This window comes from Microcoleus sp. Pol8_D6 (assembly GCF_036700965.1).
Lineage (GTDB): Bacteria > Cyanobacteriota > Cyanobacteriia > Cyanobacteriales > Microcoleaceae > Microcoleus.
This window is the reverse complement of sequence record NZ_JAUBPW010000030.1, coordinates 1-57,671: the sequence shown is the minus strand read 5'-3', so window position 1 is coordinate 57,671 and position 57,671 is coordinate 1. Positions and strand designations below refer to the sequence as shown.

Annotated in this window: 40 protein-coding genes and 1 pseudogene (1 of these 41 running past the window's edge); 12 read left to right on the top strand and 29 right to left on the bottom strand. The window is 46.2% G+C overall.

Annotated features, from left to right (window positions below):
* Window positions 1–2,570, bottom strand: partial view of an amino acid adenylation domain-containing protein gene (locus QUA10_RS14290; protein WP_333080358.1) — the 5' portion only. The gene continues 766 nt to the left of window position 1, outside the view; only the first 2,570 of its 3,336 coding nucleotides appear in the window; it begins with the start codon at window positions 2,568–2,570; its stop codon lies beyond the left edge, outside the window.
* A gap of 537 nt (window positions 2,571–3,107) precedes the next feature.
* Between QUA10_RS14290 and QUA10_RS14285 the strand changes: the two genes are divergently transcribed.
* Window positions 3,108–4,883, top strand: coding sequence for an EamA family transporter (locus QUA10_RS14285; RefSeq protein WP_333080360.1), 1,776 nt, complete (start codon window positions 3,108–3,110; stop codon window positions 4,881–4,883).
* A 386-nt stretch (window positions 4,884–5,269) separates the two neighbouring features.
* Here the strand turns inward: QUA10_RS14285 and QUA10_RS14280 are convergent, their stop codons facing one another.
* The 4 genes from QUA10_RS14280 to QUA10_RS14265 all read right to left on the bottom strand — a co-directional run bounded on the left by QUA10_RS14280 (window position 5,270) and on the right by QUA10_RS14265 (window position 8,793).
* Entirely contained in the window at window positions 5,270–7,264 is a 1,995-nt protein-coding gene (locus QUA10_RS14280; RefSeq protein ID WP_333080361.1) for a bifunctional serine/threonine-protein kinase/formylglycine-generating enzyme family protein, read from the bottom strand.
* Between the two features lie 668 nt (window positions 7,265–7,932).
* Complete coding sequence (locus QUA10_RS14275) at window positions 7,933–8,361, bottom strand: MAPEG family protein (protein WP_333080362.1); 429 nt, start codon at window positions 8,359–8,361, stop codon at window positions 7,933–7,935.
* A 9-nt stretch (window positions 8,362–8,370) separates the two neighbouring features.
* Window positions 8,371–8,646 (bottom strand): DUF6220 domain-containing protein, encoded by a 276-nt coding sequence (locus tag QUA10_RS14270; protein ID WP_333080520.1) that lies wholly within the window; start codon window positions 8,644–8,646, stop codon window positions 8,371–8,373.
* Window positions 8,647–8,649: 3 nt separating this feature from the next.
* Window positions 8,650–8,793, bottom strand: a complete 144-nt coding sequence (locus QUA10_RS14265; RefSeq protein ID WP_333080363.1) for a hypothetical protein — start codon at window positions 8,791–8,793, stop codon at window positions 8,650–8,652.
* Window positions 8,794–8,957: 164 nt separating this feature from the next.
* On the opposite strand from QUA10_RS14265, the gene QUA10_RS14260 reads away from it, so the two are divergent.
* A complete protein-coding gene (locus tag QUA10_RS14260; protein WP_333086285.1) occupies window positions 8,958–9,710 on the top strand; it encodes a LuxR C-terminal-related transcriptional regulator in 753 nt (250 codons plus the stop codon).
* Between the two features lie 148 nt (window positions 9,711–9,858).
* Here the strand turns inward: QUA10_RS14260 and QUA10_RS14255 are convergent, their stop codons facing one another.
* The 3 genes from QUA10_RS14255 to QUA10_RS14245 all read right to left on the bottom strand — a co-directional run bounded on the left by QUA10_RS14255 (window position 9,859) and on the right by QUA10_RS14245 (window position 11,008).
* A complete protein-coding gene (locus QUA10_RS14255) occupies window positions 9,859–10,278 on the bottom strand; it encodes a hypothetical protein (RefSeq protein WP_333086284.1) in 420 nt (139 codons plus the stop codon).
* A 157-nt stretch (window positions 10,279–10,435) separates the two neighbouring features.
* The gene (locus QUA10_RS14250) at window positions 10,436–10,594 is read right to left on the bottom strand and encodes a hypothetical protein (RefSeq protein WP_333080370.1); all 159 of its coding nucleotides are present in this window, start codon (window positions 10,592–10,594) and stop codon (window positions 10,436–10,438) included.
* A 141-nt stretch (window positions 10,595–10,735) separates the two neighbouring features.
* Complete coding sequence (locus QUA10_RS14245) at window positions 10,736–11,008, bottom strand: hypothetical protein (protein ID WP_333080372.1); 273 nt, start codon at window positions 11,006–11,008, stop codon at window positions 10,736–10,738.
* Window positions 11,009–11,791: 783 nt separating this feature from the next.
* Here QUA10_RS14245 and QUA10_RS14240 point away from each other — a divergent pair.
* Complete coding sequence (locus tag QUA10_RS14240; protein WP_333080373.1) at window positions 11,792–17,482, top strand: AAA family ATPase; 5,691 nt, start codon at window positions 11,792–11,794, stop codon at window positions 17,480–17,482.
* 404 nt (window positions 17,483–17,886) lie between these two features.
* Here QUA10_RS14240 and QUA10_RS14235 read toward each other — a convergent pair whose 3' ends face one another.
* The 6 genes from QUA10_RS14235 to QUA10_RS14210 all read right to left on the bottom strand — a co-directional run bounded on the left by QUA10_RS14235 (window position 17,887) and on the right by QUA10_RS14210 (window position 25,788).
* Window positions 17,887–18,642, bottom strand: a complete 756-nt coding sequence (locus tag QUA10_RS14235) for a class I SAM-dependent methyltransferase (RefSeq protein ID WP_333080375.1) — start codon at window positions 18,640–18,642, stop codon at window positions 17,887–17,889.
* A gap of 449 nt (window positions 18,643–19,091) precedes the next feature.
* Window positions 19,092–20,054, bottom strand: coding sequence for a restriction endonuclease (locus QUA10_RS14230; RefSeq protein ID WP_333080377.1), 963 nt, complete (start codon window positions 20,052–20,054; stop codon window positions 19,092–19,094).
* Window positions 20,055–20,208: 154 nt separating this feature from the next.
* On the bottom strand, window positions 20,209–21,795 hold the full coding sequence (gene ndhD1 / locus QUA10_RS14225) for a photosynthetic/respiratory NAD(P)H-quinone oxidoreductase subunit D1 (protein WP_445243551.1): 1,587 nt from the start codon (window positions 21,793–21,795) through the stop codon (window positions 20,209–20,211).
* A 447-nt stretch (window positions 21,796–22,242) separates the two neighbouring features.
* Window positions 22,243–24,288, bottom strand: a complete 2,046-nt coding sequence (locus QUA10_RS14220; RefSeq protein ID WP_333080521.1) for an NAD(P)H-quinone oxidoreductase subunit 5 — start codon at window positions 24,286–24,288, stop codon at window positions 22,243–22,245.
* A 363-nt stretch (window positions 24,289–24,651) separates the two neighbouring features.
* Complete coding sequence (locus QUA10_RS14215) at window positions 24,652–25,029, bottom strand: thioredoxin family protein (RefSeq protein WP_333080378.1); 378 nt, start codon at window positions 25,027–25,029, stop codon at window positions 24,652–24,654.
* Window positions 25,030–25,074: 45 nt separating this feature from the next.
* Window positions 25,075–25,788: an NnrU family protein gene (locus tag QUA10_RS14210; RefSeq protein WP_333080379.1), complete on the bottom strand. Its 714-nt coding sequence runs from the start codon at window positions 25,786–25,788 to the stop codon at window positions 25,075–25,077.
* A 236-nt stretch (window positions 25,789–26,024) separates the two neighbouring features.
* Between QUA10_RS14210 and QUA10_RS14205 the strand changes: the two genes are divergently transcribed.
* From QUA10_RS14205 to QUA10_RS14195, 3 genes are all read left to right on the top strand, one after another.
* On the top strand, window positions 26,025–27,029 hold the full coding sequence (locus QUA10_RS14205; RefSeq protein ID WP_015174889.1) for a LysR family transcriptional regulator: 1,005 nt from the start codon (window positions 26,025–26,027) through the stop codon (window positions 27,027–27,029).
* 139 nt (window positions 27,030–27,168) lie between these two features.
* Window positions 27,169–28,614 carry a serine/threonine-protein kinase gene (locus QUA10_RS14200; protein WP_333080381.1) on the top strand — a complete coding sequence of 482 codons (1,446 nt, stop codon included), beginning with the start codon at window positions 27,169–27,171 and terminating at the stop codon, window positions 28,612–28,614.
* 87 nt (window positions 28,615–28,701) lie between these two features.
* On the top strand, window positions 28,702–30,375 hold the full coding sequence (locus QUA10_RS14195; RefSeq protein ID WP_333080383.1) for an asparagine synthase-related protein: 1,674 nt from the start codon (window positions 28,702–28,704) through the stop codon (window positions 30,373–30,375).
* 346 nt (window positions 30,376–30,721) lie between these two features.
* Here QUA10_RS14195 and QUA10_RS14190 read toward each other — a convergent pair whose 3' ends face one another.
* Window positions 30,722–31,726: a zinc-dependent alcohol dehydrogenase family protein gene (locus QUA10_RS14190; protein WP_333080522.1), complete on the bottom strand. Its 1,005-nt coding sequence runs from the start codon at window positions 31,724–31,726 to the stop codon at window positions 30,722–30,724.
* A gap of 199 nt (window positions 31,727–31,925) precedes the next feature.
* Here QUA10_RS14190 and QUA10_RS14185 point away from each other — a divergent pair, with 199 nt between their 5' ends.
* On the top strand, window positions 31,926–32,984 hold the full coding sequence (locus tag QUA10_RS14185; protein WP_333080384.1) for a transposase: 1,059 nt from the start codon (window positions 31,926–31,928) through the stop codon (window positions 32,982–32,984).
* A 348-nt stretch (window positions 32,985–33,332) separates the two neighbouring features.
* On the top strand, window positions 33,333–36,878 hold the full coding sequence (locus tag QUA10_RS14180) for an EAL domain-containing protein (protein WP_333080385.1): 3,546 nt from the start codon (window positions 33,333–33,335) through the stop codon (window positions 36,876–36,878).
* Window positions 36,879–36,921: 43 nt separating this feature from the next.
* Here the strand turns inward: QUA10_RS14180 and QUA10_RS14175 are convergent.
* The 5 genes and pseudogenes from QUA10_RS14175 to QUA10_RS14155 all read right to left on the bottom strand — a co-directional run.
* Window positions 36,922–37,152 (bottom strand): annotated as a pseudogene (locus QUA10_RS14175) (four helix bundle protein); the annotation flags it as partial.
* Between the two features lie 334 nt (window positions 37,153–37,486).
* On the bottom strand, window positions 37,487–38,005 hold the full coding sequence (gene ilvN / locus QUA10_RS14170) for an acetolactate synthase small subunit (RefSeq protein ID WP_041622928.1): 519 nt from the start codon (window positions 38,003–38,005) through the stop codon (window positions 37,487–37,489).
* Window positions 38,006–38,356: 351 nt separating this feature from the next.
* Window positions 38,357–39,169, bottom strand: coding sequence for a carbon-nitrogen hydrolase family protein (locus QUA10_RS14165; protein WP_333080387.1), 813 nt, complete (start codon window positions 39,167–39,169; stop codon window positions 38,357–38,359).
* A gap of 251 nt (window positions 39,170–39,420) precedes the next feature.
* On the bottom strand, window positions 39,421–39,549 hold the full coding sequence (gene psaJ / locus QUA10_RS14160) for a photosystem I reaction center subunit IX (protein WP_015174876.1): 129 nt from the start codon (window positions 39,547–39,549) through the stop codon (window positions 39,421–39,423).
* Between the two features lie 117 nt (window positions 39,550–39,666).
* Window positions 39,667–40,155, bottom strand: a complete 489-nt coding sequence (locus QUA10_RS14155) for a Photosystem I reaction center subunit III (protein WP_333080390.1) — start codon at window positions 40,153–40,155, stop codon at window positions 39,667–39,669.
* 330 nt (window positions 40,156–40,485) lie between these two features.
* On the opposite strand from QUA10_RS14155, the gene tsaD reads away from it, so the two are divergent.
* On the top strand, window positions 40,486–41,559 hold the full coding sequence (tsaD, locus tag QUA10_RS14150; RefSeq protein WP_333080392.1) for a tRNA (adenosine(37)-N6)-threonylcarbamoyltransferase complex transferase subunit TsaD: 1,074 nt from the start codon (window positions 40,486–40,488) through the stop codon (window positions 41,557–41,559).
* A 46-nt stretch (window positions 41,560–41,605) separates the two neighbouring features.
* Complete coding sequence (locus QUA10_RS14145; RefSeq protein WP_333080394.1) at window positions 41,606–42,094, top strand: N-acetyltransferase family protein; 489 nt, start codon at window positions 41,606–41,608, stop codon at window positions 42,092–42,094.
* A 298-nt stretch (window positions 42,095–42,392) separates the two neighbouring features.
* Here QUA10_RS14145 and QUA10_RS14140 read toward each other — a convergent pair whose 3' ends face one another.
* From QUA10_RS14140 to QUA10_RS14100, 9 genes are all read right to left on the bottom strand, one after another.
* Entirely contained in the window at window positions 42,393–43,133 is a 741-nt protein-coding gene (locus tag QUA10_RS14140; protein ID WP_333080396.1) for an HAD family hydrolase, read from the bottom strand.
* Window positions 43,134–43,334: 201 nt separating this feature from the next.
* Window positions 43,335–43,715 carry an endonuclease domain-containing protein gene (locus tag QUA10_RS14135; RefSeq protein WP_333080398.1) on the bottom strand — a complete coding sequence of 127 codons (381 nt, stop codon included), beginning with the start codon at window positions 43,713–43,715 and terminating at the stop codon, window positions 43,335–43,337.
* A 270-nt stretch (window positions 43,716–43,985) separates the two neighbouring features.
* A complete protein-coding gene (locus QUA10_RS14130; protein WP_333080400.1) occupies window positions 43,986–48,200 on the bottom strand; it encodes a chemotaxis protein CheB in 4,215 nt (1,404 codons plus the stop codon).
* Between the two features lie 233 nt (window positions 48,201–48,433).
* Complete coding sequence (locus QUA10_RS14125; RefSeq protein WP_333080402.1) at window positions 48,434–49,843, bottom strand: adenylate/guanylate cyclase domain-containing protein; 1,410 nt, start codon at window positions 49,841–49,843, stop codon at window positions 48,434–48,436.
* A 360-nt stretch (window positions 49,844–50,203) separates the two neighbouring features.
* Window positions 50,204–51,298 (bottom strand): 30S ribosomal protein S1, encoded by a 1,095-nt coding sequence (locus QUA10_RS14120; RefSeq protein WP_333080403.1) that lies wholly within the window; start codon window positions 51,296–51,298, stop codon window positions 50,204–50,206.
* 639 nt (window positions 51,299–51,937) lie between these two features.
* A complete protein-coding gene (gene nrdR, locus QUA10_RS14115; protein ID WP_333080404.1) occupies window positions 51,938–52,495 on the bottom strand; it encodes a transcriptional regulator NrdR in 558 nt (185 codons plus the stop codon).
* Between the two features lie 195 nt (window positions 52,496–52,690).
* Window positions 52,691–52,786, bottom strand: coding sequence for a photosystem II reaction center protein T (locus tag QUA10_RS14110; RefSeq protein WP_006635641.1), 96 nt, complete (start codon window positions 52,784–52,786; stop codon window positions 52,691–52,693).
* A 143-nt stretch (window positions 52,787–52,929) separates the two neighbouring features.
* Window positions 52,930–54,459: a photosystem II chlorophyll-binding protein CP47 gene (gene psbB / locus QUA10_RS14105; protein WP_333080405.1), complete on the bottom strand. Its 1,530-nt coding sequence runs from the start codon at window positions 54,457–54,459 to the stop codon at window positions 52,930–52,932.
* Between the two features lie 199 nt (window positions 54,460–54,658).
* Window positions 54,659–54,988, bottom strand: coding sequence for a hypothetical protein (locus QUA10_RS14100; protein ID WP_333037185.1), 330 nt, complete (start codon window positions 54,986–54,988; stop codon window positions 54,659–54,661).
* A 216-nt stretch (window positions 54,989–55,204) separates the two neighbouring features.
* On the opposite strand from QUA10_RS14100, the gene QUA10_RS14095 reads away from it, so the two are divergent.
* Window positions 55,205–55,525, top strand: a complete 321-nt coding sequence (locus QUA10_RS14095; RefSeq protein ID WP_333080406.1) for a transcriptional regulator — start codon at window positions 55,205–55,207, stop codon at window positions 55,523–55,525.
* Between the two features lie 109 nt (window positions 55,526–55,634).
* Window positions 55,635–57,551 carry a tRNA uridine-5-carboxymethylaminomethyl(34) synthesis enzyme MnmG gene (gene mnmG / locus QUA10_RS14090; protein ID WP_333080408.1) on the top strand — a complete coding sequence of 639 codons (1,917 nt, stop codon included), beginning with the start codon at window positions 55,635–55,637 and terminating at the stop codon, window positions 57,549–57,551.
* Window positions 57,552–57,671 lie beyond the last annotated feature (120 nt).

Here is a 57,671-nt window from a genome sequence, read left to right as displayed (position 1 = left end):
TCAGGCTGGTTGAGGTAGCCTTTCGCCAATCCGTCACCGCCGACGTACAATTGACCTATAACACCGATCGCCACGGGCTGCAAATCCGCATCGAGGAGATAAATTTGCGTGTTGGCGATCGGGCGGCCGATAGGGATAGAGGTTGCGGTTTCGGGTACGTCTTGCACGCAATAATAAGCCGAAAATGTGGTATTTTCTGTAGGGCCGTAAACGTGAATTAATTGAGTGGTTTGCGCCTGTTTTAGAACTTTTTTAACCCATCTCATATCGACCGCTTCTCCGCCAAACAGCAAGCAGCGCAGCGAATTAAAAGCTTGCGGTAAAACTCTAGCAATTTGTTGAAATAAGGCAGTTGTTAAAAACAAAACGGTGATGCCTTTTTGGCGCAGTTCTAAGGCTAAGTCGTGCGGCGAAAGGGTAATATTGGTGCTAATTCCCACGAGTTGAGCGCCGTTAAGCAAGGCTCCCCAAATCTCGAATGTGGCTGCATCGAATGAAGCGTTTGATGCTTGGGCAATTTTATCGCTAGGTTCTATTTTTATGTAGTTGGTGTTGAGTACCAGCCGATTTACTGCTTTGTGGGTGACAGCAACTCCCTTGGGTTTTCCTGTGGAGCCAGATGTGTAAATAACGTAAGCTAGGTTGTCTGCTGTTACGGTGTTGGCGGGATTTTCGGCGCTTTCTTTTGCTATGTGTTCCCAGTCGCGATCGAAGTAAATCACCGAGTTTGAGAAGTCTCGGAAATTCTCAATCAATTTATCCTGAATTAGCAAGACTTTAACTTGAGCATCTTCCAGCATCAAGTTTAGCCGATCGCGCGGATAGCTCGGATCTAACGGTAGGTAAGCCCCTCCGGCTTTCAGTATAGCCAACATCCCGACAATTAGGTCGATCGATCGATCTGCACAAAGCCCCACTAAAACCTCCGCGCCCACGCCCATTTTTTGCAGGTAGCGCGCCAGTTGGTTGCTGCGACTGTTAAGTTCTCTGTAAGTGAGGTGCTGGCTGTCGAAAGTTAGGGCGACATCCTCCAGATGCTGCTGGACTCGCTCTTCAAATAACTGATGAATGCACTTATTTTGAGGATAATTTGTCCAAGTATCGTTCCATTCTTTGAATAATTGATTCACTTCATCCTCGCTCAATAAAGGTAAGTTAGCGATTCTTTGTTCGGGATTAGCCACAATGCTTTCCAGCAGCGTTTTAAAATGCCTCAGCATTCGGGCGATCGTAACTTCATCAAATAAATCTGTATTGTATACAGCTAAGCCTCTGAGACCTTCCGAATCTTCCCAATGTTCGCCGTACCTGCTCCTAAAATTATCGGAAGCTTCCCACAAATACAGCTCTAAATCAAAGCGCGTTGTTTGAGTCTCCAAAGGAAAAGAACTCAACTTTAATTCTGGCAATTCTAGCTCGTCCAGCGGCGCATTTTGCAGCCCGAATACCACCTGAAACAGCGGGTGGCGATTCAACGATCGCTCTGGGTGCAATTCCTCGACGAGCTTCTCAAAAGGCAAATCTTGGTGAGCGTAAGCTCCCAGGGTTACTTCCCGCACCCGGCCCAAAAAATCTCGGAATCTCGGGTTTCCCGAGCAGTCTGTTCGCAGCACTAAAGTATTGACAAAAAAACCGATTAATGCTTCTATTTCGCTGCGATTGCGATTGGCGATCGGCGAACCTACAACAATATCTTGTTGTTGCGAGTAACGGTAAAGCAAAGTTTGAAATGCTGCGAGCAGTGTCATAAATAAAGTCGCTCCTTCTCGCTGCGAGAGCGCTACAAGTGCGTCCTTCAAGTTTTTTGGCAGTTCTAAATATTGAGTTTTTCCGCGATAATTTTGTCTAGCTGGTGCAGGGCGATCTGTCGGCAAATTTAACACAGAAATCCCGTGCAATTGCTGCCGCCAATAAGCAAGCTGAGTTTCTAATACTTCACCTTGCAGCCATTCGCGCTGCCACTCGGCAAAATCGGCATATTGAAGTGATAATTCTGGGAGGGGAGATGGCTGTTGATTTATCAAAGCTGTATAGATAGCCTCCAGTTCTCGAATTAGCACACCGATCGACCAATCATCGGAGGCGATGTGGTGCATATTTAGTAAGAGAATATGCTCGGTTTCTGTCAGCCGCAGGATAGTTACTCGCATCAGCGGCCCGGTGGATAAATTGAAAGGGCGGAGAGATTCTGCTGCGGAGAGTTTCTTTGCTTCTGTTTGCCGTTGTTCTGGCGGCAAATCTTGCAAGTCTAATACTTTTAACTTAGTCTTGAAAGCGGGAGAGATTATCTGCACTGGTTGCCCTGATACCGCGGCGAAAGTGGTTCGCAAAGTTTCGTGGCGCTGCACTATTTCGTTGAAGGTTTGCTCTAAGGCTGTTAAGTTGAGGGAACCAGTTAAGCGAAGTGCGGTTACTACATTATAGAAAGGGTTATCCGGTGCGAATTGGTCGAGAAACCACAAGCGCTGCTGGGCAAATGAGGCGGGGAAGACAAAGACTTCGGCTTCTGAGGAAATATTCAGTTTTTGTAGATCGCTGGTAAAGGAATTGTCATAAATTTCGGATGCCATATCTGTTGCTCTTGGGGGATGGGATGTGTTAATTTTTTGATGGCGCGGGGTGGCTTTTTCAGGGTGCGATCGTCTCTTAAAACTTTCGCGAGCAAAAGATCGGAACTGTTAAAATCATAAACCTGGGTGCGGGAGTGCGGGAGAAAGGCGGGCAAAAGAAACCAGATTTCTGGCCGCAGCATCAAGTTATCCATTGAGGGGCTAGGAGTGCGACCCCCCAATCAAATTTAGTCGCGGAACGGGATCTTAGGCTTGTGATTCGGGTGCAATCGGGTGAGTTAGATGCGAGAATTACCGGGAGCAATCCGTGGAGAGGTCATGCTGTAGTATGATTTCTAATTGCACAAAGTGTTCTTGGGGCGATTCCCTGCCGGATAGCTTTGCTTCACGCAATTTTCTCACATTTGTAGCTTAGCGACTACTATTGATTCAACAGTGTCCGCAATCTTTTAGAGCCACTCACTAGAACTTGCGACCTGATTTGTCACAATACTTAAGAACACAGAACGTGCAGTTTAAATTAGAGGTTATAGGCTAATGGCGCAGCGGAACGTATACTCGTCAAAGGGCGAGCCAGAGGATGCACAATCAGCAGAAGAAGTCCTTCACTCAGTAATGCAAGAACTGGACGCTTTGCATGAAAATGTCAAAGGCCAGTTAAATCAAGACATTACTCGGCTGCAAACTGAAAAAAATCACCTGATTGAAGATATTGAAGACCTGCGGGAGCAATATCGCAAATTGCAGTCTCAGCAAATGGAATCTCTGTCTGGGCGATACATTCAGCAGCAGCAATTGTGGCTGAAGCAGTTGGCTCAAGTTTTGGCTCACAATTTGCAGGATTTGTTGGTGCAGCGGTTCAACGAACTCAGCGCTAACTCGGGAAATTCTCTCAGCAGCCCGATTCCCAGCGGCGAGTTCCCGATACCCCTGCCGCCGAGCAACTACGACGAACGAGCCTCGCAGTTGCTGGCGGCGCTGGATGAAAGGATTGATCGCAGTTTCCAGATGCTGGAACAAGATTTAACCAGTTACGAAAGCGAGCTTTCTGTGCGGCTCAACAACATGAAAACCCTGGAACTGCAAGGGGAAGAGCTGTTACAAAATCTCGTAAACCGCATCAGGGAAGAACTCGAAGAAGAAGAAGAATATCTTGAGAATCCTTTCGATGCTCAAGATTCCTATGTCGAAGAATCAACTAATTCTGTTAATTCTGTCCGCCCGCAACTTCTGCAGTCAACACCTGTGGAAAGGCCGCGGGAAGCCGTGCCGGAACCCTCTTTAGTGCCCTCTCCAGCAACCGCTAAAGCACCTTCTGTACAGACAGGTTTGGTGCTGGCTTTGTCTTCGGCGGTGGTATTGTCGCTATTTAATGTTTGTTTGAGAATTCTGATTAAAGGCAAAAATCCTCGGGTGGTTTTTGGCTTGTTTGAATTTCCGGGGGTGGTGACTCCCGGTTTTGGAAATTCTTTGTTGATTTTGTTGATGCGGCTGATCGTGGTGATGGCTTTGATGCCGATATTGGCGACATTTCTGTATCCTTCTGTGTGGAAAGATATTAGGCGGTTGTTCCAGTCGGGCGATCGAGCTTTGTGGAGTAAAGTTTTAGGAAGCGCATTTTTTCTGTTTTTGTCTCAGGTTTTGATTTATTTGGCGATCGGCAATATTCCGGCGGGGATTGCGATTACGATTTTCTTTATTTATCCGATCGTCACCGTACTAGGTTCTTGGATATTGTTTGGCTCTCGCCCTAGCAAAGTCGGCTTTTTCGCGATCGTCGGGATTACCGCAGGTCTGATTTTAGCTGGGTGGCCGAGTTTTGCTGCCCCAGCTCCGGGCGGTGGCAATGTGGGAGTGGGAGTCGCAGCAGCACTGGCTTCTGGGATTACCTTTGCAGGTTACGTATTGCTGACGCAAATGGCCGCGGGCAAGCTGCACCCAATTCCTTTTAGTTTAGTTAATTTCGCCGCGATTTTTGTATTTTCCTCCCTGAGTTTGTGGGTGCCGCTGTCGGAAAATTTTTCTCCTAAAATCGACCAAAATGTTTGGCCGGGTTTGATTGTGGGAGGCGTTGTTTTAGGGGTGCTGACGCTGTTTAGCTATCTTTTGAATAATTTTGCCATCCGCTTTGCGGGGGCTGCCTTAGCGTCAGTAATTGGCACTTTGGGGCCGGCAATGACCGCACTCTTCGGTTTTCTAATTATCAATGAGAAGTTGCAGCCTGTGGCAATTCTCGGCATGGCTGTGGTGACGTTGAGCGTGGCTGCTATGAGTGTGGAACGCATAGTCGCTCCTCAAAAGAAGGCTAGTTAATATCAATTCCGGTTGCAATCCTTATGATTTTTGACTGTTGACGGGGGGGTCGAAAAACTGAATGATTGAGTGTTAACTGTTACTCGATTTTATTATTCCGATGCAACCGGAAACGGTATAAGGCAAGAATTTGGGCGATCGTCCGTTCCCAAACCCGGTTTCTTCAAGAAACCGGGTTTCTCTGTGCGGAGACAATATCAATAGGCTTATTGCATAAATCTTTGATTGATATAGCAATCCTCGCATCATTTGTGAATTTCTTACTCCCTCCCCTTGATAAGGGGAGGGTTGGGGTGGGGTAAAAAGTTTACGACTCCTGCAAGGATTGCTATAGGGAAACCGCAGAGGCATTTCAAGATAGGAGAACGAATGCCTACAATTGGAGTCTAAACAACAGAAACAACCAGTCGAAAACCCACAATACTAGCCTTACAATCCGGCTGATATCTGAGGCGACACGCGCTGCGACAATTCGGAGGATGATCGTTCCAAGAACCGCCCCGCAACAACCTCAGCGAAGAGTCCCCGTCAGACTCCCAAACGCTACCATCCGCAGGCGCACCGTTATAATTATTGTGCCAAGAATCCGCGCACCATTCCCAAACATTACCGTGGAAATCGTACAATCCGAAAGCATTAGGTTTAAAACTGCCCACATCTGTCGTTTGAAAGCGATAAACTCCCTTCGGCGCGTCAGCGTAATGAGAATTTCCGTTGTAATTTGCTAACTCGCTGGTAATCGTTTCCCCAAAGTGAAACGGCCCCGTAGTTTGCCCCCGGCAAGCATATTCCCATTGGGCTTCGCTAGGTAAGCGATAATTCTTACCAGTTTTGTGAGAAAGTCGAGCGCAAAACTCCACTGCCTCGTACCAAGATACATTTTCTACAGGTCGATTTGCACCTTTAAAACGGGCCGCATTGGGATTGAGAAATATTTTAATTTCCGGCAGCGCCGCCACTGCTATCCACTGGGCCTGAGTGACTGGAAATTTGCTAATATAGAAAGAGCCTAAAGTTACTGGGTGCTGCGGTTTTTCGTCGCTGTCACCCCGATCTTTTGCAGAACCCATGAGGAAAGTACCGCCCGGAACAGATACCATTTCCAGCAGTGTACTGCTACCAAGATGTTCTTCAAAAAAACGCGCTTGGCCGCTGTTAACATTAGTTTGCTTCCCGCGCTTGTCTACTGTCACAAACTGAAAGTCAAAAGTGCTTTTGACAGCGGCAATTCTCTGCAATGCCTTGTTCGGAGGCGGATTGGTGTTGAATTTTTCCCTGGGATTGACAGAGATATTGCTATTGATTTGCCCGCTTTGATTGAGCGGGAGATTGATAGCAAGTTGTCCTCCTTTTGTCAGAAAAGAATTTATAGCAAGTTGTCCTCCATTAACACAATGGGGTTGGGGAGGTAAAGAATAAAGATTTAAAGCTTTGATTACTTCATCAGCCGATTGATATCTATTTTTGAGATAATCTTGAATTAATTTATCTAAAATCTTTGCCAACTCGCTGCTGATTTTTGTGCCGGGAGGCAACCGTTCTCTCCACATCCAGCCGCCGTTGATCGGGTCATAAAGGTCATCGGCACCGTCAACTTTTGGCAAACATTGAGTTAGCAGTCTCAGGCAAGTTATTCCCAAACTGTACAAATCGCTTCCGGGGAAAACTTGACCGCGCATTTGTTCTACAGGCGAATATCCGGGCGTTCCTACCGTCGTGCCTACTTTGCTCATCAGGGAGCCCGTCACTTGTTTGGAAATGCCGAAATCTATCAAAACCAACTCTCCTCGCCCACCCCTTCGGAAAGGTGAATTCCGAAAATTTCCCGCCTTTGGCAGGGAGGAACTAACAGAGGTGCGGCGCCGCATTATATTCTCAAGTTTGATGTCTCGGTGAATGACATGGCGATCGTGCACAAATTTCAAAATCGGCAAAATATCTGCCAGCAACTGCCAAATTTTTTCTTCGCTAAAAACGCCCTGCTGAGTTAATTCTGCTAGTAAAGTTTGCCCTTCAATCAACTCTTGTACTAAATAAAGTCGCTTGTCTTGTTCAAAATAAGCAATTAATCGAGGAATTTGGGGATGTTCACCGAGTTCGTAAAGTCGTTTCGCTTCTTGCTTAAACAATTCGGCGGCTTTTTCAAGTGCTGAGGTTCCTTGAAATTGGGGTACAAACTGCTTGATTACGCAGGGATCGTCCATGCGATCCGTATCTACCGCTTCATAAGTTCTGCCAAATCCCCCTTCGCCCAACAGTCGAATCACGCGGTAGCGGTTTCTGAATAAAGGGTTGAGGCCTTGCGATCCGCAACTTTGACAGAATTTAGAATTGTCGGGATTGAAAGGATGAGAACACGTGGGATTAGAACAGTAGAACATATCTGGGAAGAAATGATCTGGTTAAGGTTATGATATCATGTCGGGTTGATTTGTTAATTGATATTCGGCTGGTAATTGGTAATTCATAATCGGTAATCGGTAATCTTTAATCGTTAATGGGTGGGTATTACCCCTCATTTGTGCGTTCCGAAGGTATTCGGACTTGGGAATTATAATTTGCTGACTCGCTCACTATTCTTTAACATCGGTCTTCCTTGCCACATTCGCCAATCAACTGATATCAATCCCTCGATTTCTTAAACATCCGGTTAAGCAGATGACATCGGCCGCCTCCCGCACTAAACCACAAACTCTAGAATTATCTATTAAATGTTGGGAAGCCGGCATCGAGATATTTAAACCTAAAGCCCGATCGCACTTTTGACATAGATATTTCCGTGAGATCCAGACACCTGCCACATTCCGTTTAATACGCGGTTAAATTGGGAGTAAACTGCGATCGGCTGATCTATGTAAACTTATCATAATTGGGGGAATCAATAATCTGTTCACAGATGCCAGTATGGTACAAATCGGCGATCGCCCAAACCAAAAAACGATCGCACTCTCCGTATAACAATAAGACTAGAAACTCATAGAGCGATCCTCTTAGAGGGCTTCGCTAACGCACCGAATTGAAGGGCGATCGCTCTACGTTAATAGCGTACTTACGTGCCAAAGTGGATAATGGCTGCGCGGATAGCGATGAACCACACCGCGAGCGTGGCAAATAGGTAAAGGTAGAACCGAAGTATGACGAGATTGAATGTGCAATGGACAGCACTATGCAATGTGCGAAACACAACGAAGACCCACGCGGCGTTTACATACACTGTATCCACCTGCTTTGTTATGAAGAGGTATAGGACAAGCGCATAGAAAAGTGCCGGAATCTCGAACAGGTTTTTTAGGTTATCCGATGGATTGGATACGCTTGGTGGCGAGATTTGTGCCAGTGCCCCCGGTACAGCAAAATCCTTTTGACTGAGCTTTCTACTTGTGATAAAACTGATACGGCGGATGTACATATACACCCAGACTACGAGTGTAAGAAACAGTGTGGCAAAGAAGGGAGTGAAGATTGCATCTTGCGTCATTTATACCTCTCAAATTTGATTGTTTTGATAGTTGCTGGACGATAAAGTGCGCGATATGTGATGTACAAGGCTTGAAGAAACATAGAGTAACGTAAATCCAATTAGAGGATGGAGTATCTCTAGGTGAAGAGGACTTTTGAGATGAATGCTGCCAAATTGTAGTCCAAGTAGCACTGGCAAACTTGCGGCGAGATGTCGTATTCTGCGTGAGAATGGAGCGATAAACGACCATCCCAGTAATACTAATGACAATCCACCATACCATCGCACTAGCCAAACATGAATATTCTACCATGCAGGATTATTGAAGTAGGCAACTCCAACCGTCAATAACTGAGCAATTAAGCAGACATTAAAGACTATTGAAGTCGCATAAAAGCCGCTCGGCATCCAAGGTGTAGGAGTGCGATCGATTTCCAAATCTGTTGTCATGTCAATTTGCTTTTGAGACTATAACGGTAATATAATTCGAGTATTGCAATGCTTCTAGACCTCGATCGGGTACTCTTGTTGAAAATCAAGCAATTTGGTTACAAGCCCCCAGATTCATCCGTGGGGTCAATTCTAAAATCTAAAATCTAAAATCGGTTGACACCATGAGCATGACAAGTCCCTTGCAGCTTTTATTTGAAGCGATCGACCAGGTAAAGGACGAACAAGATTTGCGATCGCAAATCGTGCCCACAATCGGTGAGTATTTTGCAGCTAAACGATCGGGAATCTTTTTCTTCGATCGACTTCCTTTAGCAGATAGCAATTTTCAGAAAACATTGAAAGTTGCGCTATCGATCGAACATAATCCTGTTGCACGTTATTTAGTGGAGCGCCATGCTGCTGTCCATGAAGCATTAGTGACATCATCACCCAAGGTTTGGACAATAATTTGTCCCCGCCCCGATCATTGGCACGTGATGGCGGGGCCGATAGTCAGCGGTGGTCAATTAGTGGGTGTAGTGGGTTATACGCGCGAACAGTCAATGCCCGCCTTTGATACACAAAATCTAGCGGATTTGAGTGCGATCTGTTTGCATTTGTCTGTTTGGGCTGCAACAGTGCGCGCGGCGAAGCTATCCAGTAGGGAATCGCAACACCAACCTTTTAAGAGCTCACGCCTAACGCCTCGTGAATTGCAAATTGCCGAATTGGTTGCTTTAGGGCGAACCAACGCAGAAATCGGGAGGGAACTTTGGATTACTGAAAATTCAGTGAAGCAAGCTTTGAAGCGAATGTTCCGTAAGCTTGAGGTTTCGTCTCGTGCACAAATGGTTGCACAGCTTTCGGCGACCAAATATAATGTGCCAAGTGTAAAAATCTCTCCATCCAACTTGATGCAGAACACCCACCAATAAACTTAATGCTAGAAACTCAGAGAGCGATCCTCTTCGAGGGCTTCGCTAACGCATTGAATTAAAGAGCGATCGACCGCAGTAATTTTGAAGTATTGGGTATTGCGATCGAGTGTGGGAAACTAATATTCATCAAATGAATGATTACATATTAATTTGTAGTTTTGGGCAACAATTGATTTAGCGCACCGCACAAGTATCGCTTCACGGTATCCCTACTTGCGCCCACGCCGCTGGGAATGGTAAAGATCATCTCGACAGTTAATAGATTTCCGTCGGCTGAGGCAAAAACATCGATCGGCAAAGCACGCTGAAATGCTGTTGCGGGATTTTCGGCTTTCATGACACCTGTGCTCACATCGGTGCTGATCGTTCTGATGCTCTCGCGGGCTAAAATGGGTCGTAATTGGGAAAATGCTCTCTCTATCGATAACCCCTCAACCTGAACACGTGCAGAAAAGGCGGCACCATTCAAAAAGTCCCCCTTTTTTTGAAAGCTTTCCTCGCAGGTGGTGGCAACAGCGGGGGTGGCTAAACATATGAGAGCTAAAGTCAAGACAAGCGATCGCATATTAGCTTAGTTAGAAGAATGAAACAATTACCAAGATCATGATGCACCATCATAGGATTATTTGGCAAGTGATGCAAATGACTTCAATGGTTTTTAGCATGAGTTGCAGTCCGGTTAATCTTCGCTGCTATTCTAGCAACTACAGCAACTAGAAGAATTAAGGGTAAAGACTAAAAGGGCGATCGTACTGAATAGAAGGTCGATTTAATCCTGGATTCTCATCTTCCAACAACATTTCACTCGCTTCACCTAAGTTCGCTTGTATGTCGTCTAAAGTTTCTCCTTGAGAATGCGCTCTCTTAGAAACCGGGAACATAGACTACATATAAATTCGTGTTAGGGTCTTTCAGAACCACCGCAGTCAACGTCCTCATAAATTTCAACTCAAACAGCTTGACTTTCAAGCAAAATCCAATAAAATTAAGTTTAGCATATCTATCACATACAATACGTGAAATCACTTAGAAACAAGCTCAATAACACTACCTAGAGATGCAGCAAGTTTATATCCAATACCGATACCCAATAGCCTAGCATTTTGATGTTTCGCACTCAGGTAATCAGCAGCATATAAACCATTTTCATCAACTTTATAGTCGCCTGTTTCTATATCCATGATGACGAGCTTGCTAACATTCTCTTCTAAGTCTATTTTGGGGCGGATGCTGATCTCATACAAATGTTTGGCACGAGGCGGGACTTCTTCACGACTCCAAAGGAGGGTTTGCATACATTCCCCCTTTTTTGTAACTTTTGATCCTATTACTGACGTGGGCTGTATTACGCGAATTCACCATGTTTCTGGAGCGAGTTCTTGGGTTTTACCTGCGTGATACTCAGTCCGTGGCGCTGCAAGTTTGGCAACAGCTTCGGGAGAACGAGTATTTGCTGGTTCCGATCTGGGATCATCTTTAACTTATTCCATAATCTCATCTTGCTCACTTACAGACTAGGTGTTCGGCTTAGCGATGATCGCGCACTCAAGTAACTTAGTTTTGGCTAGCACACTCTTACAATATACCTGTTAAAAAAGTAGGCAAGGCGATCGCGACTTGTACCCTGTTAAGAGCAACGAGCGCGCCCGGTCGAAGTGCTGCAAACATTTTGTAGTAGGATGTATAATCCTAAGTGATAATAATTTAGGCACAGCCACATAATGAGCTACTGGGATGTAAAAAACCTGAGCTATTAAAACTTTAAGCGTCTGTGCGGAGTACGTCCAGAGACATTTAAACAGACGGTGGAGTTAGTGCGTTCACCTAATTTATCGGGAGGCCCTTGTTCCAGCGCCAATTCTTGGTTTTCCAACTCCAGCACAGGTATTATAGTTATAGTTAAAGATTAAGCCATCATGTACTTTAGCATTGAATGAATGGACAAAATATTGGCACTTATTAACAAGCTGACGCCCGGCTAGTTGAAATTTTTCCCAACAGGCGCTCGAACATCGCTGTCTCAGGTTCCCATCCATCAATTCCACACCCGAATAATCGTACTCATCGAAAAAACGAATATGAAAACCACGCTGCCCGGTTACAAACTCTTATCGTTGCCGCTTCATGAAGGTGTCAATACAGTTATTTATCGCGGCGTTAGGGAGTCCGAGTCAACTCCGGTTATAGTAAAAACCCTTAAAGCTGAGTATCCCACAATAGAAGAAATCGCACGATTGAGGCATGAATATAAAATTCTCAAAACTCTCGACATAGCCGGAATTATCAAAGCTTACTCTTTAGAAAAGCATAATAACGGTCTGGCGCTGATATTAGAAGATTTTGGCGGAGACTCCCTGAAAAACCTAATCACAGCTAAACAACTTGAAATCAGCAAATTTCTGAGTCGGGCAATTCATCTAGCAGAAACCCTAGCTCAACTGCATGAAAATAAGATTATTCATAAAGATATTAAACCGCAGAATATTATTGTCAACCCCAAAACCAGTCAAATCAAAATCATCGATTTTAGCATTGCCACGCACCTAGAGCGAGAAAACCAGACCCTCAGCAATTCCAACTTGCTAGAAGGTACCCTTGCCTATATGTCCCCAGAACAAACCGGGCGAATGAATCGCTCAATGGACTACCGTACCGACTTTTACTCATTAGGTGTCACCTTTTACGAAATGCTAACTGGAAAGCGGCCACATCAAGCCACCGACATCCTGGAATTAATTCACTGCCATATCGCTAAAACACCCGTGCCACCCCATCAGCAAATCGGTGAGATTCCCCAAGCAATTTCTGACATTGTAATGAAATTATTAGCTAAAACTGCTGAAGACAGATACCAAAGCGCTAGGGGACTAAAAGCTGACCTAGAAATATGCTGTCATCAACTGCAAACCCATGGGAAAATTGACAACTTTCCAATCGGTAAGAGGGATAAATGTGGACAATTTATCATCCCGCAAAAGCTCTATGGTCGTGAGCAAGAAGTAGCCACTTTGATGGCAGCCTTTGAGCGAGTCTCCGGCGGTACCAGCGAAATGATGCTAGTCAGCGGTTACTCAGGGATTGGTAAATCTTGCTTAGTAAATGAAGTTCGAAAACCGATTGTCAGGCAGCGCGGGTATTTTATATCCGGTAAATTTGACCAATTAAAACGCAATATTCCTTATGCTTCTTTGATTCAAGCCTTTCAGGGTTTGATGCGGCATCTCTTAACAGAAAGTTCGGAACAACTAGCGATTTGGAAAGAGCAACTTTTAGAAGCTTTAGGCTCAAATGGTCAAGTCATAGTAGATGTCATTCCCGAAGTCGAACTGATTGTCGGGCCTCAAGGAGGGGTTCCGCAATTGGGGCCATTTGAATCCCAGCATCGCTTTAATCGGGTATTTAAAGAATTCATTCATGTATTTACTAAACCCTCACACCCGCTCGTCGTCTTTTTGGATGACTTACAGTGGGCAGATTCAGCATCACTCAAGTTGATTCATCTGCTTATTTGTGACCCGGACAGCCAATATTTACTGCTGATGGGAGCCTATCGAGATAACGAAGTGAGTCCGACGCATCCGTTGATGGTGACGTTGGATGAGATTCAAAAAAATGGGGCGGTTGTAAATAATATCACCCTCCGTCCTTTGGATATTGGGAACGTCAGCTTGCTGGTAGCGGATACCCTGAATGAGTCTTCTGTTCCGAGACACCGGGTTTCTGAATTGTCTGAGCTACTTTTCAATAAAACCCAGGGCAATCCTTTCTTCTTGACTCAGATGTTCGCTACTCTGCATCAAGAAAAGCTATTGACCTTTGAATTCAGTGCTGGGTGCTGGCAGTGGTCATTGAACCAAATTCAAGCAGTAGGCATCACGGATTATAATGTCGTCGAACTGATTGCCAGAAATATTCAAAAACTCTCGGAGGAGACGCAGGATGTCTTAAAGTTAGCCGCCTGTATTGGAGACAAATTTAATTTAGACGTTCTGGCTATTGTCAATGAAAAATCTCAGTCAGAAACGGCGGCTGATTTGTGGGAATCTCTTCAGGCTGGCTTGGTTTTGCCCCTCAGCGAAGCCTACAAAATCCCTCTCGTTTTTACCTCCGATGAAATGAGCAGGGAAGTAAAGGAAAGAACAGTTCCAGATTGTCCTCTGCTATCATGCTCACCTGCCCCTGTTTCTTACAGCCATCACGCGCCTATCGCTTACAAATTTCTCCATGACCGGGTGCAGCAAGCGGCGTATTCTCTTATTCCCGAATCTCAGAAACAACAGACCCACCTGAAAATCGGTGAACTGCTACTGGAGCATACTCCTGCAGAGGAGATTGAAGAAAATATCTTTGAGATTGTCAATCAGTTAAATGTTGGGGCTGACTGCATCACGGATCAGGCAGAAAAAGCTCGTCTAGCCCGATTAAATTTGATAGCCGGCAAAAAAGCTAAGGCAGCAACAGCTTATGAAACTGCAGCCAGACAACTACGGGTGGGGCTAGAACTCCTCAGAGAAGATAGCTGGGAAACTCAGTATGACCTGACGTTCCCTCTGTATGCGGAAGCGGCGGCGGTGGAATTTCTAAACATCAACTTCGAGCGAGCAAAAATCCTTTCTGAGGAGGCTCTTAAACACGCGAAAACTCTGCTCGAAAAAGTCAAAGTTTATGAAATCCAAATGCAGTTTTATTCCCAGCAAAACCAGATACAAGTCGCGTTTGATATTGGGCTGCAAGTTCTGGGGATGCTGGGTGTCTCTCTTTGTTCGGAACCTCCACAAGAAATGAATACTGAGGCGTTAGCTAATCTGCCAGAAATGACGGATATCAATAAGCTAGTGGCGATGGGGATATTATTGAAATCTGCTCCTCTTTCTTATCATGTGGCTCCTGCCTTATTTCCCCAATTTGCATTTACAATGATTGATCTGTGTATCCAATATGGTAATTCGCCCCAGGCCACTGCTGGGTATGCGGTTTATGGCCTACTTCTATGCGGGCCATTCGGTGAAATAGATGCGGGATATAGATTTGGACAACTAGCCTTAAATTTGTTGGATCGCTTTGATGCCAAAGAACTAAAATCTTACGTATATGTAGTTTTTAATGCTCATATTAGACACTGGAAAGAGCATGGCAAGGAAAGTTTAGCGCCAATGATTGAGGGAATTAAAAGCGGTCTGGAAACTGGAGATTTAGAAGATGTGGGTTATAATTCTATCTACTATTGCGATCATATATTTTTTACAGGTCAACCACTGGAATTAGTTGCTCAGAAGCAGGCGCAATATCTTGATTTACTGCTGAAACTTAAACAAGATTCGCATATTCCTTACTTAAAGACGTGGAGAGTAATGGTATTACAATTACTCGCCGCATCTGAAGAGGAATATATGCTCAAGGGCGAATTGTTGAATGAAGAAGAACTCCTCCACCAGTCAATTGCCGATAATAAACATATGTTTATTTTTTTGGCTCACCTGACAAAATTGATTCGACTTTATTTGTTTAAGGATTACGCTCAGTCAGTCAAGAGCGCCCGCTCAGCAGAAAAATACAAAGATGGTGTGCCCGGTCTGATGAGTGGTGCGGAATACAATTTCTACTATTCTCTGGCTCTCCTTGCTCAATATCCCCAAGTTTCCAGCAGTGAACAAAAAGAATCCTTGAAGCAAGTGGCTAAAAATCAGAACAAAATGCAGCAATGGGCTATAAATGGGCCGATAAATTATCAACACAAGTACGAGTTAGTGGAGGCAGAAAAAGCACGAATTTTGGGAAAAATTGGCAAAGCGATGGAGTATTATGACGCTAGCATTCAAGGAGCCAGAGAACAGGGATACATTCAGGAAGAAGCCCTAGCTAATGAACGGGCCGCCGAGTTTTATTTCTCTCGCGGGCGGGAGAAGATAGCGGAGATTTATTTGACGGATGCTTACTATGGGTATATTCGCTGGGGAGCGAAAGCAAAAGTGCAATATTTATCAGAAGAATATCCTGAATTTTTCTCGCGAATACTGACCAAAGAAACTCGCAGCTTCGACGTATCACGGACGACCAGCTCGACGACTACGGGGAGTTTTGCAGCACTAGATTTCACCTCTGTGATGAAATCTTCTCAAGCTATTTCTGGCGAAATTGTTCTGGAAAGTCTGCTTTCTAAGTTATTGAAAATTGCAATTGAGAATGCTGGGGCTGAAAAAAGTTACTTAATTTTAGAGAAAGATGGTCAACTGGTAGTAGAAGGGACGGCAAGCATAGATAATAATGAGGTATTAGTGCTGCAATCCACACCAATAGAAACGAGTCAAAAATTGCCGTTTTCTCTCCTCAATTATGTGGCTAGAACTCAGAAAAATGTGGTATTAAATGATGCAAGTCAGGAGGGACTTTTTACCAGGGATAGCTATATTGTTAACGCCCAACCCAAGTCAGTTTTATGTATGCCGGTCGTCCATAAAGGAAAGCTTATTGGTCTGCTTTACTTGGAAAATAATCTGACAAGGAGTGCGTTTACTCCCGATCGCCTGGAAGTTTTAACCGTGCTCTGTTCTCAAGCGGCGATTTCCCTGGAAAATGCTCGACTCTATGCCAATTTGTCTGAGGCGACTGACAGCCTGAAACAAGCCAATGAGCAATTAGAAGATTACAGCCGGACTTTAGAACAGAAGGTGGAAGAGAGGACGCAGGAATTAAAGGAAAAAAATCTGCTCCTGAGCCAGGAAATTCGCGATCGCGTGCAGATAGAGCAAGCTCTGCGACTATCAGAAGCGCAATTAAAAAAACAAGCCGAACAACTAGAGCTTTCTTTCCAAGAACTCAAGCGCACCCAGACCCAGCTAATTCAGACTGAGAAAATGTCCTCACTGGGACAGATGGTGGCCGGGGTGGCCCACGAAATCAATAACCCGATTAACTTCATATATGGCAACCTGAGTCACGTCAGGACATACAGTGAAAACATACTAGGACTGGTGAAACTCTATCAAGAACAATACCCCCATCCTACAGCAGCGATTGTTGAGGATATTGAGGCAATAGAATTAGATTTCTTGATGGAAGACTTACCCAAAGTGCTGGATTCGATGAAGGTGGGGGCAGACAGAATTCGCGAAATTGTCCTCTCCCTGCGAAACTTCTCGCGACTGGATGAAGCGGAAATGAAACAGGTCGATATCCATGAGGGCATCGATAACACCCTACTGATTTTGCAGCACCGGCTGCAAGCTAAATTAGACCAGCCTGCTATTCAAATAATTAAAGAGTACGGCCCGCTGCCACTGGTGGAGTGCTATGCGGGCCAACTGAACCAGGTGTTTGTAAATTTACTGGCGAATGCGATTGACACTCTCAATGACCAAAGGGGGCCGCGCACGATCGCAATTCGCACTTCAGTGGGGTATGGGGAAGAAGAAAAATCCCCGATTTCCAATCCCCCCCTTGCGGAAAGCTCTACAGTTTCTTCGGCTGAGGTGGATTCCCCCAACCTCGGCCCGACCCGGAAAGCTCCCCAATTTGTGGTGATTCGCATTTGCGACAATGGCCCCGGTATCACAGAGGAAGTGAACCGGCGGCTGTTCGACCCGTTCTTCACGACGAAACCTGTAGGGAAGGGCACGGGTCTGGGGCTGTCAATCAGCTACCAGATTGTGGTAGAAAAACATCGCGGACAGTTGAAGTGTGTTTCTCAGCCCGGTGAGGGGGCAGAGTTCATCATTCAGATTCCTATTCGACAGGCCTATCAAAAATTGGCTTTGCAAAGCCAAACCTGATGAGTAGTTGTTATTGCTATTTCCTGTACTCCTAAACAGACAATGATCAGTTCTAGTGATGAATAGAAATCTTGAAAAAGTCTGGGCGCAATTCCTTCTCAGCGCCTCTAATTCTATTCATCTTTATGAATATTTTAAAGGGGAGTTATGTCATAATTATAAATTATAGCTATCAGTTACAATGTAAATATGATACCTCACTTACTCCGGGCGATCGCCCTTAACAAAGAGCGCACTATTCGTATAACAACAATAAGGCTAGAAACTAAAAGAGCGAGCGCAATACCGAATGGAAGGGGCTCAACCAAATGGTAATTTTAAAGTATTGGGTATTGCGATCGCTCTTCGGCGCGACTCGGTTCTGAGGCTTCCAGAAAACTTTGCAACCTGACACTGGGTTTTGGTCAGTCCACTTCACGAGATTTTTCGGCGGCTGTTGATAACTTCACTTCTAGCGAGGGTTGTGTTCGCCTAGCATACCAGGCATGAATGAGCAGAGTTTGTAAGAACAATACAGGTGTATCAAAGCCGCTCAATGCAATTATTGATTCGACTTCAATTGGCGGTAGCACAGCAGTATTTCGACCATAAGAATCACGAAACTTTTCAATCTCCTCAGCAGGCACTTCGGCATACCTCAGCATTCGCAGCCAAACCTGAAAAAGGCTTTGGTACGCTGAAGTAGACATATCGGAAGCCAGATCCGCACTGACCAAATATCCGTTAGGGCAAAGTCGTGAAGCAATTTGACTAAAAAAGTTGCGCCGTTCATCTTGTTGCATAAAGAAGTGAGAAACCAGAAGGCAAGTCGCCGCATCGAAAGAGTGCGATGCGGGGAGTGAATCGAGATAACCTTCGTGAAAAGTGCAACGTGACGCGATACCGCACTCTTCGGCGCGCTGGCGACAGATGTCAAGCATCGGTGCCGCAGGCTCTACCGCAGTAAACTGCCACTGTGGAAACGCTTGAGCCAGATAAATCAATTCCAAGCCGGTTCCCGCACCGACACAGAGAATCCGTGCATCGGTAGGAAGTTCAGAAAGTACAAAGCGGATCAGTAAATGAAGTGCGTCGCGCATCGGAGCCAATTTAGCGAATCTTTTGTCGTAGGAAGAAGCGCGTTCTCGATCGAAAACAATAGGTGACTCTTGATTTTGCATTCTGGAAAGCCAATAAGCTTGCAATCTGTATTTTAATAGCTATCTGAATTGGATTTTAGCGCCTTGCTTCAAAACTTACTGGGTTGGGGTCAAACAAAAGTAATAAAAATCCTAAAAGCTCGATCGCTCAAAACAAAATAGAAAACCCCAAAACCTCCATTATTAAACGGGTTTTGGGGTTTTCTTCCTCGCATCCGGTTCAAATTACAACTTGCGAGGGTGCGATCGCCCTTGACAAAGATCGCAGTCTTCGCATAACAATAACCCGAGAAACTAAGAGAGCGATCGCACCGAATTGAATGGCTATCGACCAAATGGTAATTTTGAAGTATTGGGTATTGCGATCGAAGCATGATGAATTAATGAAAATTCTCAACTCCACCTTCAACGACCTCGATACAGTCGGCTTACAATGGGCTTGTTATATCAAGTCCGAGCAATTGCATAATTTAATTGAACTCACAAATTATTTGATTTCCCAGATTCAGCGTTTCATCAACTTTTTCTTTCAGCTTAGTAAAGTTCATAGAGCATTTTTTATTTCGATTAATTAACTTTATTTGTTCGGATTCGGCCGTTTGTTGACTAGCCATTGTATCAAAGTGCAACCCACCATATTTTGGTTTTGACTCAAAAGGTTGAATTGGAGATTTCAAGGCAAATAGACTTTTGCATCTACTCTCAATATCATCCAATTGGTGGTAAAATTTTTGAATTTTTGGCATTAACTCTCTACTACTTCTCGCAAGAAGTAAACGGGACGAGATATCTCGCCATACGCCGCGATTTTGACTAAAGCATGATTGCCATTTTTCCGATAAATCATATTGATTTTGATTGAGAAGTTCCTGAAGTAAGTTGCAGTCTTGCTGTATTTCAAAGCTCAAAAGACAATGAATAGATGCAACCTGCTCACTTATAGATTTCTCTTGATTGCTAAATATCTGTTCCCACTCAGAATAAAGCTTCTTGAGTAAATCACGATTATTGGTATCTGCCAAGTCATTGCATATATCTTCCCAAAACACTATATAGACAAGGAACTTATTTTCTAATCGACGCTCTTCATTTAAAGACCAGACAAAATCTTGAAGCTTTGTATCTCTTGATTCCGTAGTTGCAATAATGTACTCATTGAGTGGAGATGAAAAGCCTTCTGCTTTGACAATCTCTTCCTTGATTATTTCCTTGTTTAGCTTGTTATCCTTATATCGTTTACACTGAACACCTATATAGTTGCCGGAACTGTTTTCCTGACCATAAATATCAATACCATTTTGTGGCTGTCCACTTCTGCCATATTTCTGTGCATGATTGTCGTGCCATTTTCGTTTATAAATTTCCCATGTAATATCCTCAAATTCATCCCAAGATTTAGGTTTTGGTAAATCACTTGTGGAAGGTGTCGGCATGGCTGCTAATGTAATGTTTTTAACAGAGACTCCACTAAGATAGCACAAGCACCAAATAATTCAGTTTCGCTCGCCCCAACGAAAAAAAAATAGAAAACCCCCAAACGCTATTTTTACATTAGTTTGGGGGTTTTATTCCTAAATCTCGTTCAAATCACAACTTACTCGGCTCGATCGCCGGAGCACGCAGAGAGACAGTTTTATCCGCAGCAGCCTTAGCCACAAGCGACGGCACAGAATCGCGCAACTTTGCAGTCAACTGAACAGTAGTTGCATCGTAAACCTGAGTCAGCATCTTGGGATACAAACCAATGCCAATAATCGGCACTAATAGAGCCGCAATAATAAACACTTCTCGCGGTTCCGCATCCACCAATTCTTCGTGTTCCGACAATTCCTTATTCTCAGGTCCGTAGAAAATTTCACGCAGCATCGACAGCAGGTAAATCGGAGTCAAAATTACCCCGACAGCAGCTAGAAATACCACACAAACTTTAAACACAGGATTGTAAGCATCGCTGGTTGCAAAACCTACAAACACCATCAATTCTGCTACAAAACCGCTCATTCCCGGCAAAGCCAAAGAAGCCATAGAACAAGCAGTCCACATGGCGAAAACCTTACGCATTTTCTGTCCTACACCGCCCATTTCGTCGAGCATGAGGGTGTGAGTGCGATCGTAAGTGCAACCCACCATAAAGAACAAACTCGCCCCAATTAAACCGTGGGAAACCATTTGCAGCATTGCACCGCTAATTCCCAAATCGGTAAACGAAGCTATCCCAATCAGCACAAACCCCATGTGCGAAATCGAAGAATAAGCAATTTTTCGCTTCAAATTGCGCTGAGCAAAAGAAGTTAAGGCGGCGTAAACAATGTTAACCACACCCAAAATTACCAAGATGGGTGCGAAAACAGCGTGAGCATCCGGGAGCATTCCCGCATTCATCCGCAGTAAAGCATAGCCGCCCATTTTTAGCAGAATTCCTGCTAGCAACATGTGGGCGGGTGCGGTTGCTTCGCCGTGAGCGTCAGGGAGCCAAGTGTGCAGGGGAAAAATTGGCAGTTTGACGCCGTAAGCTATTAAGAAACCTGTATACAGGAGCAATTCTACAGTGGGGGCGTAATCTTTAGCTGCGATCGCCCGCATATCGAAAGTCACCGTATCGCCGTAAAACGCCATCGTCAGCGCGCCCAGCAAAATAAACAGCGAACCGCCTGCGGTGTATAGGATAAACTTAGTTGCTGCGTAGAGGCGCTTCTTGCCGCCCCAGATTGACAAAATCAGGTAAATCGGGACTAATTCCAGTTCCCAAACTAGGAAAAACAGCAACATATCCTGCACGGCAAAAACTGCGATTTGGCCGCCGTACATTGTCAGCATCAAAAAGTAAAAAAGCTTCGGTTTAAATGTGACCGGCCAAGCCGCTAAAGTAGCCAGAGTAGTAATAAAACCAGTCAGCAAAATCAGCGGCATCGATAAACCGTCAGCACCCACAGACCAGTTCAAATCGAGTTGCTGCACCCAAGTATAGCTTTCTACCAATTGCAAATCTGGATTGCTGAAGTCGTACTGAGTGTAAAAAGCGTAAACAAGTAGGGCAAAATCGATTAAACCCACAATTAGGGCATACCACCGCACCGTCTTGCCATCCTTATCGGGAATTAAAGGAATCAGCAAGGACGCAGCAATGGGAAACAGAATTGTTGTTGTTAACCAGGGAAAGTTAGCTGTATCCATTGCGTTTTAAAATGATCCATCAGTTATTAGGTTTAAACACATTTTGCCAATTTTAGCCTAAATTTTATACTTTCTTTATACGTAACAAATTTTTTTGCTCTTATTTGGAAAAATTATCCGATCGCAACAATTAAGTTTAATGAAAGATTTATTTCTATTTGCTAATTGTCAATTGTGAGTTCTTGAGCTAATACCCTTTCTTCAAATATCTCCTAGTGGGGATACGGCAATGCCCAAAGCGTGTCAGATTAACCCTAAAAACTTTTGTATCTTTCGTTGCTCGCCCAGTTCACATGCCCCTAAATCCCCCTTAAGAAGGGGGACTTTGAGAGAATACTCTTGTTCCCCCTTATCAAGGGGGGTTAGGGGGGATCTAGACTTCGAGACAAACAAGAGATACAGTCGGTTTGACATTAAGTTGACACTAAATGCCGTGTCCCTACCGATTTAACTGACTCCCGAAACGATCGCAAAACCCAGAACTGCGACAAACACAATCAAGGCATAAAATTGAGCGCGACCGCTCTCAAAGTATTTCAAACCTTCGCCGCTAACTAGGGTGATAAACCCTGTTAAGTTGACGATACCATCGACGACTCGCAAATCAACTTCCATGACTTGCCGCGCTAAACGGCGACTGCCTTTGACAAAGAGAAAATCGTTGATATCGTCGAGATACCACTTGTTGAGGGAGAACTCGTAAAGCGGTTTGATTTTTTGGGCGATCGCACTTGGGTCAATTTTACGACTCAAATACATCAGAGAAGCCAAAGTAATGCCCAGCAAAGCAATACCTACAGAGCTTCCGCCCATGATTAGAAATTCCGTCAAATTGAACTCAGCAGCGTGTTCCAAAACTTCTTCGAGAGACTCGCCCGGAGCGCGAACAAACTGCTCGAAATAATTGGCAAACGGCGTACCGAGAAAACCGATAAACACAGAAGGTACTGCCAGCAACACTAACGGCAGAGCCATTGTCAGAGGAGATTCGTGAGGCAAATGGTCGTGCTCTTCGTGACTGTCGTCAGTTGAGGCCAATTCCTTAACGTTCATCGCTCCCGGGCCAAAAACAAGACCGGGTTGCAGGAGTTGGCGCTTGATGGCGCTGTCATTGCCCCGGAATTCGCCCTCAAAGGTGCTGAAATACATCCGGAACATATAAAACGCGGTCATCCCCGCCGTCAACCAGCTAACAGCCCACAAAGCGGGATTTGCTGCGAAGGCGCTGGCGAGGATTTCGTCTTTTGACCAAAAACCAGCAAACGGCGGAATTCCGCAGATTGCCAAATTACCGATTAAAAAGCAAGAAGCGGTAATCGGCATATATTTCCGCAAGCCGCCCATGACTCGCATATCTTGAGCGAGTGCGGGGTTGTGGCCTACAACTGCTTCCATACCGTGAATCACTGAACCTGAACACAGGAACAGCATTGCTTTGAAATAAGCGTGGGTCATCAAGTGGAAAAGTCCGGCACTGTAAGCGCCGACGCCCATTGCCATCACCATGTAGCCGAGTTGGGAGATGGTGGAGTAGGCTAAGCCTTTTTTGATGTCATTTTGGGTAATCGCGATCGAAGCACCCATAAATGCCGTAAAACAGCCGGTACAGGCGATCAAATTCATGACTGCCGGCAGCCCTTCCAACACTGGGTACATCCGAGCGATTAGGAATACGCCCGCAGCTACCATTGTCGCGGCGTGGATTAAGGCCGAAATCGGTGTCGGGCCTTCCATTGCGTCTGGGAGCCAGACGTGGAGGGGGAATTGAGCGGATTTGGCTGCTGGACCCAAAAATATCAGGACGCCGAAGATTGTCGCCAGAGTCGCCGAAAGAGCGCCGGATTCGACTAAGGAGTGCAGGCGTTCGCCCATCACCTCAAATTCAAAGCTGCCAGTGGCCCAGTAAATGCCGAGGATGCCCAGCAGTAGGCCGAAGTCGCCGACGCGGTTGGTGACGAATGCTTTTTGGCAAGCGTCAGCAGCGGGTTTGCGATCGTACCAAAATCCGACTAGCAGGTATGAACACATACCTACGAGTTCCCAGAAAATGTAAATCTGAACGATGTTTGGGCTGACTACGAGACCCAACATCGAGGCGCTGAAGATGCTCAGGTAGGCGTAAAAGCGCACGTACCCGTCATCGTGAGCCATGTAGCCATCGGTGTAAATCATCACCAAAAAGGCGACCGTAGTGACGATCGCCAGCATCACCGACGTTAGGGGGTCGATAATATAGCCCATATTCAGCGAGAAGTCGCCAGCAGAAGCCCACTGAATACTGCGGGTGTAGGGTGCGTGGCCCTGTAGTTGACTCCACAGCAATGCGAAGGAGAGTACCATTGACCCGCCGAGTGCGGAGACGATTAATATCGCATTCGCTTGTCGGAGCTTGTTGGTTGCCTGGTTAAAGGTGATTAAGCCTAGACCTACTAGCATTGCGCCTGCCAGTGGCAGTACAGGAATCAGCCAAGCATATTGATAAAGCAGTTCCATGACTGATAGGTAGTTTAAAGTTTCTACTAGATATTGCCAAAACTGTAAACAATTGTGACACACGCCTGCGCCACTGGGCCAAAATACTTGATCCAATTCTTTAAGTATCGCTATACCTGAGTGCAATCGCGAGCGAGACGATCGCACTAATTTTTTCATCGCCAGCGAGACGATCGCACCCTACTCCGAAAATTATTATTCCTGTGGCAAGGGAAACTATAGGACAAATCTCACAGTCCTGTGTGTTCAAGACTGCGAGATTTATTTTGGTGTCCGATGGTTGATGGACAAATGGGGAATGCCTTCTGCTTCCGACATAAAAGCCCAATGCCTTCTACACAAGAGCCGAATGCCTTGGAACAATTACCGGTTGGCTACTTCCTGAAGTTGCAGCCGTTGAGATGGGGAAGCTACGTGAGCCGCGAGCATCCAGGAATCCAGAGTCCGCCGCAGTTCCTCACGTCCTTGGTAGTCTTCCAATCTAAATCGAACTTTATCGCCCTCAAACAAAATCAGCGTGGGCAGACTTGTCAGCCGATAAGTGTGGGCCAACTTAAAACATTGATCGGCATTCACCCCGACCAGCTTGACTTTTTCTGCCCACTGTGACTCAAAAGTCTTAAGCGTGGGGTCGATCGCGCGGCACAAACCGCACCAAGGAGCCGAAAAGTGAACTAAAACGGGGGTAGAGGCTTGAAACACCTCTTGTGCAAAAGTGCGTTCGCTAACCGACAACACCATGAGCCCTCAAAATTTAATAATTTTTTTTCTATCCTAGGGATCATGCTACCAGTATATGTTCCTAGTGACACGCATCAAAAAAGGATGAATTTCCCACAGCAGGCCCGTAAAAATGACTACACCTAGATAGGAAGGGCGCAGAAATTCAAGCAAGTCAAGGGTTTGACGCTTTTGTAGGATTGCCAAAAAAGGCATGATTGATGTTCGAGATTTGATGGTTTCAAAGGATTCTCCAAAACGAGCCTGAAGCCGACTGTCGCCGTGCCAGACTCCGAACAGGTGGTGAAGTACCAAACCGATGGAAGTGACAAGGGTAAAGCTAGTGCCAATCCACAGGGTGTGGGCCACGCACCAAATCACTTGTCCCACCATTTGCGGGTGACGGGTGATGCGAATGATGCCAGTTTCGTAGAGGTGAACTTGGGGCTTTTGGACGGCGGCAATTTCTAGGAGGTTGAAAGTTGCTGGGTACAGAAACAGAAAGGAAATTGCCGAAAGTATCCAAACTGCCGGTTTAACTCCGGGGACGCCCTGTACTTGCCAAAGCTGCACGCCGTCGTAGCGGTGGTTGAAAAAGTAGACAATCAGAATGACGGCTAGCGGCAAACTGACAAGGGCAAACAAAACGCGATAAAGTCTCGGCCCGATCAGCTTTTCACCTTTGGGCCGGAGGGCTGCTAAACCGCTGTGGGCGATCGCAAAAACCAGTAACAGGCCCAGAATAACTAAGTGGGAGTCGAGCGCCAAGTCGATCGTCATTGCAAATATTAAGAAAAGTTATTGATTCTCGGCCAATTTGTGTCACAAAGTATCTATGGGAGCATTCAGCGGTTATCAGTCAGTTAACTGTTCACTGTTCGCTGTTGACTGTTGACTGTTCGCTGTTCGCTGTTGACTGTTCGCTGTTGACTGTTCGCTGTTTGCTGTTCGCTGCCTACAGTCAACCGTCAACCGTCAACTGACAACTGACAACTGACAACTGACAATTTAGATATATGTCTGACCTTCCTTTCACTTTAGACCAGTTACGCATTCTCAAGGCGATCGCCTCTGAAGGAAGCTTCAAACGCGCCGCGGACAGCCTCTATGTATCCCAGCCAGCAGTTAGCTTGCAGGTGCAAAACTTAGAGAGACAATTGGACGTGCCGCTGTTTGACCGGGGGGGGCGGCGGGCTCAACTGACCGAAGCCGGACACCTGCTGCTGAGTTACGGGGAGAAAATTTTATCGCTTTGCCAGGAAACTTGTCGAGCTCTGGAAGACTTGCAAAATCTTCAAGGCGGTACTTTGATCGTCGGCGCTTCTCAAACAACGGGAACCTATTTGCTGCCCCGGATGATTGGGATGTTTCGCCAAAAGTACCCGGATGTAGCGGTACAACTTCACGTTCACTCGACCCGCCGCACGGCGTGGAGTGTGGCCAACGGGCAAATCGATTTGGCAATTGTTGGCGGAGAAATTCCTACCGAACTTGTAGAAGCTTTAGAAATTGTTCCTTACGCTGAGGACGAACTGGCTCTGATTCTCCCTCCATCTCATCCGATGGTACAACAAGAAACTATCCAAAAAGAAGACCTTTACAAATTGCAGTTTATATCCCTCGATTCGCAGTCTACAATCCGCAAAGTAATCGATCAGGTACTGACTCGCTGCGGCATAGACACGCGCCGCTTGAAAATAGAGATGGAACTAAATTCGATCGAAGCAATTAAAAATGCCGTTCAGTCCGGGCTGGGAGCTGCTTTTGTCTCGGTTTCGGCGATCGAAAAAGAGTTGCTCATGGGCGTTTTGCACAAATCTCAAATGGACGAAGTTTTGGTAACTCGCATTTTGTCGCTGATTTACAACCCCAACCGCTACCGTTCTAAAGCAGCAGAGGCTTTCAGCAATGAAATTTTGCCCCAGTTTGCTACTTATTCGACCATCTTGGAGAAGAAAGAACCCCCGGCCCTCGATTTGGGATTCATAGAAATAGCAACTCCCAACTCGGCGGGAAGTTAATCTCTTAGGTCGCTGGCAGTTAGCAGTTCGCGGTTAGTTGAGAAATCGAAATCTGATTTAACAATCGCTTTTTCTTCCCTCTTCCCTCTTCCTTCTTCCCTCTTCCTTCTTCCCTCTTCCTTCTTCTTAGCAAACAAAAATGGAAGTTTACTGCACCCGACCGGGCTGCCCGCGCCCTCAAAACTATTTTCCCGACCTCGATGACAGTTCGCTGCTGAAAACCGTGCAGCAAAAGTTTTGCACGACTTGCGGGATGCCGCTAATTTTGGGCGGGCGCTATTTGCCCGTCAGGTTGTTGGGTCAAGGCGGTTTTGGGGCGGCATTTTTGGCGAGAGACCGCTATACTCCAGCGATGCGGCAGTGCGTGGCTAAACTTTTGCAGCCGTCGGTAACTCTGACTCCGCCCCAGCTAAAAATCGCTCAAACTCTGTTTGAACGGGAAGCGGCGGTGCTGGAAGAACTGGGAAACGAACATTCCCAAATTCCGAGTTTGCTGGCTTTTTTTGAGCTGACTGTTACGAGTTTGCAGCCGGGAAAAAACGATCAGTTTTTCTATCTAGTTCAAGAATTTATTGACGGTAAAAATTTGGAGGATGAACTAGCTGTTAAAGGCAAGTTTTCGGAGGCGGAAACGGTGGAGGTGCTGCGGGAAATTTTGAAGGTTCTTGATTTTGTGCACTCTCGCGGTTCGATTCACCGAGATATTAAACCTGCTAATATTATGCGGGGTAAAAATGGTCGGCTTTATTTATTAGATTTTGGGGCTGTTAAACAAGTAACACAAAGTGTTGGGAGTGCAAAAGCTTCGACTGGTATTTATTCTTTGGGTTATGCTCCGCCAGAACAGATGAGCGGGCAAGAAGTTTATCCGGCAACCGATTTGTATGCTTTGGGTGTGACTTGTATTACTTTGCTGAGTGGTTTGCAGCCGACGGAGTTGTTTGATAGTTACAGAAATGAGTGGAATTGGCAATCGCGGGTGCAGGTAAGTTCGCGTTTGGCTCACGTTCTCGATCGAATGTTATTATCAGCTCCCAGCCAGCGTTTTCAATCTGCGAGGGAGGTGGAAGCGGCTCTGATGTCTGGGTCTCAACAACATTCTCAACCACCTACAGTCGTGGTGGCGCCGCCTCCGATACCTCTTCAACCGACTCTACCTCCTCCTGTACGGGTTCCTGCAACACCTCCTGGAGGGCTACAACCTTTGCAGAGAGCGACTTTTTCGATTTGGGAGGTTTTGTCGGGGGCGGCGTTTACGGGTTTTGAGGCGGGGGTGCTGGCGATCGCCCTGACGAGTTTGCTGCCGTCTCCTGGCTTGAGTATCGGATTGTTGGGGATGATTGTGGCGGGTTTGATTTACGGCCAGTACCGCAGGGCGATCGAACAAACTGAGATGTTGATTATTGGTGCAGGTACTGTGGCTTTGCTGTGGTTTTTCCCGGCTTTACAGACGGCGGCACTTGCGATTTATCCGACTTCTCCGATCACTGGCGTGTTGTTTGTGGGATGGTTGGGTGCTTTGGGTGCGATCGCTGGAACAGCTATTTTTCGCTTGATTTATAAGTTACTTTCAAACGTTTTTTAATGTAATAGTCCTCTCTAGAAAAGCCTGTTTTGAACAGGCAAGATGCCTGTTCCACAATAATTAATTATGGGAGATGTCTAATTTAAAATGCAGACTCAGAAGTCTATCTACCCTAATTGGGTCATTGCTTGGGGCCCAGAAGCCCGATCGCACCCTGCAACTTGGGAGACTTCCGGTTTTGCCATAATCGGAGATCAACCCACCTTCAGCCCCAATCAGCGATTTGTGCTGGTAGGTGACTGCTGCTTCGATCGCACCCCCATGCTCAAACAACAGATTGATACAGATGGATTGACCGATTTGGCGATCGTCGCGCGGCAATGGGAACAGTCGGGGATTGAAACTCTGAAATTGCTGTCAGGACAATTTGCTCTTGCTGTGTGGGATCGAGACGAGCAAACCTTGTGTCTGGGGCGCGATCGCGTGGGAGCAAAAACCCTCTATTACACCCGTACAGGAACGACTCGCTGGATCGCGCCTCGACTGCGATCGCTCAATCCATATCACGATCGAGAACTTGATTTAGTTGCTTTGCGCGACTACTTGTGCTGTGCCTTTGTACCCGGATCACAAACGCTGTGGGAAGCGGTGCGAGAGTTGCGGCCCGGTAGCTACCTGTACTTACCGGATGTTGAGGTGCAGAGATACTGGCAGCCACAGGAGCAAATTGCTAACGCCGATCGCCCTTTGGAATGGCATAGTCAACAAGTGCGATCGCTTTTGGAACAACTGGTGCAGTCAGCGCTACCAGCGGGCGAACCAGTCGCAGCATATCTTTCGGGTGGTATTGATTCAAGTTGCGTCACGGCGATCGCCACAAGGCTGCACGATCATCCGGTACACACTTTTTCGATGCACTTTGGCGCTCAATATCCCAGCGAGATTGAATTTGCCAACATCGTTGCGGCACATTGTGGCACTGAGCACCACGTTTTGGAAGTTTCGCCGCAGCAAATTTGGGAGTTGCTGCCGGAAACGCTGGCGGCGATGGATGATCCGGTGGGGGAAGGCTTGACGGTTCCCAATTTGCTGTTGGGGCGATCGGCAAAGCAATTCGCAGACGTGGTACTGAATGGCGAAGGTGGCGATCCGTGCTTTGGCGGGCCGAAAAATAAGCCGATGTTACTCAACAGTTTGTATGGTTCGATTCAGGGTAAACCAGATCCGATCGCAGCTTACTTGACTTTGTTTCAGAAATGCTATGTGGATTTGCCACGTTTGCTGAAGCCGGAGGTTTGGGAAAAGGTGAAGAATGCGCCTTCCGTCTTTGCTGAGGAATTGCAACAGACAGAAACGACGTTTTTGAATCGGCTGATGCGGCTCAATATTGAGTTTAAAGGAGCCGATTACATTTTGACCAAGGTGAATAATCTCACGGCTGCGGCGGGATTGGAAGCTCGATCGCCCCTATTCGATGCGCGGATGGTGGCGCTGAGTTTGCAAATTCCGCCAGAATATAAGCTTTCGGGCGCGCAGGAAAAAGCGGTTCTCAAGGCTGCTGTGGCGGATTTGCTGCCCGATGTCATTGTCAACCGTCCGAAAAGCGGCATGGTGATGTCGATGCAGCAGTGGTTTTTGAGGGATTGGCAGCGGCAAGCGCGATCGTTGCTGCTGAATCGTCATGCGGCGATCGCGCCTTACCTCGATCGAACACTAATCCGCGAATGGCTAAACTATCGTGGGGAAGTTTTTCCCCGCTATGGGCTGAAGCTGTGGCTGCTGGTGACGCTGGAAATTTGGTTACAAGTAAATCGCCGTTAGTTATCCAAAATTAGGACACGGCGCCGTGCCTTTCGTCGTGTCAACTTCAGCAGTTGACGCCCAAATTTGTCGATCGACAGTGGCATTTTCCCTATGCGGTTTTCGCTCTTTTTTATATAGCAATCCTAAATCATTTGTGAATTTCTTACTCCCTCCCCAAGGCATCGGGGAGGGTTGGGGTGGGGTAAAAATTTTACGACTCCTGCAAGGATTGCTATAGCTTTCCTGCGATGATTATGGGATGTTTGGTTTCACGCTTTTTTAATTCGCAAACAGTCTTTTGAAATCGCCTGCAATTCTCAATCGCCTGCGATTCTTCAACCCGCAAATTAAAAAATCCGCATTTTTAGCCCCCAATTTCAAGCACTATTTTACCAGTTACTGAGCCTGTTTCTAACAGTTCGTGAGCGGCTTGCGCTTCTTCGAGAGGGAAAGTTTTGCTGACGTGAATTTTTAGTAAATCGCGATCGCACAAACGAGCACACTTCTGCAAAATATGAGCCTGCTGTTCCTGTTCCTCCACCAAACCTTCTAGCATCGGTGTTAACATTAATTCCAGACTAATTCTCAGATTCCGCATTCTCGCTGTTTTCAAATTCCCCAAAGCTGGATCGGGTTCCAAAATTGTTACCAAATCTCCATAAATTTTCACAGTCGGAATAGTTTGGTAAAAAGTTTCTCCCCCGACTGTATCGAAAGCCAAATCAACTCCTTGTCCTTGAGTCCAAGTCAAAACCTCATCGACAACATTGGTATTTTTGTATAAAATAACTGCATCTGCACCTAAGTGCTTGACAAAATTGGCTTTTTCCTCAGAACTAACAGTCGTGCAAACCTCTGCACCCTGTAACTTCGCCAACTGTACCGCGACGTGGCCCACACCGCCGGCACCAGCTTGAATCAGCACCTTTTGACCCGCTTGCAAGCGCCCTCGATCGTACAGCGATTCCCAAGCTGTAATTAAAACTAACGGTGCCGCCGCCGCCTCAGCAAAACTTAAAGCAGCAGGCTTGAGGGCGAGAAAGCGTTCGTCTACAACGGCAAACTCAGCATAAGTACCGATCGACCCGCCCAAACCGCCATTGCAGAAAAAAACCTCGTCTCCCACTTGGAAACTTTGCACACCAGCACCGATAGCCTCTACGACTCCAGCACCATCGCACCCCAAAACGTGAGGAGTTTTGTCGGGGTAAAAAGTGCCGCGCGATCGCAACTTAGTATCTATCGGATTGATACCCGCCGCTCGCAACCGTACCAAAACTTCAGTTTCTGTTTGTATAGTAGGGGCGGGGATATCTTGCAGTTTCAATACGGATGGGCTGCCGGGGGTTTGAAAAACTATCGCTTTCATCATGGGTGTTACACTAGATCAGATAATCCCTAGACTTTATTGTATATTGCTTACCAAAGCAACAAAAAACTTTTCGTTTATCCCCAAATTTATGATTGTTGTTGAAAGGCATTACATAGATCGTCAGCATCAGTTTTATAAACAGTTTGATGATTTATCATTTATGTCAAAAGAAAATCTACAATCATGGTAAACATTTATGATAAAACACTTTTTCAGTTCGGGATATAAAGTTGGTGGAACTAAAATTATCAGACAGTTGTTTGCCATCTTAAAACCTAGAGACTGCTCTCAATCATTCACTGCTAAAATTAGAAACAAAGGTCTCAAACAAGTTATTCACGATTGGGAGGATTGCCAAAATTCAAGAATAGCTTATGACCCAGATATCCCTCGATTTTCATTCCTACCCAGCATCCCCCAATACCAACATAAAATCTGTACGCGTAACTTGTTCAGTTCTGATAACCAATCCATAAAAAAAAGGGGTATAAACCCCAATCAGGGACTACTTCATTTATCTCAAAGTGACATAATTTTTTATACAAAATCCCAAAATGTCATCAAGGTAAGCGTAGTTCCTGCAACAGCGCTCTACTTTTTTGAGGTTGCTAATCAAAAGCCTGTAACGTTGGTGGATTTAAATTACCACCTCAGAGCAGGTATAGATTTAGGGATTGATCACTTCGTCGCTTTGGCATCTAATAAGCCAACATTTACTCCAACTATTTATGCTAAAAAACATCTCAAATCAATTAATCAAGGTTTCAATCAACGCAGAGCATTTTTACTGTCAAATAATGACCAGGAAAAATCTACCACGCGCCAAATCCAGCAAATCACATTTAATCGAAACAAGCCTTTAGAAAACTACCTTCATCAGACCAGCAGTTTGATTATCAAGCGGTTGGAGGATGAGAAAATAATCCAGTTAATTATTGGCACAAATGTGAGGAATAAACAGAATATAAAATTACCAAAAAAGCATCATGCTTTTGGCGTAATTCCTCATAGCCAGCCCATAAAATTTATTACTTACAAAACTGAGTTAGTCGGTATCAAGGTAATATTGACACAAGCATATTATACAAATAAGTGCAGATTTGGGGATTTAGAGCCTGTCGGTAAGCAAGAGTCTTACCAGGGTAAGATCGGTAAACGCGAGTGGTTTCGGTCTTGGAATGAAAGTCGAATTAATGCTGATGTGAATGCAGCGTTAAATATAATTAGAAAAGTAAACGTAAACTCACCCCCTTAGAGGAGTGCCACAATCGTATATAGCGGTTCTCAAAAAAGTGAGGTATGCCCTATGCCCTATGCCCTATGCCCACGGAGGCCTATGCCCTATGCCCATGAGTACCTCATCTTTCTGAGAAAGGCTATATATGTGTTTAAAATTTCACCTGTACGGGTTCAGCCTGTACGAAAAAAACCACAAAGAGTTCGGCAGTGTCAAATATTGCCAGGTTTTTTGGGAACTGTTAACTCTCTTGTCGCCTTCACGGCGATCTGACCTTGTATTCGTTACCCATCCGTGACGATACTTAGTTATTTTTAAATAGATTGGCTTCAGATAACTACAACAATTGTCGAGCGGTGCTAATCGATGTTCGATCTAGATTTATTTTTTTACTTTGAGATTCTTGCATATCTTCTGGGATTATTGGCGACTTTAGCCGTGGTGTCGGCGATTTATCTCAAGTGTCAGCGAAGGCCATCTAGTCTACCGCTAGCCGACGAGCAACGGCAGTTGGCAGAATTAAAACCCGACGATTTATCTGGGAGATTGAAAATGCGGAAAAACTTTTTGATTTGCCCGAACTCAAATCGGTGGCCGGCAACTGACAGTTTCTTGGGTAAAGTTTTAGGTATTGGGCACGCTGTATTCTTGGCTAAGCAACAGCGCCTAACTGTGAATTCTTCGCCTATTGTGGGGCCTGGAACCTGCAAAACCCTAAGTCTGAGCATTTCGGGTTCGATGGGGGAAAATCCCGATCGCCCGAATGCCGAGAATCCTCCCAAAGTTAATGCTTTCGCGCAATTAGAGGAAGATTTGCTGGGCGAAATCCTAGCAGGTACTGATTCGCCGGGGGGAGCAGAATTCTTTGATGCCTTAGTTTGCCACTTAGCCTCAGCACTCGGAGTTCGCACCGCCGTCGTTGCCAAATCGATTAAGTCGAAGCCACGCACCGATGCTGCTGCCGATAGATTGCAAGTTATTAGTTTTTGGAGCGACGGACAGCAGCAGCCAAACTTTGAGTGCGACACCGCCAATACTCCCGAAGCGCGGGTGCTGGAGGGGGGAATGTATTCCTGTCCTGACTACCTCTGGGAAACTTTTCCAGAAGACCGCAGACCGGTAGTAACAGGTGCGCGCAGTTTCCTGGGAGTCTTGCTGAAAAACTCTTACGGCGAACCTTTAGGTATTATCTGTATTTTCCACGATCGCCCCCTGGTGGAAGCACATCTTGCCAAATTCCGATTAATTCTCAGCATCTTTGCCGGACGGGCCGCCGCCGAATTAGAGCGGCAACGCCTAGAAGCAGCACTGTCCACTGTAGAAGCGAAATACTGCGCCCTGGTAGAACAAATGCCGGCTGTCACCTACATTTCTCCCCTCAACCGCACGGCTGCCAAACTTTACATCAGCCCGCAAATCGAGACTTTTCTAGGTTATTCTGTAGCTGAATGGAGAGCCGATCCCGACCTGTGGCTGAAACTCGTTCACCCAGAAGACCGTGACCGCGTGTTAGTTGAAAACGCTACACAGAAATTCACCGATGGAGAAGATATCTTCTGCGAGGGGTCGCTGGTTTCAGAATACCGCGCGATCGCCCGCAACGGTCGAGTAGTCTGGTTCCGCGATCAAGCGACCGCAGTTCGCGATGAAGCAAGCAAATCTGTCATCCTTCAAGGCGCCATGTTTGATATCACCGAGACTAAAGTAGCTGCCAGCGCACTGCTAGAAAGTGAATACCGCTATTACACCTTGGCAAAAATACTGCCGGTCGGGATTTTCCGCGCCGACGCTGCTGGAGATTGCTTGTACGTCAATGAGCGATTTTTGGAGATGGCGGGACTGACTGCACCAAAGGCACTAGGCGAAGGTTGGGCGCAAAGTTTGCATCCCGAAGACCGCGATCGTGTTTTGAGCCAGTGGTATCGCGCTGTCACAGATAAGTTGCCCTGTAAGTTAGAGTACCGTTTTTGCAACGGTGACTTCACAACCTGGGTATTTTGGCAAGCAGTGCCAGAAATGACGAAAAGCGGTGAAGTTCTAGGCTATCTCGGCACGTTGACCGATATCAGCGATCGCAAGCAGGCAGAATTCGCGCTGCAACAGGCGGAAGAGAAATACCGCAGTATCTTTGAAAATGCGATCGAAGGCATTTTCCAGATAACGCCTGACGGGCGCTACCTCAGCGCTAACCCTGCTTTGGCGAGAATTTACGGCTACTCCTCGGCTGCCGAATTGATCGCGAACATACGCAACATCGACCGCCAACTTTACCTCGATCCCAACCGCCGCGTCGAGTTTTTGCGTGCGATCGAAAAACAAGGTTTTGTGTCTGAGTTCGAGTCTCAAGTTTACCGCGCTGACGGCACTACTATCTGGGTTTCCGAGAACGGCCGGGCAGTTCGCGACCCTGACGGAAATTTACTTTACTACGAAGGCACTGTCGAAGATATTACCCTCCGCAAAATAGCAGAAGATAAGTTGGTACACGATGCTTTGCACGATATGCTAACCGGTTTGCCCAACCGAGCTTTATTTATGGATCGCTTGGGGCACGCGATCAATCTTTCAAAACGCCGCCCCGAAATTTTGTTTGCGGTGCTGTTTATCGATCTTGATCGCTTTAAGGTTGTTAACGATAGTTTGGGGCATTTAGTGGGCGATCGGTTGCTAATCGCGATCGCGCAGCGCCTGGGAATCTGTTTGCGTGCTGGAGATACTGTTGCGCGTCTTGGCGGCGACGAGTTCGCTATTTTGCTGGAAAATATCAAAAGCACCGAGGATGCGATCCAGATTGCCGAACGAGTGCAAGCGGAACTGGCAGAGCCTTTTTACCTTAACGAATATCAAGTTTTTACCAGTGCTAGCATTGGAATTGTTTGTTCTGGTTTGCCTCGGTATTCAAGGGAAACCAGCAAACTGTCGAGTCCCGAACATCTGGGAAATATCGATCGGGAAACTTCTTTGTCTTGCTTATCTTCCGACTCTCCTGTTCCCAATGTCCCGTTCCCCATGTTGTACGATCGACCTGAAGAACTGCTCCGAGATGCAGATGCTGCCATGTATCATGCTAAGGGATTGGGCAAAGCTCGCCACGAAGTTTTTGACTTAAGTATGCACACTCGCGCCGTCGCCCTTTTGCAACTGGAAAACGACCTGCGACGCGCTTTAGACTCCCAAGAATTTCAGCTTTACTATCAGCCCATCGTCTCTCTAGTTACTGGTAGAATCAGCGGTTTTGAAGCGCTGCTGCGGTGGTATCACCCGCAGCGGGGTGTCGTAGCTCCTGGCGAGTTTATTTTAGTAGCAGAAGAAACTAGATTGATTATACCTATTGGCTGGTGGATGATGCGATCGGCTTGCCATCAGATCCACCAGTGGCACCAAAAATTCCCAGAAAATCCGCCGTTGACTGTCAGCGTCAACCTTTCTAACCAACAATTTAAACAACCGGATTTAATCGATCGCATTCGCGAAATTTTACAAGAAACTCAGCTTGACCCCCGCACTTTAAAGGTAGAAATTACTGAAGGCGTCATCATGGAGAATGCCGAATCAGCAGTCGCTATCCTCGCGGAATTGAAAAATTTAGAGATTCAATTATATATTGACGATTTCGGCACTGGCTATTCTTCTTTGAGCCGCCTGCACACTTTTCCAACGGATGCTTTAAAAATCGATCGAGCTTTTGTCAGCCGCATGACTGAAGATGAAGGCAACGAAGCGATTGTACAGACTATTTTAATTTTAGCCAGTCATTTAGGTATGGATGTAATTGCTGAAGGAATCGAAACCAGCGAACAGCTTAATTTACTCAGAGCGCTGCAATGCGAATACGGACAAGGATACTTTTTCTCAAAGCCTATAGACAGCATCGCAGCCACATTTTTGATAGAAAGTCAACCTAAATGGTAATTTGACTGTTGACGGTTGACTGTTGACTGTTAACAGTTGACTGTTAACCTTTGGCTTTTTGTTTTAGTGAGTTAAGATAAGCATTAAGTTTTGGTGAAAGTTCATTTAATAAGGGAAGCAGGCGATCGCTCTGTTCTTGGGTTAAAAGATTTCGAGCGTAGGCAAGTCTTAACCAGTGTCTTGTTTCGTTTAAGGAGCCTCTGGCAATTTTAACAAAACGCTGATTATCTTGGCAGCTATAGCGTCCCTGTCCTTCTGCAAGATTAGCACCAACACTATCAGCCGATCACACTATTTGTTTGCCCATCGTATCCTTCGTAAACTCGTCCCATTTTTTAACCATAAACCATATTTCGTTTGATATTTTTTCAGCTAATTGATAAACTTGTAGCTGTTGAAAGCTTTCCCTATTACCTTCTTTAAATAATTAATAGCCAACAATTAATTAAGGACCAATACAAGTCAAAAGTCAACAGTCCAAAGTCAACCACATTGCCCTGAGCGAAGTCGAAGGGTCAACCGTGAACCGTCAACAGTCAACAGTCAACCGTGAACCGTGAACCGTGAACCGTCAACAGTCAACAGTCAACCGTGAACCGTCAACTTCCTTAAACTTTCGCTTCCAAAGATTTGAGAAACTCAGTATTTACCCCCGACTCGCGCGTCAGGGCAATTTTCCCAGTACGAGCAATTTCCTTAATCCCAAATCTATTCAGAACCTGGACGATCGCCACCATTTTACCGGGATCTCCCACAACTTCCAATGTCAGCGTATCATCACCAATATCCACCACTCGCGCTCTAAAAATTTGAGCTAACTCAATGATCTCCGATCGCGTCCCGCTAGCAGCATTAACTTTCAGCAACATCAACTCCCGTTCCACACAGGGAATTTCCGTTATATCCTGAACTTTAAGCACGTTAATCAACTTGTACAGTTGCTTTGTCAACTGTTCGATAATTTGGTCATCTCCGGGTACAACCATCGTAATCCGAGACACTCCCCCTTGTTCCGCCGGGCCAACGGCCAGACTTTCAATATTAAAACCCCGACGGGCAAATAAACCAGCAATTCGAGTGAGGACACCCGCTTCATCTTCAACTAAAACCGAAAGAGTGTGTTTCATTTCTCCAAAAAGACGCATTTCGTGCAATTCTACTTTCGCTAATTCGCCTTTTAGCAGAAGTGCACGCCCATTGAACCTGCCTTAGACATTTTATCGCGAGTTATTGGCCGTTCATCTGCAGGAAAAAACAATATCATTAAGCTGTCGGGGCCAGAGTCAGTTCCGATCGACAATATCACTCATAGATCAGCGTAAATCCGCCCCCACCCGCTTATTGTTGTCGATCGCACGCACATGATCTAACTAATTGTGTGTACGAACCGACACAATTACTTGATCGAATAAAAACTTTTCACGTCGGTTGGCCCAGTAGGACTGAGATTTTGAGACCCAATGGGTCTCAAAATTCCTTCACAGAAAAACCCGGTGTTGCAGAGATGGCATCTGGCGGCGGACTTGTTCTAGTCGATCGGGATTAATTTCTGCAATTGCCACACCCGGTTCGTCTCCAGCATCCGCCAAAACCACACCCCAAGGGTCTACAATCATCGCGTGACCGTGAGTTTGACGGCGGCCGTAGTGGCGGCCAGTTTGTGCGGGGGCAATCATATAACAAGTATTCTCGATCGCCCTAGCTTGCAACAAAACCTTCCAGTGATCCTTGCCAGTGTAAGCAGTAAACGCCGCCGGCACGAACAAAATATCAGCCCCCTTGTACGACAAATGCCTGTACACTTCCGGGAACCGCACGTCATAGCACACCGAAAGTCCCAGCGTCCCCAACTCCGGCGACACATAAACCGGTGGCAAATCTTCACCAGCTTTCACAGTGTTCGATTCCCTGTAAGTAATACCGTCTGGCACATTCACATCGAACAAATGTACTTTTCTGTACCTTGCCACTTCAGTGCCGTTTGGGTCTACCAGCAAACAAGTATTGTATACCTTCCCCCCCTCCGTCGGCACTGGAAATCCGCCGCCCAGAATCGTTACCTGGAATCGCTGGGCCATCGTTTTGAGGAATTTTTCGCTTTGGATCCCGATCGCCTCTGAAGAAGCAATCTTTTCCTCCTCTTCTCCCATAAACGAGAAATTTTCTGGTAAGGAAACTAACTCCGCACCCCGACGCACTGCCAGGTCGATTAATTCCTCTGCCTGAACCAAATTTTTTTGCAGGTCAGGCAAGCTAGTCATTTGAATTGCTGCGGCGAGATAAGACTTCATCGATTCACAATATTAGTCATTAGTCATTAATCATTAATCATTAGCCATTAGTCATTAGTCATTGGGAACTAATTTGATAACTAAATAGTTTAGATCCTTGGTTTTCACCCATTTAGGTGCTGGTTTTCTACTCAATGCTCCGGTTTGAGAGTTTTGATATTTGAGCTTTGACATAACTTGATAAATCACCGCTCCAACTTCAAAACTCTCAACTTTTTTTCTAGGTTTAGGAACCTAAATCCACTGATTTTTTATGGCATCGGATGGAAAAGCAAGTCTGGGAAAAAACGGTTGAATTCAATTAAAATTCCCGCCGTTATCACCATCCAAGCTGCTGCCAATACTGGTGCGGTCGAAAGATACTTCAGAAAGTATTGCATGAATACTGCTCCTCAAAAGTCGAGACAACTTAAATTATGCGAACTGATTTTAGATTATGGATTTTAGGCTGGGAATTTGTAAACCAACTAAAATCTAAAATCTAAAATCCCAAATTGCTAGCGCGGCGAAACAGTAATTTCGTCGTCCTTCGCAAACATTTCACCAGTGGTGATTTCTTTGAGAGCTGCTAGAGGCCACAAAAAGCCACTCAGCATCAATGGGACTGCCTTTGGAACATCGATAATAATCTCTTTTTCCTCAGGAGAGCCAGATTTTTTGGCTGCTTGCAGATAAGCACGGCCTACCCAACCAATCCAGCCAGCAATATACAAGAACAGCACGCTGGGAATCAAAAAGTCTCCGGCTTTGCTCAAATTGCCGTCTACGATTAAGTGCGGGTATCCTTCCGGGCCGCACATAGCTTGAGAATAGCGATCGAATCTTGCTTTAGCAGATGCGGGGTCGCCATTCGTAGAACGGGCATTTTTAGCCAGTTCCTTGAATTCGGGAGAGTCCTTGCACGGCACTAAATTGTAAGCCGAAGCAACTGGAGCAAAACTGATCCAGACACTCAACACTAAAATTGCAGCAAACAATCGTCGCATGGAATTGTTTCCTTTTGTTACAAAACAATAAGTTTTTGTACAAGCATTTCAACTTGCCGATCTGGAATCCAGATTACCGTGTTTGTTGACAGTGTAAAGTATCCATCATTGATGCTGCAAATCCCAATAGAATGAGGGATTAGCGTTTTCATAGGTCAATGCTGAGCTAGCAATACCGCGAGGATATTCCTTCTTTGCATCAGATGATGACCTTACCTGTCGATCGGGCAAAAATCCCTTAACAATAACCTGAGTACAGGTAGAGCGGGGGACTTGCGCCGAATTAGTTAAGCTAGCAATAACTAACCTATCAAATAAAATTACCAGTTAATGGCAACCATTTTCGCGATCGAAACAAGTTGTGACGAAACAGCAGCAGCGATTGTTAAGAATCGTCAAGTTTGCAGCAATGTTGTAGCATCACAAATTAAAATCCACGAGCAGTTTGGCGGGGTAGTGCCGGAAGTGGCTTCGCGAAGTCACCTAGAAATGCTCAATCAGGTAATTGCCCAGTGTCTCGGTGAAGCAAACCTGAGTTGGTCAGAAATTGACGGCATTGCAGCGACTTGTGCCCCCGGTTTAGTAGGTGCATTGTTAGTCGGGCTGACAGCGGCGAAAAGCTTGGCAATAGTCCATCAAAAACCTTTTTTAGGCGTCCACCACCTCGAAGGGCACATCTACGCTTCTTACCTTACCGAACCCGACTTGCAGCCACCGTTTTTGTGTTTGTTAGTTTCCGGGGGACACACTAGCTTTATTTATGTCAAAGATTGTGGCGTTTATGAAACAGTAGGACACACACGCGACGACGCCGCCGGCGAAGCTTTTGATAAAGTTGCGAGACTGTTGCAGCTAGGATATCCCGGCGGGCCGCTGATTGACAAATTGGCTGCCCTTGGCAATCCCCAAGCATACCCTCTACCAGAAGGCAGAATTTCCTTGCCTGGTGGCGGCTATCATCCCTACGACAGTAGTTTTAGTGGCTTGAAAACCGCAGTTTTGCAATTAGTACAGAAACTCAAGAAACAAAATAACGATGTGGGTGAGGAAGGAATCTTGCCTGCCTCTACAATTAATGATATTGCGGCCAGCTTTCAGGAAACAGTAGCCAAGGGTTTAACAAAAAGAGCGATCGACTGCGCCGTAAATTTCGGGCTTACCACTATTGTAGTCGGTGGGGGAGTTGCAGCAAACAGCGGACTCCGAAAAAATTTACAAGCAGCAGCAGCAAAACACAACTTGCGAGTATTGTTTCCGCCATTAAAATATTGTACAGACAACGCCGCAATGATTGGCTGTGCCGCGGCAGAACACTTGCAGCGAGGACACACATCGCCGCTGACTTTGGGAGCAAATTCAAGAATGGGTGTCAGCGATATTATGGAACTGTACAAGAGTCATTAGTTATTAGTCATTAGTTAACAGTCAACAGTCAACAGTCAACCCAACGATGAAAATTCGCGACGCAGAAGAAAGCGATTTGCCAGCAATTGTCGAAATATATAACGCAGCAATACCAGGCAGAATCGCCACAGCAGATTTAAAACCAGTCTCAGTCGAAAGCCGCCTTCCGTGGTACAGAGAACACTCCCCCAATTCCTGGCCGATTTGGGTAATGGAATCAGAACAAAATATTGTTGGCTGGCTGAGTTTTCAGATTTTCTACGGACGCGCTGCCTATCAGCATACAGCAGAAGTTAGCATCTACGTTGCATCCGATCGCCAACGTTGCGGAATCGGACAAAAATTATTGCAATCGGCAATTGTGCGGAGTCCAGAATTGCAGCTTAAAACTCTCATAGGAATAATTTTTGCTCACAATCAGCCGAGTGTAAGATTGTTTGAGAAATTTGGCTTTCAGCGGTGGGGATATCTGCCACAAGTTGCGGAACTTGACGGCGTTGAAAGAGATGTCGTAATTCTGGGTTTGCGTTGTTAGCTGTAGGGACACCGCAATGCTTTTTATCGTGTTAACTTAAGATTAAAAACCTTTGTATCTCTCGCTTATAGCCGAGGCCAGATCCCCCTAAATCCCCCTTAATAAGGGGGACTTTGAATGCTCTTTCTTATCCGCCCTTCTTAATGCGGGGGGACGAAATAGAAGACTCTTCCCCGTAAAAAATGGAGACTTTGAACACTCTTGTCCCCCCCTTCTTAAGGGGGGTTAGGGGGGATCTGGACTCAGCTACAAGCGAGATTTTCCCAAGCAAAATCTGCCCAGGCGATGTGATGTTTGCTCAATCTGCTAAAATTGTAATTTCATCCAAAGATGCGATCGCCACATCAGCATTTTCCAAATGACTAACCTCGGCCTTTCCCCAACAAATGCCGATACAGCCAGCCGCGCCCGCATTTTTACCCATCTGAATATCGCCCGCTGAATCTCCCACCATCAAAGTTGCTGCGGGATTTACTCCGAGTTTCTCACAAGCTTGCAAAAACAATTTCGGGTCTGGTTTATGAACCGTTGAATCCACTCCCATTTCTAACTGAATGTAGTCACCTAATGCGTGGTGTTTCACAAATTTCTGCACAACCTCCGTCGTAGCCGCCGAAAGAATTCCCAGTTTTAAACCCGCTTCCGAAAGATATTTCAGCACCTCCAAACTGCCGACAAATAAAGGAGAAACAGCACTATTTTTAAACATTTCGTCCGCTTCGTCAAAAGCGCGGCGCGCAATAGTTAAAGATTCCAGCCATCCCCGGCCGGTTTCCGCAATGTATCCCGCCGCTACAATCTCATTTTCCCTACGACTACCGACTGCTAGCAAGCCCGTGGGGTCGATGCTGCCGCTTTCGATGCCGAAAGCCATTTGTAAAGGCTCTCCCACCCCCGGAATTTGAGCGTCTGCGAGGCGCGCTCGCTTCATCCCCAAAAGCCTCAAAAATTCTTGAGAATCCTCTAGAGTGCCGTCTTTGTCAAAGATTACGGCTTGGATATTCGAGAAGGTAATGCCCCGACATTTAATAGTTACCAAGAATCTGAACTCCGTAATTTTTATAGTTTTTTTGTATGGTCTCATATTGTGCTATTTCTAGCAATTGTTTTTAGCGCAACATAACTCTCTGGTCCCCCCCTTATTAAGGGGGGCTAGGGGGGATCTGGCCTTAACTATTACGAGATGCCCCATCGCACTCTTGTTCCCCCCTTATTAAAAGGGGTTAGGGGGGATCTGGCGCTAAGAATGACGAGCGCACGCACCCAACAACTCCTGACAAACTCCCTCAAAACACTGCAACACATCAACATTCGTAAACCTGACAACTTGCAGTCCATACCCCTCGAAAATCCCTGTTCTTTCCGCATCATATTGTTTCCCCTGTTCGGTAAAATGACTCTCGCCATCAACCTCAATTACCAATCTTAAAGCAGCACAATAAAAATCTACAATAAAATTGTCGATCGGTCGCTGTCTCAAAACTCGAAAAGGGAAATTTCTCAGAAAATCTTCCCAAAGTTTCTTTTCGGCTGGAGTTGAATTTTTCCGAAGTTCCTTAGCGATAGGGATGAGTTTTGGGTTGTAAGGTAGGTGGAAATTGGAGTCGTTTAATTTGGTCATAATCCTCCTAATCTCGGCTCGATCCCCCCTAGCCCCCCTTAATAAGGGGGGGACAAGATTCCGCTCAAATTCCCCCAACAATCAGGGGGATGCGAGGGGGATCGAGATATGTGCAACTTCACATTAAATTGGTATTAACGCAAGCGTATTTGGTCATCATCCTCCTAATCTCGATCCGGAGATCCCCCCTAACCCCCCTTCTTAAGGGGGGGACAAGAGTTTAACTGCCTCATCTAATCTCAAACATCGTAAATCAAAACTCCACAATATTTAAAATCGTCCTACTAAATTAGCCACCATTAATCCTAGTACAACCGGCTGGATTGGCTTAACCATATGCCTTTGAAAACCAGCTTCGATCGCCCTTTCGCGTTCTTGATCGCTCGCATAGGCAGTCAGCGCCGCGGCTGGGATTTCTCCTCCGGCTTCCGCAGCAAGAGCTCGCACTTCTCGAATTAAGAAATACCCATCTTCCTCTGGCATTCCGATATCGGAGATTAGCACGTCATATCTGCCCGGATTTTCCGTCAAAGCAGCGATCGCACTTCTGGCAGATGCAACTGTCAAAACCTCAGCCCCGTAGCCTTCCAGCACAAATTGTAAGAAGTCGCGCGTATCGATCTGATCATCTACGGCTAAAATGTGCAAGCCTTCTAGAGAGGGGACGCGATCGCTAGAGGCGTTTAAAGGCCCTAGCAAAGCAGTGGAGTTTAAATCGATCGCCGATGTCAATTCTGGAGGCAGCGATCGCAACGGCAATCTCAGAGTCATTGTAGTTCCTTGTTCCTCACCCAGACTTTCGGCTTGCACAGTTCCTCCGTGCAATTCAACCAGGTGACGCACGATCGACAAACCCAATCCCAGCCCTTGATTCGCTTTAGTGCTGCTGGCATCGCCTTGATGGAAACGATCGAAAATATACGGCAAAAATTCTGCCCCAATTCCTTTTCCCGTATCGCTGACTCGAAGTTGAGCATGATTCTCGATCGCCGAGAGCGTGATTTCCACTCGTCCCCCCGCCGGAGTAAACTTAATCGCATTAGACAGAAGATTCCACACAACTTGCTGCAAGCGATTGATATCCCCTAAAACAGTCGTAGAAATCAACTGCGAAACAATTTGAATGTTTTTTGCTTCGGCTGATAATTGAACCCCCTCCAGCGCGGCTTGCACCACTAACCGCAGATCGATCGGACAAATGCACAATTTAAGCTTGCCACTGGTAATCCGGGAAATATCCAGGATATCTTCGATTAACTGAGATTGCGCCCTCGCGCTGCGCTCGATTACCTCTAGAGCCTTAGTAACGGCTGCTTCCTTCAGTTTCCCGGAACGCAGAATTTGTGACCAGCCCAGGATCGGAGTCAAAGGATTGCGTAATTCGTGGGAGAGATTCGCCAGAAATTGATCTTTACTACGGTTGGCTGTTTCTGCCTGTTGGCGGGCCAACTGTTCCTGCAGTAATAACTGCGATCGTACTGCCTCAAACTGCTTGCGCTCGGTGATATCCTCGATCGACAACAAAATCATTAAAGCTTGGTCTTCTCGTTGAAGTTTACAAGCATTCAGCAGCATAGTTTTCTGCCCGATCTGCTCAAACAGGTGATTCCACTCAAAGTTTTCAAGCTGAACATCACTAACCAGAATATCTTCCAATATCCATCGCACTTGGGGGATATTCCACTGCCCGTTGCCTAGCTCAAACAGCGAAGATTTTGCTGTTTCTGACGGTGAAACCTGAAACATTTCATAGAACGAGCGATTTGCTTTATTCACTCGGAAATCAGCATCTAGGACGACTAAGGGCGTTTGCACAGTTTCCACAATGGTTTCAGCATAATTTCGGGCCTCCTCCAAGGTTCTGACACTGCGTTTAAGAGCATCAATATCCAGCAAAACCATGACCACACCGTCAATCTGGTTTTCCGTTGTCCGGTAAGGACGAATGCGGAGGTTATACCAATATCCCGATAAAGTTTGAACTTCTTGTTCTTTCGTCTGGAGAGTATCAATCACCTCCAAAATCATCTGTTCCAAACCAGGAACGTTTAGAGTTGAGCGGATGTCGCTAAAAGGTCGTCCAACATCTGTGGGAATCACACTAAAAATTTGCTGTGCCGTTGGCGTAAAACGTCGAATCTGTAAATCGTTGGTCAGCATTAAGATAGGGATATTGATACTGGAAAGCAAATTTATTAGATCGTTATTGACCAGGCTTTGTTCAATATTTCGGCTGCGAAGTTCATCGTTAGTGGTAGTGAGTTCCTCGTTAGTGGCTTGAATCTCTTCTTTGGCAGTTTCTAACTCCTCATTGGTGCTTTGTAACTCCTCGTTGCTCGATAGGATTTCTTCGTTCGCAACTTTGAGGTCTTGGTTGAGACTTTCCTGATCCTGGATCACTGCTTGCAGTTGGGCTTGAGCCGCATTCTTTTGTTGGTTAGCGGCTGCAAGTTGCTGCCTCAGCAGCTCAATTTGAGGATATAGATCAGCTTGATCTAAGCTTTCAGAAGTAAGGATGCTGAGGTTAAACACCGTGGGTGAAGGCTCTTCAAATACCACCAAAAAGTAGCATCCTTCGACTGCCTGTGGCCGGAAGGGAATCACCTCAAAATTGACGATACTCGATCGTCCGCCCGATTCAAGCAATACCCCTTCTTTCCTAATGGTTACGTTCTGAGTTTGTGCCTGATAAATCGCGGTGCGAAGCTCAACCAGCAAGCCTGCCCTTGCCATTGTCAGCAAGTTTAAGTCGGGCGTTCCGGCTACCACTCTCAAGTAAGGATCGATGTCTCCCCGCACTTGCAAGATTTTCATCTGCTCGTTGACTACCACACTGGCTGGGGCATATCGATTTAAAATCAGTTGGTCAGTTTCTTGTTGTAAATCAAAGCTATTCGTAAAATTGTCCTTCACTTCCTGCCGTTCACGTGCTTTAGCTACGGGATAGGAACTCGGCGTAAACGAAAAATTGGGACGAGTCGCAGTCAACTTTTTGGCATAAATTTTAGACTTTTTATCCACTGAAGTAAACAAGTAGGAAAATTCTCCGGTGCTCTCAGAAGTGCCTAACAGGAGAAAGCCCGTTGGCTTAAGACTGTAATGGAAAATCGGCATCACTTTCTTTTGCAATGACTCTCCCAAGTAGATCAGCACATTGCGACAGCTAACTAAATCGAGATTGGAAAAAGGCGGATCGCTGCCTAAGTCTTGTCGGGCAAATATACAGAGTTCGCGGACTGCCTTGCTGATTCTATAGCTACCTTCCTCTTGGGCAATAAAGAAGCGAGTACGTCGCTCTGGTGAAACATCTACCATCTGGTTTTCTGAGTAGACGCCAGACCTCGCTTTGCCAATTGCCTGTTCGCCAATGTCCGTGGCAAAAATCTGGATCGGTGGCTGGATAGCTCGATCGCCCAAAAACTCTAACAAGCAAATGGCGATCGAATAAACTTCTTCACCTGTCGAACATCCCGCCACCCAAACCCGAATCGGAGTTTCGGCCGATTTATTTTGGGTAATCGTGGGGAAAACCAGCTCTCTTAACTTTTCAAAGGCTTCGGGATCGCGGAAGAAACTGGTAACGTGGATCAAGATTTCTTCATACAAAGCTTTGACTTCAGCCGAATTGTGTCGAAGATATTGGGCGTAATCCTCTAAGCTATCGAGCTTGTACAACACGATCCGTCGCTGGATGCGTCGAGCGATCGTCGTGGGTTTGTAGTGGCTGAAATCTACGCCTGTGGCCGATTTTAGCAGCGCAAAAATACTTGCCAGGGCATCTCCTTCTTCGGGCGATTCCTCAACTTTTCTCAGGTGAAGCGAACCGGTGAGAAGGGGATTGCGACTATAGTTTGCCAATTCCTCGGCAATTTTTTCCGGTGGCAGAACGAAATCGACATTGCCTGTGGCAACAGCGGTAATCGGCATACTATCGAATTTTGCCGTGTCTTGACATTGAGCAAAAGTCATGCCTCCGGCTGCTTTGATGGCGTTGAGCCCGAGTGAACCGTCTCCGTCTCCCCCGGATAAAACTACGGCGATTGCTTTGTGTCCGCGATCGACTGCCAATGAGGTAAAAAACGCATCTCCCGGCATATATTTGCCATAAATCTTTTCGCGGGGTGATAGTTTCAGCGCGCCGTTAGATACCACCATCTTGGTGTTGGGCGGAATAACGTAGACTTGATTTGGCTCTACAGCTATGCCGTCTTTTACCTCATTAACAGGCATTTGCGTCGTTCTCGCGAGAATCTCGCTCAGCAGACTTTTGTGATCGGGGGCTAAATGCTGAATCAGCACAAACGCCATACCCGTATCGCTCGGTAAATGGCTCAGTAACTGCGTGAATGCTTCCAACCCTCCTGCTGAGGCAGCAATCCCAACAATGGGAAAGGGGGCATCGGTTTTTGCTGATTGTTCGATGTCGAGGGCGGGTGGTGCGATCGATTCGGGTGTATTTTCTGGAGATAATTGAGGAGAAGTCATGATGTGAAGTCCTCGACTTCAGTTATTGAGCCGCCAACATATCTGGTAAGCGTGCGGCTGATTAATTCAGACTATTTTTATTAGAGCTTAGGTTGCCATTATAACGGCAGTCGCTTCAGGATAAGCTAAACTGTTGCAGCCATGCTCTGAGGGCGATCGAAGAACTCTATCTGCTGTCGGGACGATCGCACCGAGAGGCTGGCAATAACTAAGTAGTATATCTGCTGACCTACTTAGCTTTTTTCAGCGACCTGTGTAGCAGAAAGTGCGATTACTGATTCCGTATTAATTCTAGCAGTATAAGTGACTTGTGCGCCTTGTATGCCCTTTAAATCTTCAACTCGTTTGTGAATTTCCGACACTCCAGCAGCTTTCAATGCTGTCAAAAATGCTTGGTCGCTGTAAACATCTTCGGAAAACGAAACTTCGTCACTTTTAGAAAGATTTTGAATCCGGGCAGCTTTGTTGACTGTGGAACCAAAATAGTCGATCGAATTATTGAGATTTACGAGCAAAGCCGTACCTCGGTGAATACCAATTCTGACTTGAATCCACTCTGCTTGTTGGCGATTTGAATTGTACTTTCTGAAACTAGCCACAGCATCGGTGGCTGTCATAATTGCTTGTTCGTTGCTGATAAAAGAAGCCATGACGGCATCGCCGATGGTTTTAATTACTTTTCCGCCAAATTTCTCGATCGACTCAAAGAAAATTTCAAAATGGTCGCGCACAATATTGTAAGCTTTTGTATCTCCCAGTGTTTCGTACATTCTGGTAGAACCAGTAATATCGGTAAACATAATAGTAATCGCCCGAATCTTGACTCGCTCTCTTTCCGATATTACTTGATCGCCAAACAAACGCTTATAATCCGGGTGATGAAGCAGTTGCATTCCTGACAGCCGCAGGGGCAGTTGTTCTAATGTCAGTTCATCGGGCAATTCATCTGAATGCAAAATCAGCCCCGACAAATTGTGTTCGGTATTAGTTAATTCGAGCTTAACTTTTCCGGGACGCACGGCCAGCTCTTTTTTATCGAAATCTGGGCCGGCCAACTGCTGGAGTTTAATTTCTTGTATCTCTTCTGTTTCTTCGCCTTCAACCTTTAAAATCCCTTTAGCTAAAGTCAGGGGACAGCAGTAGCGATATCGACCGTTTTCTAAGGTGACAATCTCCGATTGGGTGCAGTATAAAGGCGTTACCAGTTGCAGTTTGCTCTGGAGTACGGGAGGGGGAGCGCATACGGGCCGCAGTTGCGGGTCTTCGATTTCTTTGTTGAGGGAAAAAGTAACTTCGACGCGATCGAGCAAATCAATTTTAAACTCGCGATCGCACATCTGGCAAAAAGACATTTCTGATGTGTCTGCCAAGTCCTTAAATTCTTCTGTAATCATGTTGCAGTGGGGACAGTGAATATCCCAGTGCAAGTCGAAAGCACCGGCTTTCACTCCGTGCAGAAATTCGGAAGTAATTTTTTTAACATTCTTGACTGTATCGCCTGCTACGTAGTAAGGATTAATTCTCAATCTCTGCAAAATGTGGGAACTTGTTAACCAGTTTTCGATTTGGTCGATCGTTCCTTTGCTCGCATTGGGACGTTTTTTGAGCTGTTCTAATTTTTCTTTTAATAGTTCAATGTTCATGATCCGCTTGCCTATGAGCGTCAGGGCAAGAAATTTCTAAGTATTATTTTGTGTAATTTGCTTGTCTCGTTGGTTCTTGCCTGAGAATGCTGATGAGTTCGCACTTGTGCGGATGTCCCTGATGTTTATAAATCTTAACAAATTAGCAGCATAAAGGCTATGCCTATTTAGGCAGAGCGATCTGCAACTTGTATTAATTCAAAGTGCGATCGCTGCATCGATCTACAGAAATATCTTATATTTCGGTAATTAATAATGAGGAATCGTCAACCAGCCAGCAGCGACTAATGACTAATAACTAATGACTAAATCAAAAAAAAAGAGGGAATTTTCCCTCTTTTAATTACACTAACTGCGATATTATTCTTCCGTCGCCGGAGGGATTTCTTCCTCTACATCTAATACTGCTTCCGGTGCTGCTTCCGGTGCTGCTGCTTCCGGTGCTACATCTTCTGGCAGATCTTCTTCCATTGCTGAGGGCACGTCTTCGAGTTCGTCGGAGATATCATCAGCATCGATGGAATCTACAGGAATGTCGATGCCTGCTTTAGCTTGCTTTTGAGCCAGCATTTTCTCGCGGAACTTAGCTGCCATTTCCTCAGCTTTTTCGTACACCAATTCGCGATTTTTGACCATCGCGCCCGGTTCCGGTTCCAACTGCTTGGTGGAGAGAGAAATCCGGCCCCTCTCGGCATCCAAGTCAATGATCATCACTTTCACTTCGTCGTTGACATTGAAAACGCTATGAGGCGTATCGATGTGATCGTGTGAAATTTCCGAGATGTGCAACAAGCCGCTGACGCCGCCGATGTCGATAAAGGCACCGTAAGGCTTGATACCGCGTACTGTACCGATGACGACTTCCCCGACTTCGAGGCGGTTCATCTTGCGCTCAACTAAGGCGCGACGATGACTCAACACTAGGCGGTTGCGGTCTTCGTCTACCTCTAAGAATTTTAATGGTAATTCTTCGGCGACTAATTCTTCCTTCGGTTTGCGGGTACTGATGTGAGAACCGGGAATAAAGCCTCGCAAGCCTTCTATTCTCACGAGTGCGCCGCCGCGGTTGGTGGCAAATACTTGCGATCGTACTGTGGCATCTTCTGCTTGCAGTTGTCGCACTCTTTCCCACGCCCGCATATACTCGATGCGCCGGATGGACAGGGTTAATTGTCCGTCTTCATTTTCATCGGTTAGAATGAAAAATTCTCTGGTTTCGTTCGATTGCAATACCTCTTCAGGGCTTTCCACTCGATTGATGGACATTTCCTGAATGGGAATGTACGCTGCTGTTTTAGCACCGATATCAATCAGAGCGCCCCTGGGTTCTATACTAAAAACTGTACCCGCTACTACATCGCCCGGGCTAAAGTGATAGTCATATTTATCAAGTAGGGCTGCAAAATCTTCGTGAGTAAAGCCGATGTCTTTGACTGTGGTTTTGAGATTGACCATGCGAATAGTTTCCTAGGATTTCTCTCCTTCATGTTTTTCGTTTGTGCCGGCAGATATTAGAGATTTTGGTGAAAAAGCGATTAACTTTTTTCAAAATCTTTTACTAAAGTCAGTTTTCGCTAACTTTTGCCGGGTGCAACTGCACACCAGCGCTTGCCATTACTGTTACTCCATACTCTGTGTTAAAACGTTGCATCTTAACATTCCGAGTCAAGTAGACTATTTTGACACTCTCAGGTATAAATAAACTGAGATTCTTCATTCAACGAGCCGACTTGCTGGCGACAGGATTACTCCAGTCTAAGTAGAGGTCGGTTTCTCCAGAAGCGTAAATTTCGGTATGCCCTACCGTATTTAATTAGTCACCGATCTTTAGTTAGGTTTTGTTCAAATGCGAGCTTTCCTAAACTGCAACACCGTTAGGTGTGACTACGCACTCAACTAATCCAGTTAAGTTTTTACGTTGTCTAGTTATACTCTATTTTAGACCGATGACGATCATATCACACCCAGCACTCTTACTGAGAAAAAAGAACACTCGCTTGAATGAGAGTCCCTTGAGTCGCTATTCCTCCCGGCCTTCCTCGCGACACGGTTTTCAATCTCCCAGAATATTTCGATAAATTAATTTAAGCGAGCTTAGCTGGGAGTAGCGCAGGATGCTGGGCTTTCTCGATCAACTGCTTCGGAATCCGGCAAATCTGCGTCAAAATTTGTCTCCGTTTCTGTATCTTCAGCTTCGTTGAGGGGATTCTGAAGGTGATTTAGGGTATCTACAAAATCTCGGATGCCTCGAAATTGGCGATATACGGAGGCAAAACGGACATAAGCGACTTCGCTGAGCGGCCGCAGGTGCAACAGCACCAGTTCCCCTATTTCTGAACTGGCGATTTCTCGGAGCGATCGACCTTGGAGTTGGGCCTCAATTTCTTCTGCCAGAGTTTCGAGATGCCCCGAAGACAAACCGGTTTTTTCGCAGGCCCGAATCAATCCCCTAACTAATTTTGACCTGTCAAAAGATTCGCGCTTGCCGTCCCGCTTGATCACCGTAATCGGCACAAATTCTATGCGTTCGTAAGTTGTGAAGCGGTGCTGGCAGTTCAAACACTCACGCCGCCGACGGATGCTTTGACCTGATTCGGCTGAACGCGATTCTAAAACGCGACTATTTGTGTGTTGGCAGGAGGAACAGCGCATGATTGCTGATTTTAAAAGGCATTGCCAGCAAATTGCCATTCATCTAACCGCCTGGGGTCTGATGAATGGCTGGACTAGAAAAAATCACTTAGCACACAGCGGTGAAATAGTCCCGCACCAAATTAGATCACTATGATGCGGGCTAACCGCAGTCCGGTTCAAGATATTTTGGACTTGCTGGAGGCGTATAGCTAATTATTTGCCAATCCGGGGAGGTTCCCGAAAGGCGATCGCAAAAAATAGTACGCCTATGGCTAAAGCCAGAATCAAAATGTAAGCAACGCTTTCCATGTTAAATTTTCCCTATCTTCCCTTGCCGTATTATCTTATCTTAATTGTTGGTTTTATTATTAACTAAAAAAACCCGGTTTCTTGAAGAAACCGGGTTTTTTTACACCGGGGATGTTTCCCGGCTAGCCAGAGGCTGGCGAAATTTAGAGAGGTTCTTCTCTTCTGGTGGTCACGTCGCCCAGTTTTTGGAACAGGCCCCACTCGACTTGTTCTTCCAAGTCAGCCTCAACTCCAGCAAACACGTCGCGGAAAATAGTCCGAGAACCGTGCCAGATATGGCCGAAGAAGAACAGCAAAGCAAAGCAAACGTGTCCGAAAGTGAACCAACCGCGAGTCGAAGTGCGGAAAACGCCGTCAGAGTTCAAGGTTTCGCGATCGAATTCAAATACTTCACCCTTTTGAGCAGCGCGAGCAAACTTCTTAACATCTAGAGGATTATTAAAGGTTTGACCGTTAAGTTCGCCGCCGTAGAAGCTGACGGTAACTCCGCTTTGTTCAAAGCTGTATTTTGATTCAGCACGGCGGAAGGGGATGTCAGCGCGAACGACCCCATCTTTGTCTGTCAAAATTACTGGGAAAGTTTCAAAGAAGTTGGGGAGGCGGCGAACCGACAATACCCGACCTTCGCTGTCAGTAAATACTGGATGGCCCAGCCAGCTTTTCGCAATACCGTCGCCATTGACCATCGCGCCGGCCCGGAACAAACCGCCTTTAGCAGGAGAGTTGCCCACGTAGTCGTAGAAAGCCAATTTTTCAGGAATTTGTTCGTAAGCTTCTTGGAAGCCTTGACCACCGGCCAAGCTAGCTTGAGCTCTGCGATCGATTTCTTGTTGGAAATAGCCACTGTCCCACTGATAGCGAGTCGGGCCAAAAAGTTCGATCGGAGTCGCAGCAGAACCGTACCACATCGTACCCGCAACCACAAAGGCTGCGAAGAACACGGCAGCGATACTGCTAGAAAGTACAGTTTCGATATTCCCCATCCGCAGGGCTTTGTAAAGACGTTCCGGCGGCCGCACTGTCAAGTGGAACAAACCGGCAATTACGCCAACTACGCCCGCTGCAATGTGGTGAGCCACGATGCCGCCCGGATTATACGGGTCAAAGCCTTCAGGGCCCCAAGCAGGTGCCACTGGCTGGACGTGACCGGTCAGGCCGTAGGGGTCGGAAACCCACATTCCCGGGCCAAAAAGTCCCGAAAGGTGAAATGCGCCGAAGCCGAAGCAAAGCAAGCCGGAGAGGAACAGGTGAATGCCAAACATTTTTGGCAAGTCAAGGGCTGGTTCACCGGTGCGAGGGTCTCTGAAAAGTTCTAAGTCCCAAAATACCCAGTGCCAAACTGCTGCTAAGAACAGCAGGCCCGATAGAACGATGTGAGCGACGGCGACGCCTTCAAAGGACCAGAAGCCCGGATCGACGTTACCTTCGCCAGTGATGCTCCAACCGCCCCAAGAACCCGTAACTCCCAAGCGAGTCATGAAGGGCAACACGAACATCCCTTGACGCCACATTGGGTTGAGAACTGGGTCTGTGGGATCAAAAACTGCTAGTTCATAAAGGGCCATTGAGCCGGCCCAACCTGCCACGAGGGCAGTGTGCATTAAGTGTACAGAAATCAATCGGCCTGGGTCATTTAAGACGACTGTGTGTACGCGATACCAGGGTAGTCCCATTGACTGCGGTTCTCCAAGGTGTAAGTGATGATGTCTATTTTTACGGAAAAATCAGATTCTGAATCCCCAGCAGTTACCTGTAGGGTTTAAAACTCTGCCTTTTGCCGACTGCCATCTACCTTCAAAGGTGGAGGCATAAAAATGAAAGTTATTTAAAGAAGTGTATCGAGTGTTAGAACCGATTGCAATATGTTGAGGATTACATTAGTTGCGGATTGCCCATTTCGCAGCGGGCCGCGATCGTCCCGAGGCGTTCGAGGACTTGCTCGGCATCGATCAGTCTGGTGAGGGTGACGTTACCGATATTTTTGGCGGGATCGGCGGGATCGGGACGGACTGCTGGTTGGACTTCTACCATGAGTACGGCGTCTTCTACGCGGTAGAGCCACATTTTTTCGTTGCGATCGGAAAGACAGAGGTTGAGCTGTTGGATGTCCGGCGGCCGTCTCCAGGCGGCGTGACTCCACTCGCCACCTACGCCCCAGACGCGCCCAACTTTCCAGCCGTCGGATAAGAAGAAGTATTTCACTTGTGTACGCTTGTTGAGATTTTTTTGTCTAACATAGCGCAAAACTGCCTGATTACGGAATTATTGAACCGCGAAGCCGCGAAGCGTGCATATTAAATATGGTTATTCGATTGACTATTGCCTATAATATGATAGGTAAGGCATAATTTACTCTAATTAAGATAGCAGATAGTACATTTACAGATCATTAGAATAAGTTAATCGAGCAAGAAACAGATGACAATTAGCCTCAAGACTATTATGGAGAATTTGCCTCCCGAACAACGAGCAATAGTCGAAAAGCGATCGATTGAGTTGATGGCTGAAGAAATGACCTTGCAAAACTCAAGAAAAGCAAGGAAATTTACTCAGATTTGCAGGGCAGAATTATTAAAAATGCGTCAAAAAAATGTGTCGCGACTCGAACGCCGTGCGGATTTGTTGGTATCTACTTTGCAAAGTTATATCGCGGCAATGGGTGGGGAGTTGTCATTTGTCGTAGAATTCAAATATCGACCCCCCGTAAAAATTACTGGATTAACATCGATATTTGAATAAAGCAGCTACACTAATGGAGAGGAAGAGTTTTAATTGAGGAAACTAAAACCTAATTTTGCCAGATGTGTATTCTTCAATCTTCAATCTAAAATCTAAAATCTAAAATCGAATGACCGCACAAACACCAGTAGAATTCCAAGACAGTTTCGACATCATCGTCGTAGGTGGCGGACACTCCGGCTGTGAAGCCGCCCTCGCCACTTCTCGCCTCGGCTGTCGCACCCTTCTCCTCACCCTCAACCTCGACAAAATTGCGTGGCAACCTTGCAATCCTGCTGTCGGTGGCCCGGCTAAAACCCAACTCACTAACGAAGTTGATGCGTTAGGCGGGGAAATTGGCAAAATGGCCGATCGCACCTACCTACAAAAACGCATCCTCAACTCTTCGCGAGGCCCCGCAGTGTGGGCGCTGAGGGCACAAACTGACAAGCGGGAATACGCCGCTGTAATGAATAATATTGTCGAAAACCAAGAGCATTTGACCATCCGGGAAGCGATGGTGACAGACTTAGTTTTGGGGAAAAACGAAGAAGTTATCGGAGTAGAAACATACTTCGGCGTCGCTTTTGAATGCAAAGCAGTAATTCTCACCACAGGCACTTTTTTAGGTGGCACGATTTGGGTAGGCAATAAGTCGATGCCCGCCGGACGTGCGGGAGAATTTGCCGCCGTTGGCTTGACGGAAACTCTCAACCGTTTGGGCTTTGAAACTGGCAGATTGAAGACTGGAACTCCGGCAAGAGTTGACAAACGTACTCTCGATTATACCAACCTGGAACCGCAGCCGGGAGATGCAGAAGTTCGCTGGTTTAGTTTCGATCCAGAAGTTTGGATCGAACGCGAACAAATGCCTTGTTATTTGACTCGGACTACGCCTGAAACTCACCAGTTAATTAGAGACAATTTGCACCTTTCTCCAGTCTACGGCGGCTGGGTTGATGCGAAGGGGCCGCGCTATTGTCCGAGTATTGAAGATAAGATTGTGCGGTTTGCGGATAAGGAAAGTCACCAGATTTTTATTGAACCGGAAGGTAGAGATATTCCTGAACTTTATATCCAAGGATTTTCTACTGGTTTACCGGAAAATTTGCAATTGCAAATGCTGCGGACTCTTCCGGGTTTGGAAAAGTGCGAGATGATGCGCCCTGCTTATGCTGTGGAGTACGATTATTTGCCGGCAACTCAGTGCTTTCCAACGCTGATGACTAAGAAGATTGAAGGGCTATTTTGCGCGGGTCAGGTGAACGGTACAACTGGATATGAGGAGGCGGCTGCACAGGGGCTCGTGGCGGGGATTAATGCAGCCAGGTTTGCGAAAAATCAGGAGATGATAGTGTTTCCTCGCGAGCAAAGTTATATCGGCACTTTGATCGATGATTTGTGTACGAAGGATTTGCGGGAACCTTACCGGATGTTGACTTCGCGATCGGAATATCGGCTATTATTGCGATCGGACAATGCTGACCAACGCTTGACGCCGCTGGGACGGGAAATTGGTTTGATTGACGATCGCCGGTGGGAGTTATTTGAGCGGAAAAAAGCTAATATTGTGGCAGAGAAGGAACGCTTGTACTCGACGCGGGTGAAAGAGCACGAGGAAGTTGGCAAGGCAATTTTTGCGGGCACTCAACAAGCGATTAAAGGTTCGATTACTCTTGCTGATTTGTTGCGTCGTCCTGGTTTTCATTATGTGGATTTGGAACGCTACAATTTAGGAAATTCTAGTCTGAAGTTGGCTGAGAAAGAGGGTGCGGAAATTGACATTAAATATTCTGGCTATCTGCAAAAACAGCAAAATCAAATTGATGAAATTGTCAGACATGAACGCCGACAATTGCCTGCGGATTTGGATTACATGGCAATTACAACTCTCTCGAAAGAGTCCCGGGAAAAGTTGGCTAAGGTGAAACCGCTGACGATTGGCCAAGCGGCGAGAATTGGCGGGGTGAATCCGGCTGATGTTAATGCTTTGTTGATTTTTCTGGAAGTGCGAAACCGTCAGCAGCCAGCGGGTGTAGGTAAATAATTTACACTAGAGGTGTCTCAAGGCTTCCTTCAATTTTATGAAATATAGCAATCCTTGCAGGAGTCGTAAACTTTTTACCCCACCCCAACCCTCCCCTTATCAAGGGGAGGGAGTAAGAAA

Bases quoted from the DNA above. Each gene is read 5' to 3' on its own strand.
- QUA10_RS14285 (WP_333080360.1), top strand. From the start codon at position 3,108: ATGGCGCAGCGGAACGTATACTCGTCAAAGGGCGAGCCAGAGGATGCA.
- QUA10_RS14280 (WP_333080361.1), bottom strand. From the start codon at position 7,264: ATGTTCTACTGTTCTAATCCCACGTGTTCTCATCCTTTCAATCCCGAC.
- QUA10_RS14275 (WP_333080362.1), bottom strand. From the start codon at position 8,361: ATGACGCAAGATGCAATCTTCACTCCCTTCTTTGCCACACTGTTTCTT.
- QUA10_RS14265 (WP_333080363.1), bottom strand. From the start codon at position 8,793: ATGACAACAGATTTGGAAATCGATCGCACTCCTACACCTTGGATGCCG.
- QUA10_RS14260 (WP_333086285.1), top strand. From the start codon at position 8,958: ATGAGCATGACAAGTCCCTTGCAGCTTTTATTTGAAGCGATCGACCAG.
- QUA10_RS14255 (WP_333086284.1), bottom strand. From the start codon at position 10,278: ATGCGATCGCTTGTCTTGACTTTAGCTCTCATATGTTTAGCCACCCCC.
- QUA10_RS14250 (WP_333080370.1), bottom strand. From the start codon at position 10,594: ATGTTCCCGGTTTCTAAGAGAGCGCATTCTCAAGGAGAAACTTTAGAC.
- QUA10_RS14245 (WP_333080372.1), bottom strand. From the start codon at position 11,008: ATGCAAACCCTCCTTTGGAGTCGTGAAGAAGTCCCGCCTCGTGCCAAA.
- QUA10_RS14240 (WP_333080373.1), top strand. From the start codon at position 11,792: ATGAAAACCACGCTGCCCGGTTACAAACTCTTATCGTTGCCGCTTCAT.
- QUA10_RS14235 (WP_333080375.1), bottom strand. From the start codon at position 18,642: ATGCAAAATCAAGAGTCACCTATTGTTTTCGATCGAGAACGCGCTTCT.
- QUA10_RS14230 (WP_333080377.1), bottom strand. From the start codon at position 20,054: ATGCCGACACCTTCCACAAGTGATTTACCAAAACCTAAATCTTGGGAT.
- ndhD1 (WP_445243551.1), bottom strand. From the start codon at position 21,795: ATGGATACAGCTAACTTTCCCTGGTTAACAACAACAATTCTGTTTCCC.
- QUA10_RS14220 (WP_333080521.1), bottom strand. From the start codon at position 24,288: ATGGAACTGCTTTATCAATATGCTTGGCTGATTCCTGTACTGCCACTG.
- QUA10_RS14215 (WP_333080378.1), bottom strand. From the start codon at position 25,029: ATGGTGTTGTCGGTTAGCGAACGCACTTTTGCACAAGAGGTGTTTCAA.
- QUA10_RS14210 (WP_333080379.1), bottom strand. From the start codon at position 25,788: ATGACGATCGACTTGGCGCTCGACTCCCACTTAGTTATTCTGGGCCTG.
- QUA10_RS14205 (WP_015174889.1), top strand. From the start codon at position 26,025: ATGTCTGACCTTCCTTTCACTTTAGACCAGTTACGCATTCTCAAGGCG.
- QUA10_RS14200 (WP_333080381.1), top strand. From the start codon at position 27,169: ATGGAAGTTTACTGCACCCGACCGGGCTGCCCGCGCCCTCAAAACTAT.
- QUA10_RS14195 (WP_333080383.1), top strand. From the start codon at position 28,702: ATGCAGACTCAGAAGTCTATCTACCCTAATTGGGTCATTGCTTGGGGC.
- QUA10_RS14190 (WP_333080522.1), bottom strand. From the start codon at position 31,726: ATGAAAGCGATAGTTTTTCAAACCCCCGGCAGCCCATCCGTATTGAAA.
- QUA10_RS14185 (WP_333080384.1), top strand. From the start codon at position 31,926: ATGATAAAACACTTTTTCAGTTCGGGATATAAAGTTGGTGGAACTAAA.
- QUA10_RS14180 (WP_333080385.1), top strand. From the start codon at position 33,333: ATGTTCGATCTAGATTTATTTTTTTACTTTGAGATTCTTGCATATCTT.
- ilvN (WP_041622928.1), bottom strand. From the start codon at position 38,005: ATGAAACACACTCTTTCGGTTTTAGTTGAAGATGAAGCGGGTGTCCTC.
- QUA10_RS14165 (WP_333080387.1), bottom strand. From the start codon at position 39,169: ATGAAGTCTTATCTCGCCGCAGCAATTCAAATGACTAGCTTGCCTGAC.
- psaJ (WP_015174876.1), bottom strand. From the start codon at position 39,549: ATGCAATACTTTCTGAAGTATCTTTCGACCGCACCAGTATTGGCAGCA.
- QUA10_RS14155 (WP_333080390.1), bottom strand. From the start codon at position 40,155: ATGCGACGATTGTTTGCTGCAATTTTAGTGTTGAGTGTCTGGATCAGT.
- tsaD (WP_333080392.1), top strand. From the start codon at position 40,486: ATGGCAACCATTTTCGCGATCGAAACAAGTTGTGACGAAACAGCAGCA.
- QUA10_RS14145 (WP_333080394.1), top strand. From the start codon at position 41,606: ATGAAAATTCGCGACGCAGAAGAAAGCGATTTGCCAGCAATTGTCGAA.
- QUA10_RS14135 (WP_333080398.1), bottom strand. From the start codon at position 43,715: ATGACCAAATTAAACGACTCCAATTTCCACCTACCTTACAACCCAAAA.
- QUA10_RS14130 (WP_333080400.1), bottom strand. From the start codon at position 48,200: ATGACTTCTCCTCAATTATCTCCAGAAAATACACCCGAATCGATCGCA.
- QUA10_RS14125 (WP_333080402.1), bottom strand. From the start codon at position 49,843: ATGAACATTGAACTATTAAAAGAAAAATTAGAACAGCTCAAAAAACGT.
- QUA10_RS14120 (WP_333080403.1), bottom strand. From the start codon at position 51,298: ATGGTCAATCTCAAAACCACAGTCAAAGACATCGGCTTTACTCACGAA.
- nrdR (WP_333080404.1), bottom strand. From the start codon at position 52,495: ATGCGCTGTTCCTCCTGCCAACACACAAATAGTCGCGTTTTAGAATCG.
- QUA10_RS14110 (WP_006635641.1), bottom strand. From the start codon at position 52,786: ATGGAAAGCGTTGCTTACATTTTGATTCTGGCTTTAGCCATAGGCGTA.
- psbB (WP_333080405.1), bottom strand. From the start codon at position 54,459: ATGGGACTACCCTGGTATCGCGTACACACAGTCGTCTTAAATGACCCA.
- QUA10_RS14095 (WP_333080406.1), top strand. From the start codon at position 55,205: ATGACAATTAGCCTCAAGACTATTATGGAGAATTTGCCTCCCGAACAA.
- mnmG (WP_333080408.1), top strand. From the start codon at position 55,635: ATGACCGCACAAACACCAGTAGAATTCCAAGACAGTTTCGACATCATC.